At 63.3% G+C, this 55,620-nt stretch carries 52 protein-coding genes, 2 tRNA genes and 1 pseudogene (2 of these 55 cut by a window edge); 41 read left to right on the forward strand and 14 right to left on the reverse strand.

Translation table 11 applies throughout. The features are described 5' to 3' along the window. Positions 1 to 476, reverse strand: partial view of a DMT family transporter gene (locus ACPEE1_RS03905; protein ID WP_423935273.1) — the 5' portion only. It extends 376 nt beyond the left edge of the window; the window shows 476 of its 852 coding nt (coding positions 1-476); the start codon lies at positions 474 to 476; the stop codon falls past the left edge of the window. Between the two features lie 563 nt (positions 477 to 1,039). Between ACPEE1_RS03905 and ACPEE1_RS03910 the strand changes: the two genes are divergently transcribed. The 5 genes from ACPEE1_RS03910 (at position 1,040) to ACPEE1_RS03930 (ending at position 5,259) form a co-directional block, all read left to right on the forward strand. Then, a complete protein-coding gene (locus tag ACPEE1_RS03910) occupies positions 1,040 to 1,990 on the forward strand; it encodes a siderophore ABC transporter substrate-binding protein (RefSeq protein ID WP_116926299.1) in 951 nt (316 codons plus the stop codon). A 37-nt stretch (positions 1,991 to 2,027) separates the two neighbouring features. Beyond that, positions 2,028 to 3,059, forward strand: coding sequence for an ABC transporter permease (locus ACPEE1_RS03915; protein ID WP_116926300.1), 1,032 nt, complete (start codon positions 2,028 to 2,030; stop codon positions 3,057 to 3,059). A gap of 1 nt (position 3,060) precedes the next feature. Next, positions 3,061 to 4,068: an iron chelate uptake ABC transporter family permease subunit gene (locus ACPEE1_RS03920; protein WP_423935276.1), complete on the forward strand. Its 1,008-nt coding sequence runs from the start codon at positions 3,061 to 3,063 to the stop codon at positions 4,066 to 4,068. Positions 4,069 to 4,083: 15 nt separating this feature from the next. Beyond that, positions 4,084 to 4,839, forward strand: a complete 756-nt coding sequence (locus ACPEE1_RS03925; protein ID WP_260718269.1) for an ABC transporter ATP-binding protein — start codon at positions 4,084 to 4,086, stop codon at positions 4,837 to 4,839. 72 nt (positions 4,840 to 4,911) lie between these two features. Continuing rightward, positions 4,912 to 5,259, forward strand: coding sequence for an FHA domain-containing protein (locus ACPEE1_RS03930; protein ID WP_116926303.1), 348 nt, complete (start codon positions 4,912 to 4,914; stop codon positions 5,257 to 5,259). 36 nt (positions 5,260 to 5,295) lie between these two features. Here ACPEE1_RS03930 and queA read toward each other — a convergent pair whose 3' ends face one another. Beyond that, positions 5,296 to 6,441, reverse strand: coding sequence for a tRNA preQ1(34) S-adenosylmethionine ribosyltransferase-isomerase QueA (queA, locus tag ACPEE1_RS03935; protein WP_182343754.1), 1,146 nt, complete (start codon positions 6,439 to 6,441; stop codon positions 5,296 to 5,298). Positions 6,442 to 6,620: 179 nt separating this feature from the next. On the opposite strand from queA, the gene ACPEE1_RS03940 reads away from it, so the two are divergent. The 6 genes and pseudogenes from ACPEE1_RS03940 (at position 6,621) to ACPEE1_RS03965 (ending at position 19,075) form a co-directional block, all read left to right on the forward strand. Further along, on the forward strand, positions 6,621 to 8,156 hold the full coding sequence (locus ACPEE1_RS03940; protein ID WP_232539460.1) for a glycine betaine ABC transporter substrate-binding protein: 1,536 nt from the start codon (positions 6,621 to 6,623) through the stop codon (positions 8,154 to 8,156). Between the two features lie 87 nt (positions 8,157 to 8,243). Continuing rightward, a complete protein-coding gene (gene recG, locus ACPEE1_RS03945) occupies positions 8,244 to 10,466 on the forward strand; it encodes an ATP-dependent DNA helicase RecG (protein WP_423935279.1) in 2,223 nt (740 codons plus the stop codon). A 502-nt stretch (positions 10,467 to 10,968) separates the two neighbouring features. Next, positions 10,969 to 11,937: a LysR substrate-binding domain-containing protein gene (locus ACPEE1_RS03950; protein WP_021028298.1), complete on the forward strand. Its 969-nt coding sequence runs from the start codon at positions 10,969 to 10,971 to the stop codon at positions 11,935 to 11,937. A 574-nt stretch (positions 11,938 to 12,511) separates the two neighbouring features. Further along, positions 12,512 to 12,889: pseudogene (locus ACPEE1_RS03955) on the forward strand (phosphatase PAP2 family protein); the annotation flags it as partial. Positions 12,890 to 12,976: 87 nt separating this feature from the next. Further along, positions 12,977 to 13,861 carry a 4-hydroxybenzoate octaprenyltransferase gene (gene ubiA, locus ACPEE1_RS03960; protein ID WP_423936384.1) on the forward strand — a complete coding sequence of 295 codons (885 nt, stop codon included), beginning with the start codon at positions 12,977 to 12,979 and terminating at the stop codon, positions 13,859 to 13,861. Positions 13,862 to 13,990: 129 nt separating this feature from the next. Next, positions 13,991 to 19,075, forward strand: coding sequence for an ExeM/NucH family extracellular endonuclease (locus ACPEE1_RS03965; protein ID WP_423935281.1), 5,085 nt, complete (start codon positions 13,991 to 13,993; stop codon positions 19,073 to 19,075). Between the two features lie 253 nt (positions 19,076 to 19,328). Here ACPEE1_RS03965 and ACPEE1_RS03970 read toward each other — a convergent pair whose 3' ends face one another. The 3 genes from ACPEE1_RS03970 to ACPEE1_RS03980 all read right to left on the reverse strand — a co-directional run bounded on the left by ACPEE1_RS03970 (position 19,329) and on the right by ACPEE1_RS03980 (position 23,153). Next, positions 19,329 to 20,609: an aspartate carbamoyltransferase gene (locus ACPEE1_RS03970; RefSeq protein WP_021028302.1), complete on the reverse strand. Its 1,281-nt coding sequence runs from the start codon at positions 20,607 to 20,609 to the stop codon at positions 19,329 to 19,331. A gap of 298 nt (positions 20,610 to 20,907) precedes the next feature. Further along, positions 20,908 to 21,741 (reverse strand): pyrroline-5-carboxylate reductase, encoded by an 834-nt coding sequence (gene proC, locus ACPEE1_RS03975; RefSeq protein ID WP_423935284.1) that lies wholly within the window; start codon positions 21,739 to 21,741, stop codon positions 20,908 to 20,910. 137 nt (positions 21,742 to 21,878) lie between these two features. Next, positions 21,879 to 23,153 carry an esterase-like activity of phytase family protein gene (locus ACPEE1_RS03980; RefSeq protein ID WP_423935286.1) on the reverse strand — a complete coding sequence of 425 codons (1,275 nt, stop codon included), beginning with the start codon at positions 23,151 to 23,153 and terminating at the stop codon, positions 21,879 to 21,881. 146 nt (positions 23,154 to 23,299) lie between these two features. On the opposite strand from ACPEE1_RS03980, the gene aqpZ reads away from it, so the two are divergent. Next, positions 23,300 to 24,001, forward strand: coding sequence for an aquaporin Z (gene aqpZ / locus ACPEE1_RS03985; RefSeq protein ID WP_021028304.1), 702 nt, complete (start codon positions 23,300 to 23,302; stop codon positions 23,999 to 24,001). Between the two features lie 68 nt (positions 24,002 to 24,069). Here the strand turns inward: aqpZ and glpK are convergent, their stop codons facing one another. Beyond that, a complete protein-coding gene (glpK, locus tag ACPEE1_RS03990) occupies positions 24,070 to 25,563 on the reverse strand; it encodes a glycerol kinase GlpK (RefSeq protein WP_182343741.1) in 1,494 nt (497 codons plus the stop codon). 68 nt (positions 25,564 to 25,631) lie between these two features. Next, complete coding sequence (locus tag ACPEE1_RS03995; protein WP_116926311.1) at positions 25,632 to 26,405, reverse strand: DeoR/GlpR family DNA-binding transcription regulator; 774 nt, start codon at positions 26,403 to 26,405, stop codon at positions 25,632 to 25,634. A 346-nt stretch (positions 26,406 to 26,751) separates the two neighbouring features. On the opposite strand from ACPEE1_RS03995, the gene ACPEE1_RS04000 reads away from it, so the two are divergent. The 20 genes from ACPEE1_RS04000 (at position 26,752) to ACPEE1_RS04095 (ending at position 37,867) form a co-directional block, all read left to right on the forward strand. Next, on the forward strand, positions 26,752 to 28,350 hold the full coding sequence (locus tag ACPEE1_RS04000; protein ID WP_116926312.1) for a glycerol-3-phosphate dehydrogenase/oxidase: 1,599 nt from the start codon (positions 26,752 to 26,754) through the stop codon (positions 28,348 to 28,350). Between the two features lie 226 nt (positions 28,351 to 28,576). Next, positions 28,577 to 28,945 (forward strand): 50S ribosomal protein L14, encoded by a 369-nt coding sequence (gene rplN / locus ACPEE1_RS04005; protein WP_027016133.1) that lies wholly within the window; start codon positions 28,577 to 28,579, stop codon positions 28,943 to 28,945. Between the two features lie 12 nt (positions 28,946 to 28,957). Then, positions 28,958 to 29,275 carry a 50S ribosomal protein L24 gene (rplX, locus tag ACPEE1_RS04010; protein ID WP_021028307.1) on the forward strand — a complete coding sequence of 106 codons (318 nt, stop codon included), beginning with the start codon at positions 28,958 to 28,960 and terminating at the stop codon, positions 29,273 to 29,275. Between the two features lie 10 nt (positions 29,276 to 29,285). Further along, the gene (gene rplE, locus ACPEE1_RS04015; protein ID WP_021028308.1) at positions 29,286 to 29,834 is read left to right on the forward strand and encodes a 50S ribosomal protein L5; all 549 of its coding nucleotides are present in this window, start codon (positions 29,286 to 29,288) and stop codon (positions 29,832 to 29,834) included. An 8-nt stretch (positions 29,835 to 29,842) separates the two neighbouring features. After that, positions 29,843 to 30,148, forward strand: coding sequence for a 30S ribosomal protein S14 (gene rpsN, locus ACPEE1_RS04020; protein ID WP_021028309.1), 306 nt, complete (start codon positions 29,843 to 29,845; stop codon positions 30,146 to 30,148). Between the two features lie 18 nt (positions 30,149 to 30,166). Next, positions 30,167 to 30,562, forward strand: coding sequence for a 30S ribosomal protein S8 (rpsH, locus tag ACPEE1_RS04025; RefSeq protein WP_021028310.1), 396 nt, complete (start codon positions 30,167 to 30,169; stop codon positions 30,560 to 30,562). Positions 30,563 to 30,588: 26 nt separating this feature from the next. Then, the gene (rplF, locus tag ACPEE1_RS04030) at positions 30,589 to 31,122 is read left to right on the forward strand and encodes a 50S ribosomal protein L6 (RefSeq protein WP_027011216.1); all 534 of its coding nucleotides are present in this window, start codon (positions 30,589 to 30,591) and stop codon (positions 31,120 to 31,122) included. A gap of 11 nt (positions 31,123 to 31,133) precedes the next feature. Next, complete coding sequence (gene rplR, locus ACPEE1_RS04035) at positions 31,134 to 31,499, forward strand: 50S ribosomal protein L18 (protein WP_021028312.1); 366 nt, start codon at positions 31,134 to 31,136, stop codon at positions 31,497 to 31,499. 15 nt (positions 31,500 to 31,514) lie between these two features. Beyond that, positions 31,515 to 32,033, forward strand: coding sequence for a 30S ribosomal protein S5 (rpsE, locus tag ACPEE1_RS04040; protein ID WP_027011217.1), 519 nt, complete (start codon positions 31,515 to 31,517; stop codon positions 32,031 to 32,033). An 11-nt stretch (positions 32,034 to 32,044) separates the two neighbouring features. Further along, positions 32,045 to 32,227, forward strand: coding sequence for a 50S ribosomal protein L30 (gene rpmD / locus ACPEE1_RS04045; RefSeq protein ID WP_021028314.1), 183 nt, complete (start codon positions 32,045 to 32,047; stop codon positions 32,225 to 32,227). A gap of 11 nt (positions 32,228 to 32,238) precedes the next feature. Beyond that, positions 32,239 to 32,670: a 50S ribosomal protein L15 gene (rplO, locus tag ACPEE1_RS04050; RefSeq protein ID WP_027011218.1), complete on the forward strand. Its 432-nt coding sequence runs from the start codon at positions 32,239 to 32,241 to the stop codon at positions 32,668 to 32,670. 21 nt (positions 32,671 to 32,691) lie between these two features. Next, positions 32,692 to 34,011: a preprotein translocase subunit SecY gene (gene secY, locus ACPEE1_RS04055; protein WP_021028316.1), complete on the forward strand. Its 1,320-nt coding sequence runs from the start codon at positions 32,692 to 32,694 to the stop codon at positions 34,009 to 34,011. A gap of 93 nt (positions 34,012 to 34,104) precedes the next feature. After that, positions 34,105 to 34,218, forward strand: a complete 114-nt coding sequence (gene rpmJ, locus ACPEE1_RS04060; protein WP_003050535.1) for a 50S ribosomal protein L36 — start codon at positions 34,105 to 34,107, stop codon at positions 34,216 to 34,218. Positions 34,219 to 34,240: 22 nt separating this feature from the next. Continuing rightward, positions 34,241 to 34,606 carry a 30S ribosomal protein S13 gene (gene rpsM / locus ACPEE1_RS04065; protein ID WP_021028317.1) on the forward strand — a complete coding sequence of 122 codons (366 nt, stop codon included), beginning with the start codon at positions 34,241 to 34,243 and terminating at the stop codon, positions 34,604 to 34,606. An 18-nt stretch (positions 34,607 to 34,624) separates the two neighbouring features. After that, the gene (rpsK, locus tag ACPEE1_RS04070) at positions 34,625 to 35,026 is read left to right on the forward strand and encodes a 30S ribosomal protein S11 (protein WP_021028318.1); all 402 of its coding nucleotides are present in this window, start codon (positions 34,625 to 34,627) and stop codon (positions 35,024 to 35,026) included. Positions 35,027 to 35,108: 82 nt separating this feature from the next. Beyond that, positions 35,109 to 35,732: a 30S ribosomal protein S4 gene (gene rpsD, locus ACPEE1_RS04075; protein WP_021028319.1), complete on the forward strand. Its 624-nt coding sequence runs from the start codon at positions 35,109 to 35,111 to the stop codon at positions 35,730 to 35,732. 119 nt (positions 35,733 to 35,851) lie between these two features. Next, positions 35,852 to 36,847 carry a DNA-directed RNA polymerase subunit alpha gene (locus tag ACPEE1_RS04080; RefSeq protein WP_116926314.1) on the forward strand — a complete coding sequence of 332 codons (996 nt, stop codon included), beginning with the start codon at positions 35,852 to 35,854 and terminating at the stop codon, positions 36,845 to 36,847. Positions 36,848 to 36,951: 104 nt separating this feature from the next. Continuing rightward, positions 36,952 to 37,338: a 50S ribosomal protein L17 gene (gene rplQ / locus ACPEE1_RS04085; protein WP_021028321.1), complete on the forward strand. Its 387-nt coding sequence runs from the start codon at positions 36,952 to 36,954 to the stop codon at positions 37,336 to 37,338. Between the two features lie 166 nt (positions 37,339 to 37,504). Then, positions 37,505 to 37,581 (forward strand) — tRNA-Met (locus tag ACPEE1_RS04090). 209 nt (positions 37,582 to 37,790) lie between these two features. Beyond that, positions 37,791 to 37,867: transfer RNA gene (locus tag ACPEE1_RS04095), tRNA-Met, on the forward strand. Positions 37,868 to 38,021: 154 nt separating this feature from the next. Here the strand turns inward: ACPEE1_RS04095 and ACPEE1_RS04100 are convergent. Then, positions 38,022 to 38,435: a VOC family protein gene (locus ACPEE1_RS04100; RefSeq protein WP_116926315.1), complete on the reverse strand. Its 414-nt coding sequence runs from the start codon at positions 38,433 to 38,435 to the stop codon at positions 38,022 to 38,024. 154 nt (positions 38,436 to 38,589) lie between these two features. Here ACPEE1_RS04100 and ACPEE1_RS04105 point away from each other — a divergent pair, with 154 nt between their 5' ends. Together ACPEE1_RS04105 and ACPEE1_RS04110 are read left to right on the forward strand one after the other, a co-directional pair. Beyond that, the gene (locus ACPEE1_RS04105) at positions 38,590 to 39,534 is read left to right on the forward strand and encodes a PhaM family polyhydroxyalkanoate granule multifunctional regulatory protein (protein ID WP_423935298.1); all 945 of its coding nucleotides are present in this window, start codon (positions 38,590 to 38,592) and stop codon (positions 39,532 to 39,534) included. A 112-nt stretch (positions 39,535 to 39,646) separates the two neighbouring features. After that, positions 39,647 to 40,867 carry an FIST signal transduction protein gene (locus tag ACPEE1_RS04110; RefSeq protein ID WP_232539459.1) on the forward strand — a complete coding sequence of 407 codons (1,221 nt, stop codon included), beginning with the start codon at positions 39,647 to 39,649 and terminating at the stop codon, positions 40,865 to 40,867. Here ACPEE1_RS04110 and ACPEE1_RS04115 read toward each other — a convergent pair. After that, on the reverse strand, positions 40,864 to 41,616 hold the full coding sequence (locus ACPEE1_RS04115; RefSeq protein WP_116926318.1) for a helix-turn-helix domain-containing protein: 753 nt from the start codon (positions 41,614 to 41,616) through the stop codon (positions 40,864 to 40,866). The genes ACPEE1_RS04110 and ACPEE1_RS04115 overlap by 4 nt on opposite strands. 91 nt (positions 41,617 to 41,707) lie before the next feature. Here ACPEE1_RS04115 and ACPEE1_RS04120 point away from each other — a divergent pair, with 91 nt between their 5' ends. The 3 genes from ACPEE1_RS04120 to ACPEE1_RS04130 are packed head-to-tail and all read left to right on the forward strand — an operon-like array spanning position 41,708 to position 44,916. Then, positions 41,708 to 42,562, forward strand: coding sequence for a hypothetical protein (locus ACPEE1_RS04120; protein ID WP_423935300.1), 855 nt, complete (start codon positions 41,708 to 41,710; stop codon positions 42,560 to 42,562). A gap of 55 nt (positions 42,563 to 42,617) precedes the next feature. Beyond that, positions 42,618 to 44,594, forward strand: a complete 1,977-nt coding sequence (locus ACPEE1_RS04125; RefSeq protein ID WP_116926320.1) for an MFS transporter — start codon at positions 42,618 to 42,620, stop codon at positions 44,592 to 44,594. A gap of 28 nt (positions 44,595 to 44,622) precedes the next feature. Then, positions 44,623 to 44,916 (forward strand): DUF333 domain-containing protein, encoded by a 294-nt coding sequence (locus ACPEE1_RS04130; protein ID WP_423935303.1) that lies wholly within the window; start codon positions 44,623 to 44,625, stop codon positions 44,914 to 44,916. A gap of 98 nt (positions 44,917 to 45,014) precedes the next feature. Here ACPEE1_RS04130 and ACPEE1_RS04135 read toward each other — a convergent pair whose 3' ends face one another. The 3 genes from ACPEE1_RS04135 to mdeB all read right to left on the reverse strand — a co-directional run bounded on the left by ACPEE1_RS04135 (position 45,015) and on the right by mdeB (position 50,175). After that, positions 45,015 to 45,923: a dienelactone hydrolase family protein gene (locus ACPEE1_RS04135; RefSeq protein ID WP_116926322.1), complete on the reverse strand. Its 909-nt coding sequence runs from the start codon at positions 45,921 to 45,923 to the stop codon at positions 45,015 to 45,017. Positions 45,924 to 46,074: 151 nt separating this feature from the next. Continuing rightward, entirely contained in the window at positions 46,075 to 47,280 is a 1,206-nt protein-coding gene (locus tag ACPEE1_RS04140; protein ID WP_021028330.1) for an ABC transporter substrate-binding protein, read from the reverse strand. 255 nt (positions 47,281 to 47,535) lie between these two features. Then, on the reverse strand, positions 47,536 to 50,175 hold the full coding sequence (gene mdeB / locus ACPEE1_RS04145) for an alpha-ketoglutarate dehydrogenase (protein ID WP_423935305.1): 2,640 nt from the start codon (positions 50,173 to 50,175) through the stop codon (positions 47,536 to 47,538). Positions 50,176 to 50,401: 226 nt separating this feature from the next. Here mdeB and ACPEE1_RS04150 point away from each other — a divergent pair, with 226 nt between their 5' ends. Genes ACPEE1_RS04150 through ACPEE1_RS04160 form a run of 3 tightly spaced genes read left to right on the forward strand, consistent with a single transcriptional unit; the run spans position 50,402 to position 52,220 of the window. Next, positions 50,402 to 50,902, forward strand: coding sequence for a YiaA/YiaB family inner membrane protein (locus ACPEE1_RS04150; protein WP_116926324.1), 501 nt, complete (start codon positions 50,402 to 50,404; stop codon positions 50,900 to 50,902). A gap of 38 nt (positions 50,903 to 50,940) precedes the next feature. After that, positions 50,941 to 51,417 carry a hypothetical protein gene (locus ACPEE1_RS04155; RefSeq protein ID WP_423935308.1) on the forward strand — a complete coding sequence of 159 codons (477 nt, stop codon included), beginning with the start codon at positions 50,941 to 50,943 and terminating at the stop codon, positions 51,415 to 51,417. 17 nt (positions 51,418 to 51,434) lie between these two features. Continuing rightward, positions 51,435 to 52,220 carry a DUF2145 domain-containing protein gene (locus ACPEE1_RS04160; protein ID WP_232539458.1) on the forward strand — a complete coding sequence of 262 codons (786 nt, stop codon included), beginning with the start codon at positions 51,435 to 51,437 and terminating at the stop codon, positions 52,218 to 52,220. On the opposite strand, the gene ACPEE1_RS04165 is transcribed toward ACPEE1_RS04160, so the two are convergent. Beyond that, a complete protein-coding gene (locus ACPEE1_RS04165; RefSeq protein WP_116926326.1) occupies positions 52,217 to 53,638 on the reverse strand; it encodes a GGDEF domain-containing protein in 1,422 nt (473 codons plus the stop codon). The two genes, ACPEE1_RS04160 and ACPEE1_RS04165, sit on opposite strands and share 4 nt — an antisense overlap. Before the next feature lie 368 nt (positions 53,639 to 54,006). Then, a complete protein-coding gene (gene tgt / locus ACPEE1_RS04170; RefSeq protein WP_116926327.1) occupies positions 54,007 to 55,179 on the reverse strand; it encodes a tRNA guanosine(34) transglycosylase Tgt in 1,173 nt (390 codons plus the stop codon). 125 nt (positions 55,180 to 55,304) lie between these two features. On the opposite strand from tgt, the gene ACPEE1_RS04175 reads away from it, so the two are divergent. After that, positions 55,305 to 55,620, forward strand: partial view of a universal stress protein gene (locus tag ACPEE1_RS04175; protein ID WP_021029012.1) — the 5' portion only. It continues 170 nt past the right edge of the window; the window shows 316 of its 486 coding nt (coding positions 1-316); it begins with the start codon at positions 55,305 to 55,307; its stop codon lies off the right edge, out of view.

A 55,620-nucleotide genomic window follows, 5' to 3' on the forward strand; every position in this document is an offset into this window, starting at 1 on the left:
TAGGCGGTGTTGGCTGCCAGCTGCAGCGCCGGCCAGATGAGTGCGCCGCCGCTGAAATTGGCGCTGCCCGGGCGGATGATGACCACCGTGCCCAGAAAGCCCATGGCCACCAGCACCCAGCGCAGCGGGCTGACGGGCTGCTTGAGCCAGAGCGCTGCCACCAGCGTCATCGCCAGCGGCGTCATCGCGACGACGGCCGTGAACTCAGCCAGCGGCAGGTAGCGCAGGCTCATCATTGCGCAGGCATTGCTGCTGCAAAACAGCGCAGCGCGCGCAATCTGAAAGCGCGGGTGCGTGGTGTGGAATACGCTGCGGCCATACTGGTAGACACCCCAGCCGACGGTGAACACCGATTGCAGCATGTAGCGCAGCCACAGCGCCATCAACAGCGGCAGCAGCGCGCCCGCGTATTTGGAGCCGGTATCGAGCAGGCAGAAACAGGCGCAGGCCAGCACCGTGAGCACGATGCCGGTCAAAGCCGAGCCTTCACCAGGGCGGCGCGGGGGCGGGGTGTGGGTTGTTTCGGGCAGGCGGGCGGCGCTGTCCGCGGCAAGGGCAGGGGGGCTTATCAGGCCTTTGCCGGGTGGGGCAGAGGCAGTGGCAGGGGCTGTCGGGGGAGTCACGCGGGCAGGGGCACCATGCGGCGGCCGGTCTCCTGCGGAGTCGAAGGGCTGGCTTGGTGTGGCTCCATTGTAGAAAGCGGATGTCCGCTGGGGGCCCCGGCGTGGCGCTGTGGCTGCAGTTTTTGCGCCCCACTGTCCGATCAGGGACAGTCCGGCGGCTGCTTGATCGTTCCGCGGGTTTGTACCCGCCTTGAACCGAGGGGAACAAAACAGCGTGTTACCATTCAAATGAGAACGATTCGCAAATGTGTCAGTTGTGTAAAGCCTCCGGGCGCAGCAGCTTGGCAGGCATCAGGCGATATCTCCATTCCATCAACCGCTGGGGCTCAGCGTGCGGGCGCAAGAAAAACAGTAGCGATACGGTCTTGGGTCGGGTGCATGCAGGGGCTGCCGGCTTTCCAACCAAAGGATGTTCCATGTCGCGCTCCGCTCGCTCCACCGTCAACCGCCGCCAGTCGCTGCTGCAACTGGGTGCCTTGGTGACCCTGCCCTGGGCGGCAGGCGCCGCACTGGCGCAGCAGACCCTGACGGTGCAGCAAGCGGGCGGCCCGGTGCAGATCCCGGTCAAGCCCAAGACCATCCTGGTGTTTGACCTGGCCGCGCTCGACTGCCTGCGCGCACTGGGCGCCGAGGTCAAGGGCGTACCCGAAGTCGTGAAGTTCCCGCCGGTGCTGGAGCAATACGCCAGCAAGGACTACACCCGCATCGGCAGCCTGTTCGAGCCCAACTACGAGGTGGTCAAGGGCCTCAAGCCCGATGTGATCGTCGCCGGTGGCCGCTCGGCCGCCAAGGTGGCCGAGCTGGCCAAGATTGCGCCGACCTTGGACCTGACGGTGGACAACACCCAGCCGGTGGCCAGCGCTTTCAAGCATTTGAAGATCCTGGGCGAGATGGTCGGCAACGAAGCCCAGGCCCAGACCTTGATGGCCGCGATGCAGGCCGATATCGACAAGCTCAAGGGCCTGACGGCCAACAAGGGCGCCGGCCTGATGGTGATGACCAATGGCGGCAAGCTCAGCGCCTATGGCCCGGGCTCGCGCTTTGGCATGCTGCACGATGTCTATGGCATTCCCGCCGCCAACAAGGACATCAAGGTGGCTGGCCATGGCCAGGCGATCTCGTTCGAGTTCATCCTCAAGACCAACCCGGACTGGCTGTTTGTGCTGGACCGCGATGCCGCCATTGGCCGCGAAGGCGCATCGGCCGCCAAGCTGCTGGACAACCCCCTGGTCAACGCCACCAAGGCGGCCAAGAAAAAGCAGATCGTCTACCTGAACTCGGCCAACTGGTACCTGCTGGGCAATGCCAGCCCCGGCTCGTTGCATGACGATGTGACGCAGCTGATCAACGCGTTCTCCAAGGCCTGATTGGCGTGCTGAGCCAGCCCCCGTTGCGAGCCACAGCATGACGACCTTGACCGACCAAGCGCCACGCGGCGGGCGCAGCCCTGCGCTGCGTGCGCTGGCCTTTGCACTGCCCGCCGTCGCGGCTCTGGCCTTGCTGGCCTTTGTCAGCCTGCTGGTGGGCGTCAGCGATGTGTCGGTGACGACCTTGCTGCGCCTGTTCTCCCACAACGACGATGACCTGGCCACCCAGGTGCTGGTGGCCAGCCGCGTGCCCCGCACGCTGGCACTGCTGCTGGCCGGCAGCGCGATGGCGGTGGCCGGCCTGCTGATGCAGATGCTGGCGCGCAACCACTATGTCGAGCCTACGACCATGGGCACGGCCGAATCGGCCGGTATGGGCATGCTGATCGGCATCCTGTGGTGGCCCGATATGCCGGTGTTCGGCAAGATGGGTCTGGCGGCGGTGTTTGCACTGGCGGGTACGGCCCTGTTCCTGGCGGTGCTCAGCCGCATACGGCTGCGCTCGGCGCTGATCGTGCCGTTGGTGGGCCTCGTGCTGTCGGGCGTGATCGAATCGGCCACCACTTTTATCGCCTACCGCTTTGACCTGATGCAGGCGGCGCGCTCCTGGATGACGGCTGATTTCTCGGCCATCGTGCAGGGCCGCTATGAAATGCTCTGGCTGTCGCTGGGCATCACGGCGCTGGCGATGCTGGCGGCAGACCGCTTCACGGTGGCCGGCATGGGCCAGGACTTCGCCACCAACCTGGGCCTCAACTACAAGCGCCTGGTGGCGCAGGGCGTGCTGGTGGTGGCGGTTGTCACCGCGTCGGTGATCGTCACTGTCGGCATCATTCCCTTTGTCGGCCTGATCGTGCCCAACCTGGTGCGCCTGGTGGTGGGCGACAACGTGCGCAAATCCGTGCTCTGGGTCGCCTGGGCGGGGGCCTTGATGGCGCTGGCCTGCGACCTGATCGGGCGCGTGGTCATCGCCCCGTACGAGATACCGATCGGCACCGTGATGGGGGTGCTGGGCAGTGCGATGTTCCTGGCGCTGCTGCTGTCGCGCCGCAAGCGCATGGGAGGCTGAGATGAATACGTTGTCTACCTCGCCTGCCGCAGCGGCGCCTGCCACCGCACCCGTGTCCTGGCTGGGCACCCCGGCGCGGCGTCTGTGGCTGCTGCTGGCCTTGGCGCTGCTCGCCAGCCTGTACTTTATGACCAGCCAGGTGCAGGCCGAGTGGAGCTTTGTGCTGCCCCTGCGCGGCAAGAAGCTGGCGACCATGTGGACAGTGGCCTTTGCCATCGGCGTCTCCACCGTGCTGTTCCAGACGGTGACCAACAACCGCATCCTGACGCCGGCGGTGATGGGCTTTGACGCGCTGTTCCAGCTGATCCAGTCGGTGCTGGCCTTTACGTTGGGCGCAGCGGCCATGCAGATTCCGGAGCTCTCGCGCTTTGGCATGAATGTGGGGCTGATGGTGCTGCTGTCGACGAGCCTGTTTGTCTGGCTGTTCCGGGGCCAGGCCAGCAACCTGCATTTGCTGCTGCTGGTGGGCATTGTCGCGGGTATCTTTTTTCGCAGCCTCAACAACTTTGTCTGGCGCGTGATGGACCCCAATGAGTTCACTGTGCTGCAAGACCGCTTGTTTGCGAACTTCAACACGGTCTCGCTTCCCTTGCTGCTGCTGTCGCTGCCGGCGATTGCACTGGTGGGCATCTGGGTCTGGCGCCAGCGCCACATGCTCGACGTGCTGGCGCTGGGGCGCGAGGTGGCCGTCAACCTGGGCGTGAACTACCAGCGCGCGGTGATGGGCGTCTTGGTGGTGGTGGCCATTTTGGTGTCCATCTCGACCGCGCTGGTCGGGCCGGTGACCTTTTTTGGCCTGCTGGTGAGCAACATGGCCTACCAGCTGATGCACAGCCACCAGCACCGCTACACCTTGGCCGGCTCGGTGCTGCTGGGCGGCTTGTTGCTGGTGGGCGGGCAGATGGTGCTCGAGCGCCTGTTTGGCTTCAACACCTCGCTGTCCATCGTGGTGGAGTTCCTGGGCGGACTGACCTTTATCTATCTTTTAGTGCGCAAGGCCAAGAGCTGAGCGCAGCGACCAGCCATGATTGAAACCGACAAGCTGCGCAAGACCCATGGCACCACGACGGTGCTGCATGACCTGAGCCTGCGCATTCCCCAAGGGCGGCTGACGGCCATCATCGGGCCCAATGGCGCGGGCAAATCGACGGCACTGTCGCTCATCAGCCGGCTGATGCCGATGACCTCGGGCACGGTGCGCATCGAGGGCCAAGACATCACGACCACCGCCAGCGATGCGCTGGCGCGGGTGATGGCGATCTTGCGCCAGGACAACCAAAGCGCTCTGCGCCTGACGGTGCGTGACCTGGTGGCCTTTGGCCGCTTTCCGCATTCCAAGGGCCGGCTGACCGAAGAGGACCGCGTGCATGTGGATGCGGCGCTGAACTACTTGAAGCTCCAGCCGCTGGCAGAGCGCTTTCTCGACGAGCTCTCGGGGGGCCAGCGCCAGCGCGCCTATATCGCCATGGTGCTGTGCCAGAACACGCGCTACATTCTGTTTGACGAGCCGCTCAACAACCTGGACATGGCCCATGCCGTGGGCATGATGAAGCTGCTGCGCCAGGCGGTGCAGGATGCCGGTAAGACCGTGGTGGTCGTGCTGCACGACATCAACTTTGCCGCCAGCTATGCCGACCACATCATCGCGATGAAGGGCGGTGCGCTGTACTGCGAAGGCCCGCCCGAGCTGGTCGTGCGCGACGAAGTGCTCAGCGACCTCTATGAAATCCCCGTGCAGGTGCATGAGGTGGGTGGCCGGCGCTTTTGCGACTATTTCTGAATTGCGCCTTGGTTTGGTAGATTGGCGGCGGCGCATGCCACCTTGCAACGGCAACCACAGAAGGCACCTGCGATGGCAAAAGATATTCTGGTCAAGGACAAGAAGCGACTGAGCCTGCACACCTGGAGCGTGGAGGAGGGCTTCTCGACCATTGGCCGCGACCCCGGCAGCCGCTTTATGCTGGACCACCCCAGTGTGAGCCGCAGTCACGGCGCGTTTTTTCTGCGCGAACGCGCCGGCGTGCTGACCATCGAGGACCATGGCAGTACCAACGGCACCTTGGTCAACGGCGTGCCGGTCAAACGCAAGATTCTCTTCGCCGGCGATGTGGTGCAGATCGGCGATTTCCAGCTCTATATCCTGCAGGGATCGGCCGCGCAGGGGCAGCCCGGGCCTGCGCTGGGCAGTGGCCGGGCTTGAGTCGGCCTGGGCCCGGCTGGAGCCTGGCCGTGGGCGTCAGAACGCAGCAGGCGGCTGCTCGGTGGCCGCGTCGGCCGCGGCCGGCTCCTTTTGGCGCTGCAGCAGCATCGAGTCACCATAGCTGAAGAAGCGGTACTGCTGCGCAATCGCGTGCTGGTACAGGCCCATGATGTGCTCGTAGCCGGCAAAGGCGCTGACCAGCATCATCAGGCTGCTCTTGGGCAGGTGGAAGTTGGTGACCAGCATGTCGACCACGCGGAACGGGAAGCCGGGCGTGATGAAGATATTGGTGTCGTCCGAGAGCTGGCCGGTGCGGGCCCAGGACTCCAGGGTGCGCACCGTGGTGGTGCCTACCGCGATGACCCGGCCACCGCGCAGGCGGCAACGCTCCAGCGCCGCCAGGGTGGGCAGTGGAATGTTGTACCACTCGCTGTGCATCTGGTGGTCTTTGAGGTTCTCGGTCTTGACCGGCTGGAAAGTGCCTGCGCCCACATGCAAGGTGACGCTGGCGCGCTCCACGCCCTTGGCCTCCAGGGCAGCCAGCACCTTCTCGTCAAAGTGCAGCGCGGCGGTGGGGGCGGCCACGGCGCCGGGGTTCTTGGCAAACACGGTCTGGTAGCGCTGCTCGTCCTCGGCCTGGTTGGGATCCTGGCCGGTCTGCTGCTCGCGCTCTATATAAGGGGGCAGGGGGATGTGGCCGTGCTGCTGCATCAGCTCCCAGGGCGATTCGCCGTTGGGGCCGCTCAGGCGCAGGCGAAACAGTGCGCCCATCTCGTTGGGCCAGCGGCCCAGCAAGGTGGCGTCAAAGCCGCCGGCCTTCTTGCCGCCCATCATGTGCAGCACGCCGCCCACGGCCGGCTTTTTGCTGACCTTCATGTGCGCGACGACTTCGTTGTCCTGCAGCACGCGCTCGATCAGCAGCTCGATCTTGCCGCCGCTGGACTTCTCGCCAAAGATGCGCGCCTTGATCACCTCGGTGTCGTTGAAGACCAACAGATCACCGGCCTGCAGCAGATTGGGCAGCTCGTGGAAGCGGCGGTCCACCAGGCCGGGCTCGCGCGCATCCAGCAGGCGGGAGCCGCTGCGCTCGGCAGCCGGGTGTTGGGCAATCAGTGCTTCGGGTAGCTCGAAATCGAAATCGCTCAGTTGAAAAGTGCGGCGGACACCGGAGAAGGCAGTCATCGTTGGCTCATGCAGGCGGAACACACCCGCAGCTCACAGGGATCAAAACAAGGGGGCGATTGTGCCACTGTGGCAGAGGCGCAGCAGGCTGCGCGGGCTTGGGGCCGTTGGTGGTGGCCTCCTACGTGGCTGGGCGATGCGCTTGCTATAGTGGCCCGATGCAACGTCTTTGCCACTTGATGACCTTAGCGCTGGTCTGGGTTCTGGGCATCCTCGCGGCACCGGCTGCCGGGGCCGCGCAGGAGGAGAGCCTGCGCGTGGGCTCCAAGCGTTTTACCGAATCCTATGTGCTGGCCGAGATCATGGCCCAGCAGGCCCAGGCCGCTGGCGTCCAGACCCAGGTACGCCAGGGCCTGGGCAATACTGCCATCGTCTACGAGGCGCTGCGCTCCGGCCAGATCGATGTCTATGCCGAGTACAGCGGCACCATTGCGCTGGAGATTGCCAAGCATGCCAAGGGTAGCGACCTGGCGTCGCTGAACGAAGCGCTGGCGCCGCTGGGCCTGGCGGTGGGTGTGCCCTTGGGCTTTAACGACGGCTATGCGCTGGCGATGCGCCGCAAGCAGGCCGAGGAGCTGGGCATCCGAAGCTTGAGCGACCTGGCGCGCCACAGTCAGCTGCGCTATGGCCTGTCCAACGAATTCATTGGCCGGGGTGACGGCTGGCCGGGCCTGGCCCAGCGCTACCGCCTGCAGGCCAAGCCCCAGGGGCTGGACCATGGCCTCGCTTATGAGGCCATCACGCAGCAGCACATCGATGTGATGGATATCTACACCACCGATGCCAAGATCGACCATTTGGGCCTCTTGGTGCTGGAGGACGACCTGGCGTACTTTCCGCGCTATGACGCGCTGCTGCTCTACCGCCAGGAGCTGCCCCAGCAAAAGCCGGTGGCCTGGGCCGCGCTGCAAAAGCTGCAGGGCCGGATCAGCGAAGAGGCGATGATCGGCATGAATGCCCAGGCGGAGCTGCAGGGCCAGGGCTTCGCCGAGATTGCCAAGCAGTTTCTGGCAGGTGGGGCGCCGCAAGCGGCTGGCGCTACCTCGGCCGATGCCAAAGCCGCTGGCCAGCCCAGTTTTGCTGCGCGGCTGTGGACGCGTCTGGTGGCCCCCGATCTGTGGCGGTTGACGGCGCAGCATCTGGCGCTGGTGCTCATTTCGGTAGGGGTGGCGGCGCTGATGGCGGTGCCCGCCGGCATTGTGCTGTTTCCGCATGCACGCTCGCGCGCGTTGGCGCTGGGCGCGGCTGGGGTGCTGCAGACAATTCCGTCGCTGGCGCTGCTGGCGGTGTTGATTGCCTGGTTTGGCGTGATCGGGCGGCTGCCGGCGCTGGTGGCACTGACGGCTTATTCGATCTTGCCGATTTTGAGCAACACCTGCGCGGGCTTGGCGGAGGTATCGCCGGGTTTGCGCAGCGCGGGCTCGGCCCTGGGCATGACACGGCCGCAGCGCATGCGCTGGGTGGAGCTGCCGATTGCAATGCCCACGGTGGTGGCGGGTATCCGCACCGCCTGCGCGATCGGCATTGGCACGGCCACGATTGCGGCTTTCATTGGCGCCGGCGGCCTGGGCGAGCGCATTGTGACCGGTCTGGCCTTGAACGACAGCGCGTTGATGATGGCTGGCGCCTTGCCCGCTGCGGCGCTGGCGCTGCTGTCTGAGCTGGTGTTCGAGCTCTGGGAGCGCTATCTGCGGCGCCGTCGCGTGCGGCGCTGATGCTGCGGGCGGCCTGCAGAGGCACTGTCTTTTTAACCAGTCGTGCGGCAAAGCATGCCAGAATGCAGCATTGCTGAAACTGCCTCCATGTCCGCTGCCACGCCCGCCAACTCCGCTGATGATGCCGCGCCCGCCAAGGGGCGTAAGCCTGGCCGGCCGCGCAAGGTAACGGGCGCGACGCCTGAGGTGGCGCCTGCAGCCAGCGCCGCCAAGAGTCCTGCCAAGAACCCGGCCCAGCAAGCGCTGACCAAGTTGGGGCTGACGCGCGACATCGATCTGGCCCTGCACCTGCCGCTGCGCTACGAGGACGAGACGCGCATCATTGCGCTGCGCAATGCGCGTGACGGCGAGGTCGCGCAGATCGAGGCGACGGTGGTGTCGGCCGATGTGCAGCTGCGCCCGCGCAGGCAGTTGGTGGTTCGGGTGGAGGACGCCCATGGCGACCCCTGCGAACTGCGCTTTTTCAGCTTCTACCCCTCGCACCAAAAGACCATGGCCGTGGGCACTACCTTGCGCATCCGTGGCGAGGTCAAGGGGGGCTTTTGGGGCCGGCAAATGCTGCATCCGGCCTTTCGCCTGGCCGGTGGCGAGCTGCCTCAGTCGCTGACGCCCGTCTATCCCACCACGGCAGGGCTGCCCCAGCCCTATCTGCGCCGCGCGGTGATCAGCGGCGTGCAGCGCGCCGACCTGAGCGAGACCCTGCCGCCCGGTGTGGACCTGCCCTACGCCCGCTACCAGGGTGAGGGCGGCCTGGGCCGGGCCTACACCTTGCGCGAGGCGCTACAGTTTTTGCACCACCCCACGCCCGATGTGGCGCTGGCAACGCTGGAGGACCATAGCCACCCGGCCTGGCAGCGCCTCAAGGCCGAAGAGCTGCTGGCCCAGCAGCTGTCGCAGCTGACGGCCAAGCGCGAGCGCGACCGCCTGCGCGCACCGGCGCTGGCGGCGCAGCGCATGGCTGATGGCAGCCTGAACCTGCATGAGCAGTTTCTGGCCGCGCTGCCCTTTGCGCTGACCGGGGCGCAGCGCCGGGTCTGCGAGGAAATCGCCCGCGACCTGGGGCGCAACATACCGATGCACCGCTTGCTGCAAGGCGATGTGGGCTCGGGCAAGACCATTGTGGCGGCGCTGTCGGCGGTGATCGCCATCGATGCGGGCTGGCAGTGCGCGCTGATGGCGCCCACCGAAATCCTGGCCGAGCAGCATTTTGCCAAGCTGGTGGGCTGGCTCGAGCCCCTGCTCGCGCCGCGCGGCCTCAAGGTGGCCTGGCTGGCCGGTGCGCAAAAGAAAAAACAGCGCACCGAGATGCTGGCCCTGGTCGAGAGCGGCGAGGCCGCGCTGGTGGTGGGCACGCATGCCGTCATCCAGGACCAGGTGCAGTTCCAAAAGCTGGGGCTGGCCGTCATCGACGAGCAGCACCGCTTTGGTGTGGCCCAGCGCCTGGCGCTGCGGCAAAAGCTGCTGTCCACCGGCATGGAGCCGCATATGCTGATGATGAGCGCCACGCCCATCCCGCGCACCTTGGCGATGAGCTATTACGCCGACCTGGATGTCTCCACCATCGATGAGCTGCCCCCGGGCCGCACGCCGGTGGTCACCAAGCTGATCAGCGACAGCCGGCGCGATGAGGTGGTCTCGCGCATTGCCGACCAGATTGCCCAGGGGCGCCAGGTCTACTGGGTCTGCCCCTTGATCGAGGAGAGCGAGGCGCTGGACCTGTCCAATGCCACTGCGACCCATACCGACCTGAGCGAGGCGCTGCCCGGGGTCATGGTGGGTCTCTTGCATTCGCGCATGCCGACCGCCGAGAAAAAAGCCGTCATGGCTTTGTTCAGCGAAGGCGTGATGGGCGTGCTGGTCTCCACCACGGTGATTGAGGTGGGCGTCGATGTGCCCAATGCCAGCCTGATGGTGATCGAACATGCCGAGCGTTTTGGCCTGAGCCAGCTGCACCAGCTGCGCGGGCGGGTGGGGCGAGGCGCTGCCGCATCGGCCTGTGTGCTGCTGTACGCGGTGGGGGACAACGGCAAACTGGGCGAAACGGCCAAAGAGCGCCTGCGGGCGATGGCCGAAACCTCGGATGGTTTCGAGATTGCCCGGCGCGATCTGGAAATCCGGGGGCCGGGCGAGTTTCTGGGCGCACGCCAGTCAGGCGCCCCGTTGCTGCGTTTTGCCGATCTGGAGGCCGACAAGCATTTGTTGGAATGGGCGCGGGAGCTGGCGCCGCATATGCTGGACCGCTGGCCGGATCTGGCGGCCAGCCATGTGCTGCGCTGGTTAGGCGGCAAGGCCGAGTACCTCAAAGCTTGAAAACGGGTACATAGCTACCAGTTACGCTGCATGGCAGCATTGCAAACAAGATTCAAAAGTTGCAAAAACACGACGAAATTTAGGTAAATATTGATTGATTCGTGCTATGAGTGCTGCGCAAAATGATGATGGTGTTGCGTGAATAGAGGATGTTAAACGTATCCTGTAACTGGATTTATGGCGTATCTCGGCGTCAAAAACCGCAAATATGTCTTATGAAACAGGGAGGTAGCGAAGCAAGTAGGTGCATGACTATGTAGCATTATGTAAATGCCGGCATCCATATTTACCTACGTGAGCGGTGAGCAAGCGCTTGCATTTGACGCATAATAGATTAATGCTATTTTTGTTGTCGCTCATTGGTACCCATGGTGCTCTGGAATAGAGTACAACTCATAGCTTGCGGTTCTGATGAAACACAGTGTGGCACTTTGTCCTCTTGGCGCTCTAGCCAGGCGGTGCACAGGCCATGCACAATACGCGATTCGCACTAAAAACTGACATGACACTTACAGAGCTCAAATATATTGTTGCTGTCGCCCGTGAAAGGCATTTCGGCCGCGCCGCTGATGCCTGCTACGTGTCGCAACCTACCTTGTCTGTCGCCATCAAAAAGCTGGAGGAAGAACTCGAGGTCAAGCTGTTTGAACGCAGTGCCTCGGAAGTGTCGGTCACCAGTCTGGGTGACCAGATCGTGCGCCAGGCGCAAATCGTGCTGGACCAGGCTGCCGCGATCAAGGAAATTGCCAAGCGCGGCAAGGACCCGCTCGCCGGTGTGCTGACCCTGGGTGTGATCTATACCATCGGCCCCTATCTGCTGCCCGAGCTGGTGCGCCAGTCGATCGAGCGCACGCCGCAGATGCCGTTGATGATCAACGAGAACATGACCGCCAAGCTGCTGGAAATGCTGCGTACCGGTGAGATCGACTGCGCCATCGTGGCCGAGCCCTTCCCCGATACCGGTCTGGCCATGGCACCGCTGTATGACGAGCCCTTCTTTGCGGCCGTGCCCAGCGTGCACCCGCTGGCTACGCGTGACAGCATCTCGGCCAGCGAGCTGAAGAACGAAACCATGCTGCTGTTGGGCGCTGGTCACTGCTTCCGTGACCATGTGCTCGAAGTCTGTCCCGAGTTCGCGCGCTACTCCAGCAACACCGAAGGCATCCGCCGCACCTTTGAAGGCTCGTCGCTCGAGACCATCAAGCACATGGTGGCTGCCGGCATGGGTGTGACCTTGGTGCCGCGTCTGTCGGTGCCCAAGGATGCGCTGGAAAAGGGTGTGCGCCGCCGCAAGTCGGACGAGACCCATATCCGTTACATTCCGCTGACCGACGAGATCAACGACGAAGCACCCAAGCGCCGCGTGGTGCTGGTGTGGCGCCGCAGCTTCACCCGCTACGAAGCCATTGCCGCGCTGCGCAATGCGATCTTTGCCTGCAACCTGCCAGGCGTGACCATGCTGCAAGCCTAAACCGCGCTGCACGGTTTCTTTTGGACCCCATGCATGGCATGCCTGCATGGGGTTTTGTATTTTCTGGGGTGTTGTAAACGTGTTGTCTGTGTTGTTGCCGCTTCGGTGGCTATCGTTGTTGGCGGCTGGCCGAGGCCTGTGGCGCCAGGGGCTGTGCTTGGTCGCGCTGGGGCTTTTCGGTGCTGAGCATGCGGTGGCCCAGAGCCGGGAGCTGGCTGGGGGATCGCGCATCTTCTTTCAGGCCTTGGCCATGCTGGATGCCTGGATGCCGGTGCTGCTCGCCGCCTGGTTGCTGGCAGGGGCGCTGGTTTGGCGCTGGCTGCCGCGCAGGCAGGCCGCCGTGCTGTATGCCACCAAGCGGCCAGTGGCGATGCCGCTGGGCGTGGCAGCGGGCTGCCTGCTGGTGTTTGCGATGCTCGCCTGGGTGGTGGTCTACCCGGAGCATGCCGGCCATGCCCGTTTGATGGCGGCCGATGCAGGGGCCCAGCAATGGGCGCAAGACCATGTCTCGGCGCCGGTGCGGGAGCTGCTGCATGTGCTGACCGCTGCGGGCGATGTGCGCTGGCTGGCGGTCATGGTGCTGCTGGTGGGGGGCTGGTTGGCGCTGGGCGCGCAGTGGCAGGCCTTGTGGGCCTGGGTGTTTTTCATCGGCCTCAATGGCCTGGCGGTGCGCCTGCTGAAAAACCTGCTGGACCGCGCCCGCCCCGAGGTACTCCATGAGATGCTGACATCGGGCGCCAGTTTTCCCAGTGGCCACACCTCGGGCGCTGTGGTGGTCTATGGCCTGCTGTGGCTGGCGCTGCGCGGCCGCCTCTCGCCGACGGCGAGCCGGGCCTTGGCCTGGGGCTGCGCTCTGCTGGTCGCCACTATTGCGCTCAGCCGCATCCTGCTGCAGGCGCACTTTGCCAGCGATGTGCTCGCTGGCGCGCTGCTGGGCCTGGCCTGGTGCGCGCTGGCGGCCCTGGTGCTGGGCGGGGCGAGCGCCAAAATTGACAAAGACAGGGCACAGGGTAGACCTGTGACGCTATGCTTGCCCCCTATGTCTGCTGCTGCCCATCCCTCCACCTCGCTGTCTGAGCGCTTTGCGCTGTACCTGGATCTGATCCGCTTCAACCGCCCTGCCGGCTGGCTGGTGCTGGTCTGGCCCACCTTGGTGGCGCTGTGGGCCGCGTCGGGAGGCTTTCCGGGCTGGCATCTGGTGCTGGTGTTTGTGCTGGGCACTTTTCTGATGCGCAGCGCCGGCTGCTGCATCAATGACATTGCCGACCGCAAGTTCGACCGCCATGTCAAACGCACGGCGCAGCGCCCCATCACCACCGGCAAGATTTCGGTGTTCGAGGCGGCGATGGTCGGCGTGGTGCTGACCCTGCTGTCGCTCGCGTTGGTGTTGACCACGCGCTGGGAAGCGGTGGCCTGGTCGGTGCCTGCGGTGCTGTTCACCATCCTCTACCCCTTTACCAAGCGTTTTTTTGCCATGCCCCAGGCTTTCTTGGGCATTGCCTTCAACTTTGGCGTGCTGATTGCGTTTGCCGCTGTGCAAGGCCAGGTGCCGTTGATGGCCTGGCTCTTGTGGCTGGCCAATATGTGCATGGTGCTGGCCTATGACACCGAGTACGCGATGGTCGACCGCGACGACGATCTGAAAATTGGCATGAAGACCTCGGCCATCACCTTGGGCCGTTTTGATGTCGCCGCCATCATGGCTTTCTTTGTGGTCTGCCTGGGCCTGACGGTGCTGGCGCTGGCACCCTTGCAGCTGGCCTGGCCCTGGTGGCTGGGCGTGGCTGTAGCCGCCGCGCAGATGCTGTGGCACTACAGCCTGATCCGCCAGCGCACGCGCGAAGGCTGTTTTACCGCCTTCAGCAAAAGCCACTGGATCGGTGTGAGCCTGTTTGCTGGCGTGGCGCTTGCCTTTGCAATGTGACCTGGTTGTGACCGGGTGGTGACAAGGGCGGCGATGTCGGTTTTTGGGAACGCTTACAGTTTCTGACACGGAGCTTTCATCGCCAGCGGCGACAAAGAGAGGTTGTTTGCCACTTCCTCCTTAGCTGCCATGTTTGCTCTTCGCTCCATTTCCTCTGCATGCCGCGCCAGCGTGCGTGCATCCCAAGGCCTGTCGCTGGCCGCTGCCTTGCTGCTGGCTGCCAGCGTGCTGCCCGCTTCTGCCCAGACCACGCTTGCCGCTGGCGAAGTGGCGGTGGTCGGTTTTGCGTCGGATACGCCCGATGCCGTCAGCCTGGTGCTGCTGCGCAACATCGAAGCGGGCACCGAGATCCGTGTGACCGACAACGGCTGGACCAATGCCGGCGCGTTTCGCAGCGGCGAGGGTGTGCTGGTGTGGCAAGCGACGGAGGACCTGCCTGCGGGCACCATCGTCAAGATCGGCGCCGCAGATACCAAGACCCCCACGGCCAACTACGGTAGCGTTACCGCCACGGGCAGCTTCAACTTGGCCGCTGTTGGTGACAGCGTGCTGGTCTACCAGGGCTCTGAGGCCACCCCACGGTTCCTGTATGCGCTCAACAATGTGACCGCTGGCACCTGGGACAGCAACGCCAGCAACTCCAATACCTCGGCCTTGCCACCTGGCTTGGTCAATGGCGGCACGGCCATTGCGCTGGTCAAGCAAAACAATTTTGCGTATGACGGCGCCAAGGGCGTCACCGAAGGCACGGCCGCAGAGCTGCTGTCGGCCATCAGCACCGCTGCCAACTGGACGGGCAACGGCACGGCGCCCACGGCGATGACCGTGGTGGATCCGGATGCCGGCGAGACCGCGACCTTCACCCCGCTGCCCACGACCACGGCCGGCAGCTCGGACGCCTCCGCCGGCATTGCACTCGACGCCAGCTACATGGTGGTGGGTGACGACGAAGGCAATGTGCTGCGCGTCTACCCCCGTGGTGGCGGTGTGGCGATCAAGGAATGGGAATTTGGCAGCCTGCTGGGGCTGACCAAGGAGTTGGACCTGGAGGCCGGCACGCGCATCGGCAACACGCTGTATTTCACCGGCTCGCACAGCAACAAGTCTGATGGCAGCGAGGCGGATAACCGCGAGCACCTGTTTGCGGCGGATGTGTCGGGCACCGGCGCCAACACGGAATTTACCTTCAAGGGCTCGTACGGTGGTCTGGAGACGCAGCTGACCACCTGGGACCGCACCAATGCCCATGGCAAGGGCGCCAACTACTACGGCTTTGTGGCCTCGTCGGCTGACAAGGTGCCACCCGAGTCGGCTGCAGGTTTCTCGATCGAAGGCATGGCGGCCACCGCTGACGGCCAGCTGCTGCTGGGCTTCCGCGCGCCGCTGGCCAGCGCCCAGCTGCGCAACCGCGCGTTGATCATCCCGGTCACCAACCCGGCAGCCATGGTGGCGGGCACTGCGCCTGTGCTGGGCGCGCCCATCGAGCTGAACCTGGGCGGGCGCGGCATTCGCGACATGCAGCGTACCGATGACGGCAAGTTCCTGATCCTGGCCGGCCCTCCGGGCAAGGCCGATCCGGCTGTCAACACCAACTTTGCATTCTTTGTCTGGAATGGCCCGGGCACCAGCGACGTGCAGCAACTGGACAACGTACTGGACAACCTGCTGCGCACCACCGGTGGCAGCTTTGAGACCCTGGTCAGCCCCACCAGCACCGCACAAGGCACCACCGTGCAGCTGCTGCAGGACAATGGCGACACCATCTGGCCGGGCAAGGGCTCAGTCTCCAAGGACCTGCCTTTTGCAGACCAGCAGTTCCAGGGCAATACCGTCAAGCTCGGCGGCCCCGTCGCTGCCGACACCACCGCCCCCGTGCTGCAAAGCACCAGCCCCCTGCAAAACGCCGTGGAAGTGGGCAAGACGGCCGTGGTGCGCTTGCAGTTCAGCGAAACGGTGCAGCGCGGCAGCGGCAGCCTCTCGCTGCTGGAAGACGGTGCCGTGATCGCTACCGTGCCGATGACCGATGCGCAAGTGGCCATCAATGGCAGCGCGCTGAGCTTTACGCGCAGCGGCGGCTACCAGCCGGGCAAGCGCTACAGCCTGGTGCTGCCCGCCGGGGCGGTGCAGGACATGGCCGGCAACGCCTTGGCCGCGGAGCAGACGCTGAGCTTTACCGTCAGCAGCGCGGTGGCAGCCACGGCCAAGGTGCTGATCTCCGAGGTCAACTCCAATGCCGACGGCGGCGATTTCTTTGAGCTGTTCAACTACGGCACCAGCCCCGTGGATCTGAGCGGCTGGGGCTGGACTGACAGCAGCGGCGCGGTGCCCAGCGCCTTCCCCGCCGGCACCAGCTTGGCAGCGGGCGCACGTCTGGTGGTGCTCAATGAGACCACACCCGATGCCTTCCGTACCGCCTGGGGCTTGCAGGCCAGCACACCCGTCATCCTGGTCGCCGGACAAGGCCTGGGCAAGGGCGATGCCGTCTTGGTGTACGACGCCAATGGCTACGTGGCGGCCGCCATGAACTACGGCAGCAAGGCGCTGACGGCGACCGATGGCTCGACCGTGGCTCCTGCGAAGAACCCCAGCGGCACAGCCGTTTCCACCAGCGACCACGCCGGTGCGGCGGTGCGCAATGCGGGCACCACGGTCGGCAATGGTGTGTCGGCGGTATGGGATGGCAAGTCCACGTCCGAGCCGCGCTATACCGCTGCTGCGGTCGGCGTGCTCGACGGCTTTGCCCAGCCCTCGACGCCTGCCAATATCGGCTCGCCCGGTTTGGCGCAGAACCTGGCACCGGTGGCCACCACCCCGATCTCTGCGGTGCAGGGCGCAGGTGATGCCTCGCCCCTGGTGGGCCAGAGCGTGACGGTGCGCGGCATTGTGACCGCGTACCTGCCTGACCTCAGTGGCTTCTATATCCAGTCGCTGCCCGAAGACGACGACAACAATGTCGCCACCTCCGAGGCGGTGTTTGTCTACTACGGCAGCACGCCAATTGCCGGTCAGGGCGCCGACAGCGTGGGCCAGGCCGTGCAACTGACCGCCACGGTCAGCGAGTACAAGGGCCTGACCCAGCTGGGCGGCAGCATCCTGAACTTCAGCGTGCTCAATGGCGGCGCCAAGCAGGCGCTGCCTGCGCTGGTGGAGCTGAGCCTGCCCATGCCCGCCTATGCCAACTGGGAGCGCTACGAAGGCATGCGCGTGCGCATCACCGGCAGCACCGGCCCACTGGTCGTGACGGACAACTACTACCTGGGCCGCTATGGCATGGTCACGCTGAGTGACAAGGAAAAGCTGGTGCAGTACACCGAGCTGAATGCGCCCGACATCAATGGCAACAAGGCCTATCTGGAGACGGTCAAGCGCAGCCAGATCATTCTGGACGATGGCAGCAGCAAGCAAAACCCGGCCACCGTGCTGGGCCGCAATGGCCAGGACCTGAGCGCCAGCAACAGCTTGCGTGCGGGAGACAGCACGCCAGCGATTGAAGGCATTCTGGACCACTTCATCGATACGGCTGCGGGCGAGCACCAGACCAGCTACCGGGTGCAGCCGCTGCAAAAGCCGGTCTTCAGCGGTGCCGCGCGCCCCACGGTGGCCGACCTGCAGCAAGCGGTGGGCAGCCCGACGGTCAAGATCGCTTCGGCCAACGTGCTGAATTTCTTCAGCACCCTGGGCACGGCTAAATTTACCAACCCCTACGGCGATTCGCTCGAAGGCCGGGGTGCGGACAATGCCGAGGAACTGACGCGCCAGACCGACAAGATCGTCAGCAATCTGCTGGGGCTGGATGCCGACGTCTACGGCCTGATGGAAATCCAGAACAACGGCTTTGAGACCACCAGCGCCTTGGCGGCGCTGACCCGGGCCCTCAACGCCCAGCATGGCAGCGATGTCTATGACTACGTGAAGGGGCCCTTCCATGCCGGTGGCGGCAAAACGGCAGTCGCTGCAGGCCATGATGCGATCACTGTCGCGGTCATCTACCGCAAGGACCGTGTGACCCCCGTGGGTGTGCCGGCCGTGCCCGATGAGGCGCAGTACGATGCCTTCAACGCCACCTATGGCAACCGCGTGCCCCTGGCCCAGACCTTCGAGAAGACGCTCGCTGGCGGCGGCAAGGACCAGTTCACCGTGGTGGTCAACCACTTGAAGTCCAAGGGAAGTGTCAACGATCCCGACATCGGCGACGGCCAGGGCGCCAACAACCAGTCGCGCAAGCGTGCCGTCGAGCAGCTGCAAGCCTGGCTGCAAGGCAACCCGACGCAAGCGGGCAATGGCAAGAATGTGCTGATGGGTGACTTCAACGCCTATGCCAAGGAAGACCCGATCTCCTTCCTGGAAGGCCATGGCTACCAGAAGCTGGGCGCGGGGCAGTACTCGTACAGCTTCCAGACGCTGTGGGGCTCGCTCGACCATGTGCTGGTCAGCTCGGCGCTCTCCAGCCAGGTGGGAAATGTGGTCAAGTGGCAGATCAATGCGGAAGAGCCGCCGGTCATCGACTACAACACCAACTTCAAGAGCGCCGCGCAAGTCACCTCGTTCTACGCGGCCGATGCCTACCGCTCCAGCGACCACAACCCGATCGTGCTGGGCCTGAACCTGGAAGGCACGCCCGTCGACCCCGATCCGGAGCAGAACTTTGAGGTCGAGCTGCCCGCTGCTGGCGGTGGCGGCAGCGCTGCGGTGCAGTGGACCAGCGCGGACGCCTGCCGCCTGGCGCAAGCGCCGGTCGCTGTTTCGGCTGCCTCGCTGGGCGCCTTGCCCCAAGGCCTGAGCGTTCCCTACGGCGCCCTGCAGTGGACGGCCACGGGCTGCGCGATGGGCGGCAATGGCACGATGAGCATCAGCTACCCCGCAGCCCTGCCCGCCAACGCCAAGTACTGGAAGTTCGGTCCCACCAAGGCCAACACCACGCCGCATTGGTACAACCTGCCATCGGCCGTGAACGGCAATACGCTGACCGTGCAGATCGTCGATGGTGGTGATGGGGATGACGACATGGTCGCCAACGGCCAGATCGCCGATCCCGGTGGTGCTGGCTGGCTGGCCGATGTGCCGGTTGACCCAGGCACTCCCGTCGACCCGGGCACGCCTGGCGCAGGCAGCGCTGTGCCGGTGCCGGCCTTGGGTCTGTGGAGCCTGCTGAGCCTGAGCGGCTTGCTGGGTCTGCTCGCTGCGGGCCGGCGCCGCCTCGGTCTGGGCCGCTAAGCGCAACCAGCCCTTGCGGCTCAGGGCCGCAGGGGCCTGACACTTCTGTCCAGGACTTGCTTGCAAGTCCTTTTTTCATGCCGGGCTGAGCGTAGTGGAGAGACGAAAAATGCACTACACGCAGACAAAAAAGCGGCCATCGATAGATGGCCGCTAACACTGGAGTCGCAGGAAAAAAACGTTAATTCTTTCGAAGCAAGTAGTGGGCGCTTCGAAAAAATGTCTCAAATCATGGTGTTGTGTAAGGCAGAGTTTAATCCAAAGTATCAAACACTGCATCATCCGGGCCTACAAAAGCCGGAGAACGCCAGGTGACATCGCGCAAATTGCGGGCAATCTGGCTCTCGACACCCATCAAAACGGCAAACAAAGCCATGCGCACAGGGATGCCATTGTCGGTCTGGCGGAAGATGGCCAGGCGCGGGTCCAGGTTCAGATCGGTGGACAGATCGTTGGCGCCGGCGCGGGCATCGCGCGGCAGCGGGTGCATGATGATGGTGTCGGGCTTGCAGACCGCATCGACCAGCGATTTCTGCACCTGGAACTCGGGCGTATAGCCCTCGATGTTCTCACCGGCAAAGCGCTCTTTCTGGATGCGCGTGGCGTAGACCACATCGGCGCCCTTGAGGTCTTGCAGCGAGGTCGAGACCTCCACCACATGGCCATTGGTCGAGGCCAGCTCGATCAGGTAGGCGGGCATCTCCAGCGAGCTGGGCGAGATCAGCGTGAACTTCATGCCCTTGTACAGCGACAGCAGGCGGATCAGCGAATGCACGGTGCGGCCGTACTTCAGATCGCCCACCATCGCGATATGGGCGCCATCCATCAGCTTGCCCAGGCGCGAGAACTCACGCTGGATGGTGTACATGTCCAAGATCGCCTGGCTGGGGTGCTCGCCGGGGCCGTCGCCGGCATTGATCACAGGGATGTTCGTCGCGCGTGCGAACTCGGCCACCGAGCCTTGCTCGGGGTGGCGGATGACGAGCGCATCGACATAGCCGGCCATCACGCGGCTGGTGTCATAGATGGATTCGCCCTTGGCCATCGACGAGAAGGTAAAGCCGGTGGTGTCGCAGACCGAGCCGCCCAGGCGGCTGAAGGCGGCGCCAAAGCTCACGCGGGTGCGGGTGCTGGCTTCAAAGAACAGGCTGCCCATGACGGCGCCTTCGAGCACGCGGCAGACCTTGTGGCGGCGCGCAATGGGCTGCATCACATCGGCGATGCGGAACAATTCTTCCAGGCTTTCGCGCTCGAGCTGGGCCACCGACAGCAGCTGTGGCCGGCCATCGGCCGACATGCGCTCGGCCAGCGGGCGGTGGTGCTTCTGGGCGTCGTGTCCCTCGGCTTCGCGAAACAGGATCTCGGAGACAAACTTCTGCGCCATATCTGGCATGGCGCGGGCTTCGCCCGAGGCCTCGGGCAACAGCCAGGTGTCCAAGGTGCGGCGGCGCACGCCCAGGCGCTCGGCAAAAGCGTCGCGCGTCAAGTTCAAACGGCGCATTGCGTCGCGAAGAAAATCCTGTTGGCTGTCCATGACCTGGCTCCGTGCAAAGGTGTGAATGCGGCCGGATTATACGCTTTGCGTTTGACTTCTGTGTGAAATATACGCAATGCGTTGCTGCATTTCTGCAAAGTTGCTGGCGCGGTGGGGCGCACCGGTATTTGGCTGGAGACTGCCGCTGCAGGAGTTTGAGAGTCTGTTCTCCTCGGACCGCGACAGTGTCTTTGCGGGATGGGATGCTAGGCGCAGTGCGCAGCCAATAGCCAGCTATTGGCAAGCGCTGCAACAACGCAGACCGCCCCTGCCCGGGCGGCCGCAAAGGCGCTGGCTCTTAGCCGCCGAACTCGTCGCCTAGGGCCTTGGCGCGGCGCTCGGCGGCATGCATGGCGCCGATGAAGTGGGCCGCGATATCGGCAGCCCGCATGTGCTCCAGCGCAGCAAAGGTGGTGCCGCCCTTGCTGGTGACGCGCTCACGCAGCACCGAGGGGGCTTCGCCCGACTGCGCAGCCAGGGCCGATGCGCCGCTGAAGGTGCCAATGGCCAGCTGCAGCGCCTGCTCGGCGGGCAGACCCATCTCCACACCGGCTTGCTGCATGGCTTCGAGAAAATAGAACACATACGCAGGGCCCGAGCCCGACAGGGCGGTGACCGCGTCGAGCTGCGACTCCTGCTGCACCCAGACCAGCTGACCGGTGGTGGTGATGATCTGCTCGGCCAGCTGCTGCTGGGCAGCACTCACCTGCGGGCGCGCAAACAGCCCCGTCATGCCCTGGCCGACGAGGGCCGGCGTATTGGGCATGGCGCGCACGATCTGGTCATTGCCCAGCCACTGGGCAATGCTGTCGCTGCGGATGCCGGCGGCCACGCTCAGGTGCAGCGCATGGCGGCTGTGGTCGGCGACCGCGGCAGCGGCCTGGGCAAAGGTTTGCGGCTTGACGGCCCAGACAACGACCTGGGCCTGCGCCAGGCTGCTGTCAGCGGCGGGCAGCGCGTTGATGCCAAATTGCTGCTGCAGCACTTGGCGCTGGGGCTCGTAGGGCTCGACCACCTGGATGCGGTCTTGGGGCAGGCCCTGGCGGATCAGGCCGCCGATGATGGCGCTGGCCATGTTGCCGCCGCCGATGAAGGCGATGGCGGGAAATTGGGACAGATCGGTAGTGGACATGGCGGCAGGTGCAAACAAAGAGAAAAGGGGCAAAACCAGCGCGTGCTGCTGTGGCTGCCACTATAGCGGCGGCCTGCGCAAAGCTCAAACCGCTGGCGCGGCAAGCCATGCGGGGCGCACAGGTTTTGCTATCAATTTCAATTGCGATGCGATTGGCCGGCGTGGCCGGATGTATTGCCCGATGCGCTGGCGCAGGCCGGTGTCTCGACCAGCGCCAAAAACTGCGTGACCTGGGCCGGGTTGAAGTTGTTGTCGCTGACCAGCAGCAGCACGCGCTCGCCGCTGGCCAGGCGCGGGCCCCAGGTCATGCCTTCGAGGTTGTCCACGGTGCGCAGGCCCAGTTGCGCAAAATCCAGCAGCAACTCCTTGTGGGCGGGGGTGTATGCCGCGTCCTGCAGCGCATCGATGGCCAAGGTGTCGCTGGCCTCCTGGGTGTTGATGCGGTAGAGGCGTGCAGAAAAGCCTGCGCCCAGCACATAGGCGCGCTCGAGCACCAGCAGGTGGTCGGGTCCATCGGCCAGGATCTCGCTGACGCCGTTGATGGCAATGAGCGGCAGCAGCAGGTTGTCCTTGGGTAGCGCGCCGGGGATGTAGGCGATCTGGCGCACAGGCTGCTGGCTGGCCAGGTCATACTGGGTGATGCGCAGCGGCCCGCCAATCTGGCCCCGGCGCGGCAGCGGGCCGTCCTGGCGCAAGGCGCCTTCCATGGCCAACCACAGGCTGCGCTGGTCGTCGCTGATCGCGATGCCTTCCAAGGTCATGTTGTTGCGCGGGCCCCGGCCGGTTTCGGGCTGCAGCGGGCCTTGCAGCAGCGCGGGCAGGGGCCAGGTTTTTTGCCAACTGCCATCGAGCCCGGCTTGCTGCAACGCGGGGCCAAAGCCGCGTGCAAAGTCGCCTTCGCTGCTCCAGACCACGCTGCGCCCGCCGGGCAGCAGCCGCAGCGCTTCGGGGTCGGGCACGGCCGTGTCCGCTGCCGCCGTGCGGCTGCTGGGGTAGGGCGTGCCTGCCGGTGTCTGCAGGTACTGCTGGCCGGTGATGCTGACCTGCTGCAGGCCGCTGGCGTTGTAGCGGATGCGGGCCTGGTACCAGCGGGCGCTGTCCTTGGCCGAGCGGTCGTCACTCACCAGGTAATAGCTGTCATCGGCAGGGTTGTAATCGATGGACGAAAGCCCGCCGATGGGCGTGCCGGCCCAGCTGGTATCGAGCGGCCAACGCTGCTCGCCGAGCAGTTGCCAGGCCGGGCTGCCGGCGGCATGGCAGGCGAGGGTGGCGGCAGGCTTAGGAGTAGGCAGTGAAGCCGGTTCTTGTGCAGGCTCCGGAGAGGTCTTGCAGCCCGCCAAAAGCAGCGCAACGGAGAGCGACAGCGCGTTGAGTAGGCCAAAAGAATAATGTATTTGAATATTGATTTTCATAGCATTTTCGGCAAGTGTAGCGCGCTTGTTGCACGGGCAATTGTTGACATTTTCAAACGCCGCTCGCTCCTTATCATCTCGGCTACTAGGGCCCGCCTGTGTGTGCGTTGCATGCCGCGGGTCTGACTGATGAAGGGGTAAGAGAGATGACATCCAACCTGCAAAAATGGTCGGCGGAATGCCTGGGTACGTTCTGGCTGACGTTTGGCGGCTGTGGCAGCGCGGTGCTGGCTGCGGCCTTCCCGGAAGTGGGGATTGGCCTCCTGGGTGTGTCCCTGGCCTTTGGCCTGACGGTGCTGACCGGCGCCTATGCCTTTGGCCCGATCTCGGGCGGCCATTTCAACCCGGCCGTCTCGGTCGGCTTGACGGTGGCCGGGCGCTTCAAGGCCTCGGACCTGCCGGGCTACATCATTGCCCAGGTGCTGGGTGCGATTGTGGCGGCCGGCCTGCTGTACCTGATTGCCAGCGGCAAGGCAGGTGCGCAGGTCACGGACCTGGCCACCAATGGCTTTGGTGAGCATTCGCCAGGCAAGTTCTCGATGCTGGCGGCGCTGCTGACCGAGGTGGTGCTGACCGCGGTCTTCCTGCTGGTGATCCTGGGCTCGACCACGAAGAAGGCGGCCGTGGGCTTTGCCGGCATGAGCATTGGCCTGTGCCTGACCTTGATCCACCTGATCTCGATCCCCGTGACCAATACCTCGGTGAATCCTGCACGCAGCACCGGTCCTGCGCTGTTTGGCCCCGCCATTGCGTTGGAGCAGCTGTGGCTGTTCTGGCTGGCGCCGATTGTGGGTGCCGTGATCGGTGCGCTGATCCACCGCGCCTTGCTGCGTGGCGACGAGGAATAAGCGGATCCCATTGAAGGCATAGACAACAACAGGGGCTGCGGCCCCTGTTCTCGTTTGGGAAAAGTCGCTTAGCGCGCCATCGTCTGGCGCACCGCCTGCTCCCAGCGCGCCATCAGCGCATCAGCACGCGCCTTGTCCTGTGTGGGTGTAAAGCGGCGCTCGGCCTTCCACAGCGCCGACAGCTCTTCGCTGCTGTGGTAGATGCCCGTGGTCAGGCCTGCCAGGTAGGCAGCACCCAAGGCGGTGGTCTCCACGCAGGCCGGGCGCACCACCGGAATGCCCAGCAAATCGGCCTGGAACTGCATCAGCAGGTTGTTGACACTGGCGCCGCCATCCACGCGCAATTCCGTCACCGGCTGGCCACCGTTGGCGACGGCATCGAGGCTCATGGCCTGCAGCAGCGCGGCGCTTTGGTAGGCAATGGATTCCAGCGCAGCCCGCGCAATATGGGCCACCGTGGTGCCCCGCGTCAGGCCGGTGATGGTGCCCCGGGCATCGGCATCCCAGTAGGGCGCGCCCAGGCCGGTGAAGGCGGGCACCATCATCACGCCGCCGCTGTCGGGCACGCTCTCGGCCAACTGCTGCACCTGGCCGCTGTGTTCAATGGCGCGCAGGCCATCGCGCAGCCACTGCACGACGGCGCCGCCGACAAAGACGCTGCCTTCGAGCGCATACTGCGGGGTGGTGTCGGTCTGCGCGGCGCTGGTGGTCAGCAGGCCATTGCGTGAGGGGTGGAACTGCGCTCCGGTGTGCATCAGCATGAAGCAGCCGGTGCCGTAGGTGTTCTTGGCCATGCCCGGCGCAAAGCAGGCCTGGCCAAACAGCGCGCTTTGCTGGTCGCCGGCCATGCCGCCGATGTGGATGGCAGCGCCCAGCACCTGCGCGGCGGTATCGCCAAAATGGCTGGCCGAGGGCTGCACCTCGGGCATCAGCGAGCGCGGGATGTTCAGCAGGTCCAGCAGTTCCTGGTCCCAGGTATTGCTGTGCACGTTGAACAGCATGGTGCGGCTGGCATTGCTCACATCGGTGACATGGCGCTGGCCCTGGGTCAGCTGCCAGACCAGCCAGGTATCGACCGTGCCAAAGGCCAGTTCACCGCGCTCGGCAGCGGCGCGTGCGCCCGGCACATGGTCGAGCAGCCACTGCAGCTTGGTGCCCGAGAAATAGGCATCGACCAGCAGGCCTGTTTTTTCCTGGATCAGCGTGGCATGGCCGTCGGCGCGCAGCTGGGCGCAGACGGGCTCGGCGCGGCGGTCCTGCCAGACCAGCGCGTTGTGGATGGGTTGGCCGGTCTTGCGGTTCCAGACGATGGTGGTCTCGCGCTGGTTGGTGATGCCCAGGCTGGTGACCTGGCTGGCGCTGATGCCGGCGGTAGTCAAAGCCTCCTGCGCCGTCGCCAACTGCGTGCCCCAGATCTGCATTGGGTCGTGTTCTACATGGCCGGGGCGGGGATAGATTTGCGGCAGCTCGCGCTGCGCCTGGGCCACGATGGCGCCCTGGCGGTCAAACACAATGGTGCGGGAGCTGGAGGTGCCCTGGTCCAGAGCGAGCAGATAGGTCATGTCTCAAGGCCGGTCTGAGCCGGTATTTCAATCAAATCAACAAAGGGCAGGCGGGCTGTAGCCGGCTGTCAAGCGACGGTGCAGTGCACATGGGCTTCCTGCAGCAGCCGGGGGAAGGGGTCGGGCGGCGGGGCATCGGTAAACAGCCGGTCAATGCGCGAGAGCGGGCCCACCTCGACCATCGCCGGGCGGCCAAACTTGCTGTGGTCGGCCGCCATCCAGACCTCGCGTGCCTGGTCCATGATGGTCTGGGCCACTTTCACTTCGCGGAAGTCATAGTCGCGCAGGCTGCCGTCTGATTCAATGCCGGAAATACCGATGAGCGCAATATCGACGCGGAACTGGCGGATGAAGTCCACCGCAGCCTCGCCGATGATGCCCCGGTCGCGGCCGCGCACCACGCCGCCGGCGACGATCACTTCGCAATCCGCATTGCTGCTCAAGGTGGCGGCCACATTGAGGTTGTTGGTGATGATGCGCAGCCCCCGGTGCTGCATCAGCGCGCGGGCAATCGCCTCGGTCGTGGTGCCGATGTTCAGGATCAGCGAGCAGTTGTGTGGCACCTGGGCGGCCACGGCCTGGGCAATGCGGGTCTTGCCGTCGGCATTGAGCGCTTCGCGCTGCTGGTGGGCGAGATTTTCTGTGGTGGAGTTGGGCACGCGCACGCCGCCATGAAAGCGCGTGAGCACCCCGGCTTCGGACAGCCGCTGCACATCGCGGCGCACGGTCTGCAGCGTCACACCCAGGAAGGCGGCCAGCTCCTCGACGGTGGCCGAGCTGCGGCGCTGCACCTCTTGCAAGAGCAGCAGTTGGCGAGGGTTGCTGTTGTAGAGCTCCGTCATGGCGTGGATCTGAAACGAATGAAAACGAAAACTCCCGCCAATATAGTGCAAAACGCAACAGTGCAGCAGGCAGGAGGTGGCGTGCCGCACCGGGCGGTCCCCGCATCAGCCATGGCTGGCGGGTGGTTTTGTCATCAGATTGGCATGCCAGGCTGGCATGCTGCGCCGCTGAGATCTTGGGCTTCGCCAACGGCAAATTTGCCAATAACGAACAAAAAAGATCAAAAACGAATAAAATTTAGAGACAAAAGCGCAAAAGCGAATCTCGCTTCCAGGCTTTGGCACTTTGCGGCGATCCTGGCCAGGCCGGCGCGCCGCAACCCTCAGACCTTTCTTTCTACTTCGCATGTCCACTGCTGCTGCACCGCTGTCTGTTCACCGTACTGATTTGCTGGCCCGCCTGGGCGCCACGCCGGTATTTGATCTGGTGGTGGTCGGGGGCGGGGCCACGGGCCTGGGCGTGGCGCTCGATGCGGCCGCGCGCGGCTTCAAGGTGGCGCTGCTCGAAGCGATGGACTTTGCCAAGGGCACCTCGTCGCGCGCCACCAAGCTGGTGCATGGCGGCGTGCGCTATCTGGCACAGGGCAATATTTCGCTGGTGCGCGAGGCTCTGCATGAGCGCACCACCTTGCTCAACAACGCGCCGCATATCGCCCAGCCGCTGGCCTTTGTGATGCCGTCCTACAAGATGCTGGACACGCCGTTCTATGGCATCGGCCTCAAGATGTACGACGCGCTGGCGGGCAAGGCGGGTCTGGGCTCGACACAGTTTCTCTCGGCTGGCGCCACGCGCCGGCTGCTGCCCACGGTGCAAGACAAGGGTTTGAAGGGCGGCGTCAAATACTGGGATGGCCAGTTCGACGACGCCCGCCTGGCGATTGCGCTGGCCCGCACGGCCGCTGCCAAGGGGGCCTTGCTGGTCAACTACTGCCCGGTGACGGAGCTGATCCAGGAGGAGGGCCGGGTCGCAGGCGTGGTCTGCAAGGATGCCGAGTCTGGCCAGCGCTACACGGTGCGTGCGCGCTGCGTGGTCAACGCCACGGGCCCCTGGGTGGACCACCTGCGCCAGCAGGATGCCGAGATGATGGGCAAGCCCGTCAAGCCCATGGTGGCGCCCAGCCAGGGCGTGCACCTGGTGGTGGACCGCGATTTCCTGCCCTCGGACCATGCCCTGCTCGTGCCCAAGACGGCCGACGGCCGGGTGCTGTTTGCGGTGCCATGGCTGGGCAAGGTGATTCTGGGCACGACCGACACCCCGCGCCATGACCTGGCGCGCGAGCCCCGTCCGTTTGAGGAAGAGCTGAACTTCATCCTGAGCGAGGCGGGCAAGTACCTCAGCCGCGCCCCCACGATGGCCGATGTGCGCAGCATGTGGGCCGGGCTGCGTCCGCTGGTCAAGCCGCAAGACGACGATGGCGAAAACACCAAGGGTATCAGCCGTGAGCACACGGTGCTGACCAGCAAGTCCGGCATGGTGACGGTGACCGGCGGAAAGTGGACCACCTACCGCGCGATGGCCGAGGACGTGCTCAATGCCTGCTTCGATGCCCAGCGCCTGCCGCGCAAGCCCGGTGGCGTGACCGTGAAGCTGCCGCTGGTGGGGACACCCGCATCGGGCCGCGCCCAGCACAGCATGCACATGGCCCAAGGCATGCACTCCTATGGCAGCGAGGCTGAGTTTGTGGCCACCTTGCCAGGCGCCGACGTCTGGCTGGCCAATGGCCTGAGCGAAGCCATGGTGCGTTTTGCTGCGCGCTATGAATATGCGCGCACTGTCGAAGACGTGCTCGCCCGCCGCAGCCGCCTGCTCTTCTTGGATGCCCGCCTGGCCGCCAAGCTGGCCCCGCGCGTGGCCGAGATCTTGCAGGAAGAATTGGGGTCGGATACGGCTCTGACCGCTTTCCTGGTGCTGGCGCAGCAGTACGCCGGCGAAAAAGTGGCGTAAAAATACAAATTTACCGCTGGTTTGGGTGCGCGCCCTTGACGAGGTGTGCTAGCTCTGACACAATAGAGGGCTTCGCGTTTAATGCGCGAGGTTTCTGCCCAGGAGAAGCATCGTAAATGGTTGCGGTGTGGACGACGGGCCCAAGACTGACTGGCTGCTTGGCTGTCCATGAGGATTAATTCTTATTGGGCTGTCTGGTCTGCTGGTGCAAGTTGGGAATATTGAAATGATCCAGACAGAATCTCGACTCGAGGTTGCCGACAATACCGGCGCGAAGTCTGTCCAGTGCATCAAAGTGCTGGGTGGTTCGCACCGTCGCTATGCGAGCGTTGGTGACATTATCAAGGTGAGCGTGAAAGAAGCTGCTCCACGTGGCCGCGTCAAAAAAGGCGAGGTTTACAGTGCTGTGGTGGTGCGTACCGCAAAGGGTATTCGCCGTGCTGACGGTTCGCTCGTCAAATTCGATGGCAACGCTGCTGTGTTGCTCAACGCCAAGCTGGAGCCTATCGGCACCCGCATCTTTGGCCCCGTGACCCGTGAACTGCGTACCGAAAAGTTCATGAAGATCGTGTCGCTGGCCCCCGAAGTTCTCTAAAGGAATAGCACTATGAACAAGATTCGCAAGGGCGACGAAGTTATCGTGCTGACCGGCCGTGACAAGGGCAAGCGTGGCACCGTGACCCTGCGTGCGGACGACTCCCACCTGGTGATCGAAGGCATCAACATGGTGAAGAAGCACGTCAAGCCAAACCCCATGAAGGGCACCAACGGCGGTATCGTGGAAAAGGCTATGCCTATCCACCAATCCAACGTGGCTATCTTCAATGCGGCAACCGGCAAGGCTGATCGCGTGGGCATCAAGGTGAACGCCGACGGCGCACGTGTTCGCGTGTTCAAGTCCAATGGCGCTGAAATCGCAGCCTAAGGAGTAAGACATGGCAAACGTTGCACGACTGCAAAAACAATTCCGTGAGCAAATCGCTCCCGAACTGATGAAGAAGTTCGGCTACACCTCCTCGATGGAAGTGCCTCGCCTGACGAAGATCACCCTGAACATGGGTGTGAGCGAAGCCGTCTCCGACAAGAAGGTGATGGACAACGCCGTGGCTGACCTGACCAAGATTGCTGGTCAAAAGCCTGTGGTGACCAAGGCCAAGAAGGCTATCGCTGGTTTCAAGATCCGCGAAGGCCAAGCTATCGGCTGCATGGTGACCCTGCGTGGCGTTCAGATGTATGAATTCCTGGACCGTTTCGTCACCGTGGCTCTGCCCCGCGTGCGTGACTTCCGTGGTATTTCTGGCCGCGCCTTTGATGGCCGTGGCAACTACAACATCGGCGTCAAAGAACAAATCATCTTCCCTGAAATTGAGTACGACAAAGTCGACGCACTGCGTGGTCTCAATATCAGCATTACGACGACTGCGAAGAATGACGACGAGTGCAAGGCACTGTTGCAGGCTTTCCGCTTCCCGTTCAAGAACTGAGGTGATGCATGGCTAAACAAGCACTGATCCAACGCGAACTGAAGCGTGAAAAGCTGGCTGCCAAGTACGCAGCCAAGTATGCAGAACTGAAGGCCATCGCCGGCGACGCCAAGCGTTCCGACGAAGAGCGTGATGCAGCCCGTCTGGGCCTGCAAAAGCTGCCTCGCAATGCAAACCCCACTCGTCAACGTGCACGTTGCGAAATCACGGGTCGTCCCCGTGGCACCTTCCGTCAATTCGGTCTGGGCCGCGCCAAGATTCGTGAACTGGCATTCGTCGGCGCCATCCCTGGCGTGACCAAGGCCAGCTGGTAAGCAGTCAGGAGATTAAACATGAGCATGAGTGATCCAATCGCTGACTTGCTGACCCGTATCCGTAACGCACAAATGGTGTCCAAAGCCACCGTGCTGGTTCCTTCCTCCAAAGTGAAGGTTGCCATTGCACAGGTTTTGAAGGACGAGGGTTACATCGATGGCTTCGAAGTGAAGACCGAAGATGGCAAGTCTGAACTCGCAATTACCTTGAAGTACTACGCTGGTCGTCCAGTGATCGAGCGTATCGAGCGCGTGAGCCGTCCTGGCCTGCGTGTGTACAAGGGCTGCACTGCAATTCCTCAAGTCCAAAACGGCCTGGGTGTTGCAATCGTGACCACGCCTAAGGGTGTGATGACCGATCGTAAAGCGCGCGCTGCCGGTGTCGGCGGTGAAGTGCTTTGCTATGTGGCTTAACGCGGCATTGAAGGAGAAATACTGACATGTCCCGTGTAGCAAAAATGCCTGTGAGCATCCCCCAAGGTGTGGATGTCTCCATCAAGGAAGACCAAATCAGCGTCAAGGGCGCAGGCGGCACGCTGCTGCTGACCCCCAACGCCCTGGTCAAGGTTTCCAACAACGACGGTAAGCTGGCTTTCGAGCCGGTGAATGACTCCCGTGAAGCCAATGCCATGAGCGGCACCATGCGTCAGCTGGTGAACAACATGGTGGTTGGTGTGAGCAAGGGCTTCGAGAAGAAGCTGTCTCTCGTCGGCGTGGGTTACAAGGCCGCTGCTTCTGGCAGCAAGCTGAACCTGAGCGTTGGTTATTCCCACCCAGTCAACTTTGAAATGCCTGCTGGCATCACCGTGGCCACCCCTACCCCTACGGAAGTGGTGATCAAGGGTGCTGACCGCCAACGCGTGGGTCAGCTGGCAGCTGAGATTCGTGCCGTTCGTCCTCCCGAGCCTTACAAGGGCAAGGGCATCCGTTATGCGGATGAGAAGGTCACGATCAAAGAGACTAAGAAGAAATAAGGAGCTGCATCATGTTGAACAAGAAACAGCAGCGTCTTCGTCGTTCCCTGCAAACCCGTATCCGCATTGCCAACCAAGGCGTTGCGCGTTTGACGGTGAACCGTACGAACCTCCATATCTATGCCACGATCATTTCCGGCGACGGCACCAAGGTGATTGCAACCGCATCTACGGCAGAAGCCGAAGTGCGCAGCAACCTGGGTGCAGCTGGCAAGGGTGGCAACACCGCCGCAGCTACTCTCATCGGCAAGCGCATCGCTGAAAAGGCGAAGGCAGCTGGCGTTGAGAAGGTTGCATTCGACCGTGCAGGTTTCGCCTACCACGGCCGCGTCAAGGCTCTGGCTGATGCAGCCCGCGAAGCCGGCCTGCAGTTCTAAGCGGAGTGGATAGAAATGGCTAAATTTTCCCCCAAAGTGCAAGACCAGGCGAATGACGACGGTTTGCGCGAAAAAATGATCGCGGTCAACCGCGTCACCAAGGTTGTGAAGGGTGGTCGTATTCTCGGCTTCGCTGCACTGACCGTGGTTGGCGATGGTGACGGCCGCGTTGGCATGGGCAAGGGCAAGTCCAAGGAAGTGCCTGCTGCCGTGCAGAAGGCTATGGAAGAAGCCCGTCGCAACATGATCAAGGTTTCGTTGAAGAACGGCACCCTGCATCACAAAGTGATGGGTCACCATGGCGCTGCCAACGTGATGTTGGCTCCTGCCCCCAAGGGTACCGGTATCATCGCCGGCGGCCCCATGCGCGCCGTCTTCGAAGTTCTGGGTATCACCGATATCGTGGCCAAGAGCCATGGTTCGTCGAATCCCTACAACATGGTTCGCGCCACTTTCGACGCTTTGAACAACTCCACGACCCCTGCGGAAGTGGCTGCAAAGCGTGGCAAGTCGGTTGAAGACCTGTTCGTCTGATCGGAGTCACTATGACAACGCAACAAACTGTGAAGGTCCAACTGGTGCGTAGCCCGATTGGTACCAAAGAAGACCACCGCGCCACCGTGCGTGGTCTGGGTCTGCGCAAGCTGAACAGCATCAGCGAACTGAAGGACACCCCCGAAGTGCGCGGTATGATTAACAAGATCGCCTACCTGGTGAAGGTTCTCTGAAAGGATTGATGATGGAACTCAATAGCATCAAGCCTGCAGCAGGTGCCAAGCACGCCAAGCGTCGCGTGGGTCGCGGTATCGGTTCGGGTCTGGGTAAGACCGCCGGCCGTGGTCACAAGGGTCAAAAGTCGCGTTCGGGTGGCTACCACAAGGTAGGCTTCGAAGGCGGTCAAATGCCTTTGCAGCGTCGCCTGCCCAAGCGCGGTTTCAAGTCCACCACGTTGAAGTTCAACGCCGAAGTCTCCCTGGCCGCTCTCGAGCTGCTGGGCGCTGCGGATGTGGATCTGGCAGTGCTCAAGCAAGCCGGTCTGGTTGGCCAACGCGCCAAGGTCGTCAAGGTGATCAACACCGGTGCTCTGTCCAAGGCTGTCAAGCTGAACGGCATCGGCGCCACCGCTGGTGCCAAGGCTGCGATCGAAGCTGCTGGCGGTAGCGTCGCCTAACCCTTTCTGAAAGATTCATCAGTGGCTACGAACACCGCAACTATTGCAAAGACCGGTAAATACGGCGATCTGCGTCGTCGTTTGGTTTTTCTGTTGCTGGCGCTGATCGTCTACCGCATCGGAGCTCATATTCCGGTGCCTGGTATCGATCCCAACCAGTTGCAGCAGCTGTTCAATAGCCAACAGGGTGGCATTCTCAACCTGTTCAACATGTTCTCGGGCGGAGCGCTCTCGCGCTTCACCGTGTTTGCACTGGGGATCATGCCGTACATCTCGGCATCGATCATCATGCAATTGATGACCTACGTCGTCCCGACATTCGAACAGATGAAGAAGGAAGGCGAAGCCGGCCGTCGCAAGATTACCCAGTACACCCGTTACGGTGCATTGGCGCTTGCGCTGTTCCAGTCGCTCGGCATTGCCGTGGCGCTGGAAGGCACTGCCGGTTTGGTCCTCAGCCCTGGTTTCGGGTTCCGTCTTACCGCTGTGGTCAGCTTGACTGCCGGTACGATGTTCCTGATGTGGCTGGGTGAACAGATCACCGAGCGTGGTTTGGGCAACGGGATCTCGATCCTGATTTTCGCCGGTATTGCTGCGGGTCTGCCCAGCTCCATCGGTGGATTGCTCGAATTGGTGCGTACTGGTGCGATGAGCATCATTGCCGCGATCTTCATTGTTCTCGTAGTGGCAGCCGTGACGTACTTCGTCGTGTTTGTCGAGCGTGGACAGCGCAAGATCCTGGTGAACTATGCGCGCCGTCAGGTTGGAAACAAGGTGTATGGTGGTCAGTCTTCGCACTTGCCACTGAAGCTGAACATGGCTGGTGTGATTCCGCCCATCTTCGCTTCGTCGATCATCTTGCTGCCTGCCACTGTTGTGAACTGGTTCAGCGCTGGCGAATCGATGCGTTGGCTCAAGGACATTGCTAGCACGCTGACTCCTGGTCAGCCCATCTATGTGATGTTCTATGCCGCAGCGATCATCTTTTTCTGCTTCTTCTATACGGCCTTGGTTTTCAACAGCCGCGAAACGGCCGATAACCTGAAGAAGAGTGGTGCCTTTATTCCCGGGATTCGACCAGGGGATCAGACAGCACGTTATATTGATAAGATTTTGGTGCGTTTGACGCTTGCGGGTGCTGTTTACATCACCTTCGTGTGTCTGCTGCCAGAGTTCTTGATCCTGAAGTACAACGTTCCGTTCTATTTCGGTGGCACTTCCTTGTTGATCATCGTCGTGGTGACCATGGACTTCATGTCCCAGGTCCAGAACTACATGATGTCTCAGCAGTATGAGTCGCTTCTGAAGAAGGCGAACTTCAAGGCCTCAGCCAAAAACTGAGATCGACAGGAAAGTGTGCCCTCCAGTCTGTTCGGGCTAAATATTTGAAATGCCGTCACAGACTGGAGCGGATGGAAGTTTTAGGAGAATGAAATGAGAGTTTCAGCTTCGGTAAAGAAGATTTGCCGTAACTGCAAGATCATCCGTCGCAAGGGTGTCGTACGCGTGATCTGCACCGACCAGCGCCATAAGCAGCGCCAAGGTTAATCTAAAGTATTAGAGGACACAAATGGCACGTATTGCTGGTATTAACATCCCTCCGCACAAGCATGCGGAGATCGGCCTGACCGCTATCTATGGCATCGGTCGCACCACCGCTCGCAAGATCTGCGAAGCCGCTGGTATCGACTACGCCAAGAAAGTCAAGGACTTCACGGACGCTGATCTGGAAAAGATCCGCGACGCAATCGCTCACCTGACCCTGGAAGGTGACCTGCGCCGTGAAACCACGATGAACATCAAGCGTTTGATGGACATCGGCTGCTACCGCGGTTTCCGTCATCGTCGTGGTCTGCCCATGCGTGGTCAGCGTACCCGCACCAATGCCCGTACCCGCAAGGGTCCGCGCAAAGGCGCAGCGGCTTTGAAGAAATAAAGAGATTGAAGGTACACAATGGCTAAGTCTCAGAACAACGCAGCTGCACGTGTACGTAAGAAAGTTCGCAAGAACATTTCTGACGGCATTGCACACGTTCACGCTTCGTTCAACAACACCATCATCACGATCACCGACCGCCAAGGCAACTCGTTGTCTTGGGCTTCGTCGGGTGGCCAGGGTTTCAAGGGCTCGCGCAAGTCGACGCCTTTCGCAGCCCAGGTTGCTTCCGAAGTGGCCGGCCGTGCTGCCATGGAACAGGGCATCAAGAACCTGGACGTCGAGATCAAGGGCCCAGGCCCAGGTCGCGAGTCTTCGGTGCGTGCTCTGGGTGCACTGGGCATCCGCATCACGTCGATCTCCGACGTGACGCCAGTCCCGCACAACGGCTGCCGCCCTCAAAAGCGTCGTCGTATCTAACTCACCATAAGCCCACCGCCGCCAGTGCATGGTGCTCTGGCGGCTCCCGCATTTATGCGGTAGCTGAAAAAAGGATATTCAAGTGGCACGTTTTATTGGCCCTAAGGGCAAACTTTCCCGCCGCGAAGGCGTAGACCTGTTCCTGAAGAGCGCACGTCGCTCGATCGCGGACAAGGTCAAGCTGGACACCAAGCCAGGTCAACACGGCCGTACCTCCGGCACGCGTACCTCGGACTACGGTCTGCAACTGCGTGAAAAGCAAAAGGTCAAGCGCACCTACGGTGTGCTGGAGAAGCAATTCCGCCGTTACTTCGCTGAAGCTGATCGTCGCCGTGGCAACACCGGCGCGAACCTGCTGAGCCTGCTGGAAAGCCGTCTGGACAACGTGGTGTATCGCATGGGCTTTGGCTCGACCCGCTCCGAAGCGCGTCAGCTGGTGTCCCACAAGGCCATCACCGTGAACGGTCAATCCGTCAACATTCCTTCCTACTCGGTGAAGGAGGGCGACGTGGTGGCGGTGCGCGAAAAGTCGAAGAAGCAAGCCCGTATCGTTGAGTCGCTGCAACTGGCTGGTCAAGTGGGCTTCCCCGCTTGGGTGGACGTGTCGGCTGACAAGGCTGAAGGCGTCTTCAAGAAGTCTCCAGACCGCGATGAATTCGGTGCTGACATCAACGAATCGCTGATCGTCGAATTGTATTCTCGTTAATTTCACGGTCGTTTTCGACTGCGAAAGTGTATCCGTCCCAGAACCGCGAGGCATCGCGGTTCTGGTGCTTCACCAGCCTTACCGGTGTAACGAGCCGGGGGTATTGAGAGGAAGTTTGCATGCAGACCAATTTGCTGAAACCCAAGACAATTAACGTAGAACAGCTGGGCCACAATCGCGCCAAGGTAGAGCTGGAGCCGTTTGAACGCGGCTACGGGCACACGCTGGGCAATGCGCTGCGTCGTGTTCTGCTGTCCTCGATGGTGGGTTATGCAGCGACGGAAGTGACCATTGCAGGTGTGCTGCACGAGTACTCGTCTATCGACGGCGTCCAGGAAGATGTGGTCAACATCTTGCTGAACCTCAAGGGCGTGGTGTTCAAGCTCCACAACCGTGACGAAGTGACGCTGAGCCTGCGCAAGGATGGCGAAGGCGTGGTGACGGCTGCTGACATTCAGACGCCTCACGATGTAGAAATCATCAACCCTGATCATATCATCGCCAACCTGTCGCAAGGCGGCAAGCTGGACATGCAGATCAAGGTGGAAAAAGGCCGTGGCTATGTGCCCGGTAACGTGCGCCGCTACGGTGACGAGTCGACCAAGTCGATCGGCCGCATTGTGCTGGACGCATCGTTCTCGCCGATCAAGCGCGTTAGCTACACGGTCGAATCCGCCCGTGTGGAGCAGCGTACCGATCTGGACAAGCTGGTTCTCGAGATCGAAACCAACGGTGCCATCGCTGCAGAAGATGCAGTGCGCTCGTCGGCCAAGATCCTGGTGGAGCAACTTGCCGTGTTTGCGCAGCTTGAAGGCGGCGCATTGGATGTGTTCGACCAGCCAGGTGGCCAGGCGCGCAACAACGCCACGTTCGATCCGATCCTGCTGCGTCCTGTGGACGAGCTGGAACTGACCGTGCGTTCTGCCAACTGCTTGAAGGCCGAGAACATCTACTACATCGGTGACCTGATCCAGCGCACCGAAAATGAGTTGCTCAAGACCCCGAATCTGGGTCGCAAGTCGCTCAACGAGATCAAGGAAGTGTTGGCTTCCCGTGGTCTGACCCTGGGTATGAAGCTTGAAAACTGGCCACCAGCCGGTTTGGAAAAGCGTTAAGTTATAATGGAGAGCTCTCCCAATGGTGGGGGAGCTCAATCGTAGTGCGTCGAACAGTACCTGATACGGCTGTTTGATTGAATCAATCTAAAAGGAAAAGCACCATGCGTCACGGACACGGCCTCCGCAAACTGAACCGCACCTCGTCTCACCGTAAGGCGATGCTGCAAAACATGATGAATTCGCTCATCGAGCACGAAGCCATCAAGACCACCGTTCCTAAAGCCAAGGAACTGCGCAAGGTGATCGAGCCCATGATCACGCTGGCCAAGGTGGACACCGTGGCTAACCGCCGTCTGGCTTTTGACCGTCTGCGCAGCCGCGACAGCGTCACCAAGCTGTTCAACGTGCTGGGTCCTCGCTCGGCCAACCGTCCAGGCGGCTACACCCGTATCCTGAAGATGGGTTTCCGCGTGGGCGACAACGCGCCTATGGCCTATGTTGAACTGGTGGACCGCGCTGAAGAAGCCGGTGATGCCGCAGCAGAATAAGCCCTCTGCAGGTTCCGACTGAAAAAGCCCACTTCGGTGGGCTTTTTCTATGGCGCTGCGCCTTTGCCGATCGCTGCAAGCAGCGCTTGAGGCCCTCATTCCACAAATAGTTTCCAAATGATGACAAAGCGCTTCGCATTAAGGAAAACCCGAGCTATAATGCAAGTGCGCGATGGAGCAGTCTGGTAGCTCGTTGGGCTCATAACCCAAAGGTCGGAGGTTCAAATCCTTCTCGCGCAACCAGAACATCAAAAGCCAGCTTTCGAGCTGGCTTTTTTGTGCCTGGCTGCCGGGCAGCACCGTTGCGGACTGGGCTGGTCAGCCTGAAAAGTGGGCCGGTAAGGCCGCCGCTTTGATCCCGCCAAGATTGCTATAAAAGTCGAAGCGCAAAAAATATACGCTAAAAGCGCATTCGTCCAAAATGCAGTACCAAAGTCGCGCTATAATTGCGGTGCGCGATGGAGCAGTCTGGTAGCTCGTTGGGCTCATAACCCAAAGGTCGGAGGTTCAAATCCTTCTCGCGCAACCAGAACACCAAAAGCCAGCTTTCGAGCTGGCTTTTTTGTGCCCGTTTCTCAAGTACCGATGGACACCAAGTCTGATCGCTGCGCTAGCCACCACAGGCAGGGCGGCAGCAGCGCTTGCCCCGCCTCAGATGCTCCTGGCGGGGCCACAGCGCCCCATCAATGCGCGTACAACTGCGCCAGCGAGCGAAAGCCTTTGACCTCGATCGGGTTGCCGCTCGGGTCGTAGAAGAACATCGTCCATTGCTCGCCGGGCTCGCCTTCAAAGCGCACCTGGGGCTCGAGCACAAAGCGTGTGTTGGCGGCGCGCAGGCGCTCGGCCAGCTGCTTCCAGTCCTCGAGTTTCAGCACCAGACCGAAGTGCGGCATCGGCACCTTGTGGTTGCCCACCAGGCCGGTATTGCTGGTCTCAAAGGGTTTGCCCAGGTGGCAGGAGATCTGGTGGCCAAAGAAATCAAAGTCCACCCAGCTGTCGGTGCTGCGGCCTTCGGCGCAGCCGAGCGTGTCGCGGTAGAAGTGGCGTGCAGCATCCAGGTCGTGCACATGGAAGGCGAGATGGAAAAGGCTCTGCATGGTGGCGGGCTCAAAAAGGCAGGTTGCAAGGGTGGTCGTACGCAGCCGCAAGCGATTTATCACATAGGCAGGGGCTGCACAATCCGCTAAGCTGTGCAGCATACACCCTGGCATTGCACACGCGGCCAACGGCCCAACTCCTGGAGACAACACCATGCAAGACTCCGCCCCGTCTTTCAACCCCTTTGCCCCCGGCTTTGATTTTCTGCAAAAGCTCGCAGCGGGCGGTAGCTCCAAGCCTTCTGCGGCCTTTGCGCAATGGCAGGAATGGGTGGCGCCGACGATGAATGTGCCGGACCTGGAAAAGCGCATTCAGGAGCTCAAGACCGTGCTGTTCTGGCTGGAGCAGAACCAGCGGGCGCTGGCCGCCACCATCCAGGCGATGGAAGTGCAGAAGATGACCTTGTCGGCCTTGCAGACGATGAATGTGCCGGTAGAGAACTGGGCCAGCACCATGGTGCAAAGCTGGCAGCAGTTTGCCCAGAGCACGGCTGCGCAGGCGCAACAAGCGGCAGCGGTGGCGCCAACAACCACCGAGACGCCCAGCCCCGCCCCTGCAGCCGCAACCACACCCGCGCCCGCGCCCGCACCGGCCGCTGCCGCAAGAGAACAGCCCGAGAAATCTGAACAGGCCAGTGCCGCCGCCGCTTCGGCGACCGACCCCATGCAGTGGTGGGGCGCGCTGACCCAGCAGTTCCAGCACATCGCCCAGCAGGCTGTGCAGGATGTCACCGAGCAGGCGATGGTCCATGCAGCCAGTACCCAACGGGCGGCAGCCTCCGCTGCGCAGGCGGTGCGCAGCACAGCCCAGGAGATGGCCGAAGCCGGCAAGGCGGCGGCCAAGGCCGCGATGGGCCAGCAGACATCGGCCAAGCGCAGCGCTGCTGCGGCAGGCCGCAGCAAGGCTGCCACAGCAGCTGGTCAGAAGACCAGGAGCGGGCCGCAGGCTGGCGCAGGAAGCGGCTCCAGCAAGCCAGCACCCCGCAAGGCGACACCGTCCAAAGGCGCAGGCTCTGCCAACGGCGCCCGCCAAGCCGCCCCAAGCAAGGTCGCCTCACGGAACGCCGCGCCCCGCAAGCCTTCCTCCGGCCAGCGTTGAGCCAGCAAGAACGCTTGAGTGATCGTGATTTTTTAGCGCGGGACTGGGCCGGCAGCCGCGCAGCAGCAGGTTGTTGACAATGGCAGGCACAAAGCTTTTTCCCTATGGTCATGTGACCCATCCCGACTGGCGGATGGCTGTGGCGCTGGTGGTGGCGCAACTGAGAGGCCGCATGGCCCAGGCGGGCTATGCCAGCGCGCCCAACCTCGGCCTGGTGTATTTTACGGATGCCTTTGCACGCCATGCGCCGCAGTTGCTGGAGGCCTTGCAGGACGAGTTTCCGCAGATCGGCGACTGGAGCGGCTCGGTCGGCGTTGGCGTGATGGCCTCGCATGCCGAGTACCTGAACGAGCCGGCGCTGTCGGTCATGCTGCTGGAGCTGCCTGCCCATTCCTACCGCCTGTTCTCAGGCATTGCGCCGCTGCCGGTGGCGCCTACATCGCCCTGGGACCGCGCGCTGGTGCATGCCGATGCGGGCCTGCCGGATTTTGCAGAACTGCTCGAAGAGCTGGCCGCGCGCACGCGCGCTGGCAGCGTGCTGGGCGGCCTCAATTCCGAGGCGGTAGCGCCGCTGCAACTGGCCTGGAGCAAGGCGCTGGGCCCCAGTCACAACGGGGTGCTGCGCGGTGGGCTTTCGGGCCTGGCGTTCTCTGCCGATGCCGGCGTGGTGCAAGAGCTGACCCAGGGCTGCCAGGTGATGGGTGCGCGCATGCGCATCACCGCAATGCAAGGCCATGTGGTGCTGGCTTTGGATGGCCGGCCCGCGCTCGATGTGCTTGAGGAGCTGATGCCGGTGCGGCTGGATGCGGACCCCGAGCGGGCCACCCGCACGATGCGCCATATCCATGCCGCGCTGGAGCCGCATGCGCCCGAATCGGCTGTGCATGCCGGGCAGCTGGGCCCGGAGGCGCGCGTGGTGCCGCTGGTGGGCGTGGACATGGTCAGCCGGGGCATTGTGCTGTCAGAGCAGGCGCAGCCCCAGCAGTACCTGTGCTTTTGCCAGCGCAACCTGTCGGCGGCCCGCGCCGATTTGCTGCGCATGTGTGCCGAGCTGCAAGAGTCGCTGTCCCCCGCCGAGGCGCAGACCGGCCTGCCGCTGGGCGATAGCGCCCTGGGTGATGCGGCGGCCGGCCGCCGCATTGCGGGGGCCGTCTACATCAGCTGCGCGCAGCGGGCGAGCCCCTATTTCGGCGTGCCTGGTGCCGAGCTGGAGCTGATCCACCATGTGCTGGGCGATATCCCGCTGGTGGGCTTTTTCAGCCAGGGCGAGATTGCCGGCCAGCAGCTGCACCGCTATGCCGGTGCGCTGATGCTGTTTACCCAGGCGGCTTAACGATTGCCACCCGGCTGCAGGCGCCGCATTTCGGTAAACACCGACAGCTCCCAACTGCGCATCGCCAGCAGCAGGGTATAGCCTTCGCGCTCCTTCTCGGGCAGGCGCTGGTCGGTCAGGTGCTGCTGGGCAAAATCCTGGGCCACGCGCTGCAGGCGCTCCAAAAAGGCGGGGGCCAAGGTGCGGCTGATGGCGCCATGCACGAGCATCAAACCCTCTCCGGATTTGTCGAACGTGCCCGAGAAATAGTCGTGCACCGCGTTCTCGCGAAAATACTCCATCACCGGGCCATGCGGGCGCCAGCGGAAGGTCTTGGCCAGCTTGAGCCGGTAGCGGTTCATCGGGCGCAGCTCGATGATGCCGATGCGGTCGAGCTGCGCCAGGTACTTGATGCCCTCGGCCTCGCTCAAGCGGTAGGTGGCCAGCACCTGCTCCAGCGTCCACTGGCTGAGCACGCAGATGGCCATCAGCAGCAGCTTCTTGTCTGCCACCACCGCCTGCTCCTGCTGCTGCGTCAGCTCCTTGATCAGCGGCTGGTTGTCGGCCACGCGGCGTGCCAGGTCGGCAAAATCGAGGCGCAGCACATGGCAGATGGCATCGATGCGCGACAGCGGCATGTCGCCCTTGGCCAGCATGCGCTTGACGCTGGACTCGGCCATGCCCAGCGCCTCGGCCAGGTCTGCATAGGTCATTTGTGCGGCTTTTAGCTCTTTTTTCAATGCCAGTACCAGATCGGCGGTGGTGCTCATGGGTATCGTCCTGTCATACTTTGGGTGCCATCATAGGGGATCGCGCCGGGATTGCGAGACGCTCTGGCGCGCCAGCGGCACAGTGCAGGTCATGACTGATACCTCCCAACCTCCAAGCCCCCGCAGCCTGGCTGCGGAATGCGTGCTTTACGCCTTCTATGCCGCCATGCTGGCCCTTGCCTGCCTGGGGCCCTATGTGCCGCAGGCGGCCCATTACCATGACTTCGCCGATCAGCGCCCGCTGCTGGGCCTGGCCAACGCGGCCGATGTACTGAGCAATCTGCCGTTCCTGCTGGTCGGCATCTGGGGCTTGTTGGCGAGTGTCAAAACACCCGCTGACACCTTGCGATCCCAAGGCGCGCAGCCCTGGTTGCTGCTGGTGTTTGGCGGTTTGGTGCTGACTGCCGTCGGTTCGTCCTACTACCACCTGCTGCCCGGCGATGTGCGTGTCTTCTGGGACCGCATGGGCATGGTGCCGGTGTTTGCCGGTGTGCTGGGCCTGGCGCTGCAGTCGCAGCTGAATGCCCGCGCCGCCTGGCTGACAGCACTCGCCGTGCTGCTGGGCGGGCCACTGGCGCTGTGGATCTGGTTGCAGACCGGGCAGCTGCTGCCCTGGGCCGTGTTGCAGGGCGCTGGCATGGTACTGCTGGTGGTAGTGGCGCTGTGGCAGCAGCGCAGCCCGCCGGCCGCGCCACTTATCCGCTGGCCCCTGGCGGCCGTTGTGGCCTGGTATGCGCTGGCCAAGCTGTTCGAGCTGGGCGATGCCGCCGTCTGGGCCGGCAGCGGCCATCTGGTGGCCGGCCATGCGCTCAAGCACCTGGCCGCTGCGCATGCGCTGGTGCCACTGTTGCGAACGGCGCTGCAAGCGCGCCAACTGGCGTGCCCAAACCGCGCGTCCGCAGGCACAATCGGGGACGGCGCGCTGGGGGCAGTGCGTTTGCGCTGAATGCCCGGTACCGACCACCCCCACCGCCCTTGATCCGCCAGGAGATGCTTGTTCCATGAACCGTCCACATGCCCCGTCTGTGCCTGCCTTCGATGCGCCAGACCACCCCAACCAGTTTGCCTTGCTGGGCCAGCGCCGCTTTGCCCCCTTCTTCTGGACCCAGTTTGCCGGGGCCGCCAACGACAACCTGTTCAAGTTCGCCTTCACCGTCATGGTGACCTACCAGCTGCAGGTGGCCTGGATGCCGCCTGCCATGGCCGGCCTGGTGATCGGGGCCTTGTTCATCCTGCCTTTTCTGTTGTTCTCGGCGACCTCGGGGCAGCTGACCGACAAGTACGAAAAGCACCGCATGATCCGCTTCGTCAAGGACCTGGAGATTGGCGTGATGCTGATCGCTGGTGTGGGCTTCTGGATCGAGAGCCCGGCTGTGCTGCTGGGCTGCGTGTTCTTGATGGGCCTGCATTCCACGCTGTTCGGGCCGGTGAAGTTTGCCTACCTGCCCCAGGTGCTGCGCGACGATGAGCTGACCGGCGGCAATGGCATGGTCGAGATGGGCACCTTTGTCGCCATCTTGCTGGGCAATGTGGTGGGTGGGCTGCTGGTGGCTCTGCCCGGCATCGGCCATGCCGCGGTGGGCGTGGCCTGCCTGGGCCTGGCGGTGGTGGGTCGCCTCACCGCGCAAGGCGTGCCGGTGGTGCCGGCCACCGACCCGGGCCTCCAGATCAACTGGAACCCGGTGAGCGAGACCTGGCGCAACCTGAAGTTGGCGCATGGCAATGTGGTGGTGTTCCGCTCGCTGCTGGGCATCAGCTGGATGTGGTTCTTTGGCGCGGTGTTTCTGAGCCAGTTCCCCAGCTTTGCCAAGGAGGTGCTGCATGGCAATGAGCATGTCGCTTCGCTGCTGCTGGTGGTGTTTTCCATCGGTATCGGCCTGGGTTCGCTGCTGTGCGAGGTGCTCTCGCGCCGCCAGGTGGAGATTGGCCTGGTGCCCATTGGCACCATCGGCATGAGCGTGTTTGCGATTGACCTGTACTTTGCCTCGCGCGGCCTGGCGCAGCCGGCCCAGGCCTGGACGGCACTGGGCTTCATCAGCCAGCCGGCGCACTGGCGCGTGATGGCCGATCTGGCGCTGCTGTCGCTGTTTGCGGGCCTGTACAGCGTGCCCATGTATGCGCTGATCCAGCTGCGCAGCCAGCCCACGCACCGCGCCCGCATCATTGCGGCCAACAATATCTTGAATGCGCTGTTCATGATTGCCAGCTCGGTGATCGCTGGCGCCTTGCTGGGCGCGGGCTTCACGGTGCCGCAGATTTTCCTGTTCACCGGCATTGCCAATGCGATTGTCGCCACCTACATCTTCTTGCTGGTGCCTGAATACCTGCTGCGCTGCATTGCCTGGCTGGTCACCAACCTGGTCTACCGCTTTCGCGTGCAGGGCGCGCAGCACATCCCCACCAGCGGGCCGGCGCTGCTGACCTGCAACCATGTGAGCTTTGTCGACCCCATTTTAATGATGGCCGCCAGCCCGCGCCCGATCTACTTTGTGATGGACTACCGCATCTTCCGCACGCCCCTGCTGGGCTGGCTGTTCCGCCTGTGCAAAGCCATTCCGGTGGCGCCCCGCAGCGAAGACCCTGCCGTCTACGAGGCCGCCTTTGCACGCGCCGCGCAGGTGCTGCGCGAGGGCGATCTGCTGGCTATCTTTCCCGAGGGCGGCATCACCCGCGACGGCGAGCTGCAGGCCTTCAAGGGCGGTGTGATGAAGATCCTGGAGCAGGCCCGAGCCGATGGGCTGGACGTGCCCGTGGTGCCGATGGCACTGACCAACCTCTGGGGGTCGTTTTTCAGCCGCATCGAGCCCCAAGGCGCGATGACCCGGCCGTTCCGTCGAGGCTTGTTCAACCGCGTGACCTTGCGCATTGGAGCGGCCAGCCCGGCTGCCGAGTGCTCTGCCGAGCAACTGCGCCAGCGCGTGGGCGAGCTGCTGGACCAGGAGGGCGGCCATGGCAGTGGCTCGCCCGCTTTGGGATAATGCAGGCTGGACAACGAATGGCTTTGTGATGACCTCTTTATCGATTCTGTGCAAAAGCGTGGCAGCCCTGGTGGCCGTGTCCGCCCTGGCTGCCTGCAGCAGCTCTTCGGGCCTCAAGCCGCTGCGTGACCCCGACGAGAAGGAAGCCGCCTCCTACGCCACCACCTATGCCGGCCCGCGCAGCCCTGCATCGGCCTACTGCGTGCAGATGGGCGGCGCCTTGCTCAACACGCCCAAGGGCAAGAACACGGTGTGCAAATTCCCCGACGGCAAGGAAATGGACCCCTGGGACCTGTTCTGGCGCGACAACCCGATGAACTGAGGACCGCAAGGTGACTATAAAAAACCCTGCCAGCGCATGGTGCGCTGGCAGGGTTTTGTCTTGCGGAGCCTGTGGCGGGCTAGGCGGGGCTCAGGGGTTTAGATGACGCCATGCGTCTTGAACCAGTCCTGCATGCGCTTCCAGCCGTCATCTGCCGCATCCTTGCGGTAGCTGGGGCGGTAGTCGGCATGGAAGGCGTGGCCCGCTTCGGGATAGACATGAAAGCTCGATGCCGCAGCGGCGGCATTGCCTGCGGCACCGGCCTTTTGCAGGCTTTGCTTCATGGCCTCCACGGACTCAAGCGGAATCCCCTGATCCTTGCCGCCGTAGAGGCCGAGCACGGGGGCCTTGAGCGCGCTGCTGAGGTCAATCGGGTGCTTGGGCTGCAACTCGCTGGCAGCGCCTTGCAGGCGGCCATACCAGGCAACACCGGCCTTGACCTTGCCGGTGGCGGCATACAGCCAGGTGATGCGGCCACCCCAGCAAAAACCGGTGATGCCGGCGCGGCTGGTGTCACCACCATTGTCCTTGGCCCAGGCCAGGGCGGCGTCCAGGTCCTTGATGACCTGGGCATCGGGCACCTTGCTGACCAGCTCGCTTTGCAGCTGGCTGATCTCGGTGTACTTGCGTGGGTCGCCCTGGCGCGCAAACAGCTCGGGCGCAATGGCCAGGTAGCCCAACTGGGCCAGGCGGCGGCAGGTGTCGGCGATGTAGTCGTGCACGCCAAAGATTTCCTGGATCACCAGCACCACCGGCAGGTGGGTCTTGCCAGCAGGCGCTGCGCGGTAGGCGCTGACCTGGAAGCCGTCAACCGTGTACTGGATCGTGCCGGCCGTCAGACCGGTATCGGGGGTCTTGATGGCGGTTTGCGCCATCACTGGCACCGCTGCTGCGGCGTAGCCTACGCCCAGCGCCATTTGCAGGGCGCTGCGGCGGGTGCTGCCGGCCAAGGTGGCGCGGCCCGGGAGAAGGGAGTCGAAATCGGCATTGCTGGGAGTCTGGGACATAGGATTTCCTTTTCTGCGGATGGCAGGCCCATTATGGGGGACGATAAAAAACAGCCCGTGACAAGGTGGCTGGCGCGCCGGCGCCGCCGTGTTCATGCAAGAAAAATGCCTGGCATCGCCAGGCATCGTGGTGGTGGTGGCTGGGCTCAGATCACTTCCACAGCGCGCACTTGGTTTCTTCCTTGGTCGTGAACACCTCGTCACCCGGCAGCTTCTTGACGATCTTGTAGTAGTCCCAGGTGCCCTTGGATTCCTGCGGGGTCTTGACCTGGACCAGGTACATGTCGTGGATGTAGCTGCCGTCGGCGCGCAAGGTGCCCGAGCCAAAGAAGTCGTCCATCTTCATGCCGCGCCAGGTCTCCATCACCTTGTCGGCATCGGTGGTGCCGGCGGCCTGCACGGCCTTGAGGTAGTTCATCGTGGCCGAGTAGTCGGCGGCCTGGATTTCGGTGGGGCGGCGCTGGGTTTTCTTCATGTAGGCGTCCGCGAACTTGCGCGTTGCGTCGTTCATGTCCCAGTACCAGCTGGTGACGAACTGCATGCCGGCGGTGTTCTTCAGGCCCAGACTGTGGATGTCGCTGTAGAAGACGAGCAGCGGCGCGATTTTCATCGACTTGTCGATGCCGAATTCCTTGGCCGCCTTGATGGCGTTGATGGTGTCGCCGCCGGCATTGGCCAGCGCCAGCACCTGGGCCTTGGAGCTTTGCGCCTGCAGCAGGAAGGACGAGAAGTCGGAGGCATTGAGCGGGTGGCGCACGGCCGCAGCCACGGCGCCGCCCTTGGCCTTGACGACCTTGGTGGCATCGGCTTCCATCGCATGGCCAAAGGCATAGTCGGCGGTCAGAAAGAACCAGTTCTTGCCGCCGTTGTCGACAATGGCGCCGGCCGCACCCTTGGACAGCGCCACGGTGTCATAGGCATAGTGCACGGTGTAGGGCGTGCAGGCCTCGTTGGTCAGCGCCGAGGTGCCCGCGCCATTGTTGATCATCACGCGCTTTTTCTCATCGGCCACCTTGGCCAGCGCCAGCGCCGTGCCCGAGTTGGTGCCGCTGAAGATCATCGTCAGGTTCTGCGTGTCGATCCACTCGCGCGCCTTGCTGGCGGCGATATCGGCCTTGTTCTGGTGGTCAACGACCAGCATTTCGATCGGCTTGCCCAGCACCTTGCCGCCAAAGTCGTCAATCGCCATCTGGATGGCGGTGGCGCCACCCTTGCCTTCGAGGTCGGCATACAGGCTCGACAGGTCGGAGATATAGCCGATCTTGACCTTGTCCTGTGCATGGGCCGTGCCCATGGCGGCGGTCAAGCCCAGCAGTCCCAAGGTGGCCAAGGCTTGCGCCAGGCGAGTGCGTTGCATAGTTGCTCCTAATGTTTATGGTGTTGTCTCGATGCGGCAGCCGCATGGACCCGATACTGGCATGCACAGCGCTGGGTGGTATTGGGACAATTACTGCGCTGCACCGGGTGCCTTCTTCGGCAGAGCTTCCCTAAAAATAGCTGCCCGTGCTTGTCAGAAAAGCACGGTCAGCTATCAAATCAGGAGTTGTGCGCCCGGCTGGGCGCTTGTGCACAGTGGCTTGGCTTTTTTGCGCACCCCCTTTTAAGCAGGTGCTCAGGTCTGTTGGCTGCGCAGATAGGTCTGCACGATGGCGGCGGCATCGACGGCGAAATGCTGGCGCAGCGCCGCGCGCGAATCGCTGCGGCCAAAGCCGTCCGTCCCCAACGTGTAGTAATGCTGGCGCGGAAGGCCACGGTCGTCGGTGGGCAGGTAAGCGCGCACCAGCTCGGGCAAGGCGCGCACATAGTCGCTGGCGGCAATGATGGGGCCTTGCGAGGACGCCAGTTGCTGCGCAAACCAGCTGGGGGCGCTGGCCTTGCCTGCGCGCCAGAGCTCCAGCTGGGCCTCGCCATCGCGGGCCAGCTCGGCATAGCTGGTGACGCTCCAGACATCGGCAGCGACGCGGTGCTCGCGCTCCAGAATGGCAGCGGCCTTGAGCACCTCGCCCATGATCGCGCCACTGCCCAGCAGTTGCACCCGGCGCGGGCTGTGCGCAGAGCCGGCCTGCAGCCGGTACATGCCGCGGATAACCCCTTCATGGGCCTCAGGCGGCAGGCTGGGGTTGGCCACGTTTTCGTTGGTGACGGTGATGTAGAAGAACTCGTCGCGCTGCTCTTGCAACATGCGCTGCATGCCATGGTCGATGATGACGGCCAGCTCGCCAGCAAAGGCGGGGTCGTAGCTCTTGCAGTTGGGCACGGTGGAGGCGCTCAGCAAGCTGCTGCCGTCCTGGTGCTGCAGGCCTTCGCCGCCCAAGGTGGTGCGCCCGGAGGTGGCGCCGATCAAAAAGCCGCGTGCGCGCTGGTCGGCAGCGGCCCAGATCAAATCGCCCACACGCTGGAAGCCGAACATGCTGTAGAAGATGAAAAACGGCAGCATGGCGGTGCCATGGGTGCTGTAGCTGGTGGCGGCCGCCGTCCAGGACGACAGTGCGCCCGCTTCGCTGATGCCTTCTTCCAGGATCTGGCCGCTGCTCGCTTCGCGGTAGAGCAGCATCGAAGCGTTGTCCTCGGGTTGGTAGAGCTGGCCAAAAGGCGCGTAGATGCCCACCTGGCGGAACAGCCCGGCCATGCCAAAGGTGCGCGCCTCATCGGCCACGATGGGCACGATGCGCGGGCCCAGGGTCGGGTCCTTGAGCAGGTTGCCCAGCTGGCGCACAAAGGCCATCGTGGTGCTCATCGGCTTGCCCTCGGCCTGCAGCGCAAAGCCGGCCGTCGCCTGCAGATCGGGCACGGCCACCGGCATGGCCTGGCCTTTGCGCGCCGGCAAAAAGCCGCCCAGCGCCTGGCGGCGCGCCAGCAGATAGCGCATCTCGGCACTGCCATCTGCGGGCTTGAGAAAGGCGGCCGAGGTGGCCTGGGCATCGCTCAGCGGCAGGTTGAAGCGGTCGCGGAAGGCCAGCAGGTCCTCGGCGCCCAGCTTTTTTTGCTGGTGCGAGGTCATGCGGCCCTGGCCGATGCTGCCCATGCCATAGCCCTTCATCGTCTTGGCCAGCACCACGGTGGGTTGGCCGCTGTGCGCAGCGGCGCTGGCAAAGGCGGCGTGGATCTTGACCGGGTCGTGGCCGCCACGGCGCAGGCGGTCGATGTCGCTGTCCGACAGGTGGGCGACCAAAGCCGCTAGCTCGGGGCTCTGGTTGAAGAAATGCTCGCGGTTGAAGGCGCCATCGTTGGCCGACAGGGTCTGGAACTCACCATCGACCGTGCGCGCAAAGGTGCGCGCCAGCACATGGCTGTGGTCGCGCGCCAAGAGCGCATCCCACTCCGAGCCCCAGAGGCACTTGACGACGTTCCAGCCCGCGCCGCTAAAGAGCGCCTCGAGCTCATCGATGATGCGGCCATTGCCGCGCACCGGGCCATCGAGCCGCTGCAGGTTGCAGTTGATGACGAAGATGCAGTTGTCCAGCCCCTCGCGTGCGGCCAGGGTGAGTGCGGCGATGGATTCGGGCTCGTCCATTTCGCCATCACCAAAAAAGCCCCAGACCTTGCGGCCTGCGGTATTGGCCAGGCCCCGGTCGGCCAGGTAGCGCATGAAGCGCGCCTGGTAGATCGCATTGATCGGTCCGATGCCCATCGAGCCGGTGGGGAACTGCCAGAACTCGGGCATCAGGTAGGGGTGCGGGTAGGAGCACAGCCCCTGGATGCCCTGGCTGGCGGCCACCAGCTCCTGGCGGTAATGGGCCAGGTTCTCTTCGCCCAGGCGCCCTTCGAGAAAGGCGCGCGCATAGACGCCGGGCGAGGAGTGGGGCTGGAAGTACACCAGGTCAGCGGCCTGGTGGCCATCATCGGCGCGGAAGAAATGGTTGAAGCCAGTCTCGAAAAGATCGGCCGCCGAGGCATAGCTGGCGATGTGGCCGCCCAGCTCGCCATGCGCGGCATTGGCGCGCACCACCATCGCCAGCGCGTTCCAGCGCAGGATGGCCGAGAGCTTTTTCTCCAGCGCCACATCGCCGGGGTAGGGCGGCTGCTCATCCACCGTGACCGTGTTGATGTAGGGCGTGTTGCCCGAGGGCTTCCATGCCACATGGCGCTTGCGGGCATGGGCCAGCAGCGCATCAAGCAGCGCGCCAGCCTGCTCCTTGCCCTGCGCCGAGCCATAGGCCGCCAGCATTCCATCGAAGGCATCGCACCACTCGGCCAGTTCGGCCGGGTCAGCTTGCGGGGTGGCGGGCACATGGTGGGGCGGCTGGCGCACGGTGGTCTCCTGTCTGGTTCTAGGTGTGAATGCTTGGGATCATGCCATGGAAGCGTCGCCCAGGCGCGAGGCCCTGCTACAACGGCAGCGCCTTGAAAGTATTGCCTCGCGATACCTGATTCTTTGAAAACTGCTACCGGCATTAAAAGGGGATGCTGGCGCAGCCGCTTGCCCGCATCATCGCAGCGTGTTCAACCAAAGCGGGGCCCTGTTGCTCCGACCCACCATGTCTCCATTCTCCAATCCTGTTCAGCGTGACACCCGTGCCTGGCAATACCAGGTATGGATCTCGTTTGGTATTGCGGTCTCGATGTGCGCGATCGGCCTGGCCTGGCTGCCAGGGCAACACCTGGAACAGGCATTCATGGTGATGGGCTATATGTTCTGCCTGTCGGCCGCCTTTGTGCTGGCCAAGTTTGTGCGGGATAAGCAAGCGGGCAGCAGCCAGGCAGCTGGCGACACGCCCATGTGGCGCTTTGTGGTCTGGGGCGGATTTGCGATCGCGATGGGGCTGACCGGCTGGGGTTTGCTCAGCATGGACATCAACCCGACCTACAAGGCCTTCTTGGGCGTGAGCTGGATGTACATGATCACCACCGCCTTCACCCTGGCCAAGATGCTGCGCGACAAGCATGAGTCGGACCTGGCCACCGCCATCCACCAGGCCCGCAGCATGCGCAGTGCGCCCCGCGAGCATGACGTGGGCCACCCGCAGGAGCGCGTGTGAGCGCCCATCGGATGATGCAGCCAACACGGGAGCAGCATATGTTCAGTCTTACTTGCAGCAAATGGCAGCGCGGCGCTGCTGCCACTCTGGCCAGCGCCGCCCTGGTGCTGGGTTTGGCCACCGCACCGGCGGCCCAGGCGCAAAGCGATGCGTCCCTGATGCTCTCGGCGCTGCCGATTGCCTCGGTGGTCGTGGGCACGGCGGCCTCGGTGGGGGCGTCGGCCACCGTTGTCTCCATTCCGGTGGCACTGTCGGTCGATGGGGCCCAGCTCATCGTCAAGGGCGTGCAGGCATCGGCCAAGGGCACGGTCTGGTTGCTGGAGAGCGCATCGGACGGCGCGGCGGCCAGCATTGAACTGTCGGCCGGCGCCCTGGGCGCCAGCGCCGCCGGTGTAGGCACGGCCATCCTCGTCAGCGTGGTGGGCACGGGCGTGCTGCTGTCGGCCGCTGGCGAGGTGATCGCCTTTATCCCCAATGCGATCGGCAAAGCGCTGCTCTACAACGAGCGCCTGTGATGACCAAGGAGATGGCCATGTTGAAACCTCTGCGCCTGGGCCTGCTGGCCGCCGCACTGCTGGCCGCCACGGGCGCCCAGGCCGGCCGCAGCTGCGAGCCGCAAAAGCCCACGCTGGATAGCGTGCGCCAAAGCCTGAACCTGGCACAGAACGTTGCTCAGGCGCTGGATGCCAGCGGTGCGCAGGTGGTGTTGCTGGGCCGCCAGGGGCAGGATTTGCGCAAGTACCAGCTGCAGTTCTCGCACATGGGCTGGGCCTACAAGTCGGCCACCGGTGCCTGGCGTGTGGTGCACAAGCTCAATGACTGCGGCACCGCCGCCTCCCATGTCTACCGCCAGGGGCTGGGCGAGTTCTTTCTGGACGATATGTGGCGCTACCAGGCGGTGGTGGTGGTGCCGGCCAAGGAGGTGCAGCAAAAGCTGCTGCTGGCGTTGTCGGCCAACGCGCAGCCCTTGCAGCTGCACGAGCCGCGCTACAGCATGCTGGCCTATCCCTGGAGCCAGCGCTACCAGCAAAGCAACCAGTGGGCGCTGGAGACCCTGGCCCAGGCGCTGGCGCCGCAGACTGTGCATGACCGGGGCCAGGCGCAGGCCTGGTTGCAGCTGCAGGGCTACCAGCCCAGCGACTTGCGCATTGGTGCGATGACCCGGCTGGGCGGCCGCATGACGCGCGCCAACATTGCCTTTGACGACCACCCGCCGGAAAAGCGCTTTGCCGGCCACATTGAAACGGCGACAGTGGATTCGGCGTTGGCGTTTTTGCAGAGGAGCGGCTTGGCGTCGGCGCCGGTGCTGCTGCGTTAAGCCGCAGAGAGCGGCGCCGTCCAGACCGCGCAGTCGCGGCCCTGGGCCTTGGCTTGGTAAAGGGCCAGGTCCGCTTCACGCAGCAGGTCTTCGAGGCTGTCGCCGTGCTGCAGTGTTTGCTTGTAGGCCAGGCCGATGCTAAGCGTGGCCTGCAGCGGCTCGTGGTGCGCCGTCAGAAAGCGGCCGCTGCGCACGGTATGGCAGAGGCGCTCGGCAATGGCGGTGGCGTCTTCAAAGCTGATATGGGGTAGCACCACGGCGAACTCTTCGCCACCGATGCGGCCGAGCACATCCTGCGGGCGCAGCGATTCGGTCAGCACCTGGCTGACATCGCGCAGCAGGCGGTCGCCACTGGCATGGCCGTGGTTGTCGTTGACGCGCTTGAAATGGTCCAGGTCCAGCATCAGCACCGCCGCCGAACTGCCTTCATGGGTCAGGCGCTTGAGCAGCGCATGGCTGGCCTGCACAAAGCCATTGCGGCTGAGCACATCGGTCAGGCTGTCGTGGTGGGCCTGGTAGCGCATTCGGTGCAAGAGCTCGGCGCGTGCGGCGTGCGAGCCCGCCACCGAAAGCGGCCCCAGGATCAGCATCGTGATGCCCAGGCGCAGACTGGCCACATCGAGCACATTGGCGGGGATAAAGCCCACGATGTTGGAGATCACGATCACCTTGGTCACAAACACCACCATGGTGATGATGGCGGTGGTCAGGATGCGGTAGGACAGCGCGCACCACAGCAGCGCGGGCAGCGAGAACACCAGCGAGCCGACCTTGTTGCCCACCATGTAGCTGGTCATCTCCAGGCCGACCACGGCCAGCGCGGGCAGCAGTTTCAAGGCCCAGGATTGGCGCTCTTGCTTTGCGCCGCTGCTGCGTGCCGAGGGCAGCGCCAGCAGGAACGGCAGCAGCACCATCGCGTTCATCCATTCGCCGGTCCACCACATCAGCAGCCCCTGGCGCATCGACAGATCAAAGGCCCAGGCGCTGATGGGCCCGCCAATGGCCGCCGATACCAGCGATGCCATGCCGCTGGCAAAGAACACCAGCAAGGCGGAATACTGGCCCTCCATCTGCAGATCGCGCTGGGATTGCCGGCGCAGAAACAGCCAGCCGCAGGCGGCGCCGCACAGGTTGGCGGTGGTAAAGCCCAGGGACAGCCACAAGGAGGTACCGGTGATCAGATCGGCCAGCACAAAGCTGGCAAAAAGGGCAGCGAGCCCCACAGGCCGCATCAGGCGCGGGTAGCGCAGCAACAGCACCAGCACGATCTGGTTGGCAGGCCAGAACACCGAGAGGTAGCCGAGCGGTCGCAGCAAGATGCCCACCATCGCCGCCGCAAACACCGCCAAGCTGGCGCAGAGCAGCAAGCGACCGCTATGGGGTTGCTCCAAGGGATGGACGGACGACGCGGTCGGCATGGGAATGAGGGAGGATGGGCGAAATATACCCGCTCACCTGCCAAGCCATGGGCCCGACCCCGTGGGCCAGTCACGCATTGGCAGGTGGGCAATTGCAGCCGCAAGGTCGCGGCAGACTGAAGTTTTTATGAGCTAATAAACTCATTCATTTACTGTTGCTTCCAAAAAAGGAGCTAACAATTCATGCCAGTGGCGCCTATAGCAGGAACATGCCGCTGAGGACTGGTGCTGTGGTGGCCGCTGGATGGGGCTTGGCAGTGGGCGCTCAGCACAAGATGGCCCTGTCTCGTACTTTACGCTGGGGCTGTCAAGCGTGGCGCGGCATTGTCTCGTGGCCCCCACGCTTTGCCGCGCAGAGGGCCTGGCACTCAGATACCGCGTGCCCGGTCCGACTTGAACTGGGCGCGGAACTGGGCAAAGTGGCCGGCATCGAGCGACTGGCGCACTTCCTGCATCAGGTTCAGGTAGTAGTGCAGGTTGTGGATGGTGGTCAGCATGGGGCCCAGCATCTCACCGCAGCGGTCCAGGTGGTGCAGGTAGGCGCGGCTGAAACCCTCGCGCCCGCCGTTGTCCCAGCTCACCCCGCTCTTGCCGGCGCAGGCGTGGCAGGTGCAGGAGGTGTCGATGGGCTGGTGGTCGGTCTTGTGGCGGGCGTTGCGGATCTTCAGGTCGCCATAGCGGGTGAAGATGGTGCCGTTGCGCGCATTGCGCGTGGGCATCACGCAGTCGAACATGTCCACGCCATCGGCCACACCCTGCACCAGGTCCTCGGGCGTGCCCACGCCCATCAGGTAGCGCGGCTTGTGGGCTGGCAGCAGGTGGGGCGTGTGCTGCATGATGTCCAGCATCTCGTCCTTGGGCTCGCCCACCGAGACGCCGCCTACCGCATAACCGGGGAAATCGATCTCCAGCAGGCCTTGCAGCGATTCCTCGCGCAGGTGCTTGAACATGCCGCCCTGCACGATGCCGAACAAGGCATTGGGGTTGTCCAGGCGCTCGAACTCTTCCTTGGAGCGCTTGGCCCAGCGGCGGCTCATCTCCATCGATTTGCGCGCTTCTGCCTCGGTGGTCTTCTTGCCGTTGGTCTCGTACGGCGTGCACTCGTCGAGCTGCATGACGATGTCCGAGTTCAGAATCGTCTGGATCTGCATGCTGACCTCGGGCGACATGAACAGCTTGTCGCCATTGACCGGGCTTTGGAAATGCACGCCTTCTTCGGTGATCTTGCGCATCGCGCCCAGCGACCAGACCTGAAAGCCGCCCGAGTCGGTCAGGATGGGTTTGTCCCATTTCTCGAAACCGTGCAGGCCGCCAAAGCTTTTCATCACATCCAGCCCCGGGCGCATCCACAGGTGGAAGGTATTGCCCAGAATGATCTGGGCACCCATTTCTTCGAGGCTGCGCGGCATCACGCCCTTGACAGTGCCATAGGTGCCCACGGGCATGAAGATGGGGGTCTGCACCACGCCATGGTTGAGCGTGAGCGTGCCACGGCGTGCGTGGCTGGTGGGATCGGTTTTGAGAAGGTCGAACTGCAGCATAACCCGACATTTTCGCAGATGTGCGGTAGTTGACGGCGCGGCGGGTTTCGCAGGCTCGTCTCTGACACAGGGGCTGCCGGCAGATCGCTACACTGGTCTTATCTTTCACTGCCAAGGAGAAGCCCATGCTCAACATCATGATCGCCGTCGACGGATCGCCCAACTCGCTGCAGGCGGTGCAGCACGGCGTGCAGCTGGTGCAGCAGGGCTTGCGCGCCCATGTGGTGGTCGCCCATGTGCAAAAGGAGGCCAGCTTTCTGGAGCTGGCTACGCAGGATTCGGAGCTGATCGCCAACGCCAGCCTGGAGGCGGGCATGGACCTGGTTGCTCCGGCGCTGGACATGCTGCGCCTGGCCGGTGTGTCGTATGAGGTGGAGATCCGCCTGGGCGATATCTACGCGAGCCTGCTCGACATCGCCGAGGAGAAGGGCTGCGGCTTGA

This window comes from Comamonas sp. 23 (assembly GCF_049601575.1).
GTDB classification, from domain to species: Bacteria; Pseudomonadota; Gammaproteobacteria; order Burkholderiales; family Burkholderiaceae_C; genus Comamonas; species Comamonas squillarum.

Bases quoted from the DNA above. Each gene is read 5' to 3' on its own strand.
- ACPEE1_RS03910 (WP_116926299.1), top strand. From the start codon at position 1,040: ATGTCGCGCTCCGCTCGCTCCACCGTCAACCGCCGCCAGTCGCTGCTG.
- ACPEE1_RS03915 (WP_116926300.1), top strand. From the start codon at position 2,028: ATGACGACCTTGACCGACCAAGCGCCACGCGGCGGGCGCAGCCCTGCG.
- ACPEE1_RS03920 (WP_423935276.1), top strand. From the start codon at position 3,061: ATGAATACGTTGTCTACCTCGCCTGCCGCAGCGGCGCCTGCCACCGCA.
- ACPEE1_RS03925 (WP_260718269.1), top strand. From the start codon at position 4,084: ATGATTGAAACCGACAAGCTGCGCAAGACCCATGGCACCACGACGGTG.
- ACPEE1_RS03930 (WP_116926303.1), top strand. From the start codon at position 4,912: ATGGCAAAAGATATTCTGGTCAAGGACAAGAAGCGACTGAGCCTGCAC.
- queA (WP_182343754.1), bottom strand. From the start codon at position 6,441: ATGACTGCCTTCTCCGGTGTCCGCCGCACTTTTCAACTGAGCGATTTC.
- ACPEE1_RS03940 (WP_232539460.1), top strand. From the start codon at position 6,621: ATGACCTTAGCGCTGGTCTGGGTTCTGGGCATCCTCGCGGCACCGGCT.
- recG (WP_423935279.1), top strand. From the start codon at position 8,244: ATGTCCGCTGCCACGCCCGCCAACTCCGCTGATGATGCCGCGCCCGCC.
- ACPEE1_RS03950 (WP_021028298.1), top strand. From the start codon at position 10,969: ATGACACTTACAGAGCTCAAATATATTGTTGCTGTCGCCCGTGAAAGG.
- ubiA (WP_423936384.1), top strand. From the start codon at position 12,977: ATGTCTGCTGCTGCCCATCCCTCCACCTCGCTGTCTGAGCGCTTTGCG.
- ACPEE1_RS03965 (WP_423935281.1), top strand. From the start codon at position 13,991: ATGTTTGCTCTTCGCTCCATTTCCTCTGCATGCCGCGCCAGCGTGCGT.
- ACPEE1_RS03970 (WP_021028302.1), bottom strand. From the start codon at position 20,609: ATGGACAGCCAACAGGATTTTCTTCGCGACGCAATGCGCCGTTTGAAC.
- proC (WP_423935284.1), bottom strand. From the start codon at position 21,741: ATGTCCACTACCGATCTGTCCCAATTTCCCGCCATCGCCTTCATCGGC.
- ACPEE1_RS03980 (WP_423935286.1), bottom strand. From the start codon at position 23,153: ATGAAAATCAATATTCAAATACATTATTCTTTTGGCCTACTCAACGCG.
- aqpZ (WP_021028304.1), top strand. From the start codon at position 23,300: ATGACATCCAACCTGCAAAAATGGTCGGCGGAATGCCTGGGTACGTTC.
- glpK (WP_182343741.1), bottom strand. From the start codon at position 25,563: ATGACCTATCTGCTCGCTCTGGACCAGGGCACCTCCAGCTCCCGCACC.
- ACPEE1_RS03995 (WP_116926311.1), bottom strand. From the start codon at position 26,405: ATGACGGAGCTCTACAACAGCAACCCTCGCCAACTGCTGCTCTTGCAA.
- ACPEE1_RS04000 (WP_116926312.1), top strand. From the start codon at position 26,752: ATGTCCACTGCTGCTGCACCGCTGTCTGTTCACCGTACTGATTTGCTG.
- rplN (WP_027016133.1), top strand. From the start codon at position 28,577: ATGATCCAGACAGAATCTCGACTCGAGGTTGCCGACAATACCGGCGCG.
- rplX (WP_021028307.1), top strand. From the start codon at position 28,958: ATGAACAAGATTCGCAAGGGCGACGAAGTTATCGTGCTGACCGGCCGT.
- rplE (WP_021028308.1), top strand. From the start codon at position 29,286: ATGGCAAACGTTGCACGACTGCAAAAACAATTCCGTGAGCAAATCGCT.
- rpsN (WP_021028309.1), top strand. From the start codon at position 29,843: ATGGCTAAACAAGCACTGATCCAACGCGAACTGAAGCGTGAAAAGCTG.
- rpsH (WP_021028310.1), top strand. From the start codon at position 30,167: ATGAGCATGAGTGATCCAATCGCTGACTTGCTGACCCGTATCCGTAAC.
- rplF (WP_027011216.1), top strand. From the start codon at position 30,589: ATGTCCCGTGTAGCAAAAATGCCTGTGAGCATCCCCCAAGGTGTGGAT.
- rplR (WP_021028312.1), top strand. From the start codon at position 31,134: ATGTTGAACAAGAAACAGCAGCGTCTTCGTCGTTCCCTGCAAACCCGT.
- rpsE (WP_027011217.1), top strand. From the start codon at position 31,515: ATGGCTAAATTTTCCCCCAAAGTGCAAGACCAGGCGAATGACGACGGT.
- rpmD (WP_021028314.1), top strand. From the start codon at position 32,045: ATGACAACGCAACAAACTGTGAAGGTCCAACTGGTGCGTAGCCCGATT.
- rplO (WP_027011218.1), top strand. From the start codon at position 32,239: ATGGAACTCAATAGCATCAAGCCTGCAGCAGGTGCCAAGCACGCCAAG.
- rpmJ (WP_003050535.1), top strand. From the start codon at position 34,105: ATGAGAGTTTCAGCTTCGGTAAAGAAGATTTGCCGTAACTGCAAGATC.
- rpsM (WP_021028317.1), top strand. From the start codon at position 34,241: ATGGCACGTATTGCTGGTATTAACATCCCTCCGCACAAGCATGCGGAG.
- rpsK (WP_021028318.1), top strand. From the start codon at position 34,625: ATGGCTAAGTCTCAGAACAACGCAGCTGCACGTGTACGTAAGAAAGTT.
- ACPEE1_RS04080 (WP_116926314.1), top strand. From the start codon at position 35,852: ATGCAGACCAATTTGCTGAAACCCAAGACAATTAACGTAGAACAGCTG.
- rplQ (WP_021028321.1), top strand. From the start codon at position 36,952: ATGCGTCACGGACACGGCCTCCGCAAACTGAACCGCACCTCGTCTCAC.
- ACPEE1_RS04100 (WP_116926315.1), bottom strand. From the start codon at position 38,435: ATGCAGAGCCTTTTCCATCTCGCCTTCCATGTGCACGACCTGGATGCT.
- ACPEE1_RS04105 (WP_423935298.1), top strand. From the start codon at position 38,590: ATGCAAGACTCCGCCCCGTCTTTCAACCCCTTTGCCCCCGGCTTTGAT.
- ACPEE1_RS04115 (WP_116926318.1), bottom strand. From the start codon at position 41,616: ATGAGCACCACCGCCGATCTGGTACTGGCATTGAAAAAAGAGCTAAAA.
- ACPEE1_RS04120 (WP_423935300.1), top strand. From the start codon at position 41,708: ATGACTGATACCTCCCAACCTCCAAGCCCCCGCAGCCTGGCTGCGGAA.
- ACPEE1_RS04125 (WP_116926320.1), top strand. From the start codon at position 42,618: ATGAACCGTCCACATGCCCCGTCTGTGCCTGCCTTCGATGCGCCAGAC.
- ACPEE1_RS04130 (WP_423935303.1), top strand. From the start codon at position 44,623: ATGACCTCTTTATCGATTCTGTGCAAAAGCGTGGCAGCCCTGGTGGCC.
- ACPEE1_RS04135 (WP_116926322.1), bottom strand. From the start codon at position 45,923: ATGTCCCAGACTCCCAGCAATGCCGATTTCGACTCCCTTCTCCCGGGC.
- ACPEE1_RS04140 (WP_021028330.1), bottom strand. From the start codon at position 47,280: ATGCAACGCACTCGCCTGGCGCAAGCCTTGGCCACCTTGGGACTGCTG.
- ACPEE1_RS04150 (WP_116926324.1), top strand. From the start codon at position 50,402: ATGTCTCCATTCTCCAATCCTGTTCAGCGTGACACCCGTGCCTGGCAA.
- ACPEE1_RS04155 (WP_423935308.1), top strand. From the start codon at position 50,941: ATGTTCAGTCTTACTTGCAGCAAATGGCAGCGCGGCGCTGCTGCCACT.
- ACPEE1_RS04160 (WP_232539458.1), top strand. From the start codon at position 51,435: ATGTTGAAACCTCTGCGCCTGGGCCTGCTGGCCGCCGCACTGCTGGCC.
- ACPEE1_RS04165 (WP_116926326.1), bottom strand. From the start codon at position 53,638: ATGCCGACCGCGTCGTCCGTCCATCCCTTGGAGCAACCCCATAGCGGT.
- tgt (WP_116926327.1), bottom strand. From the start codon at position 55,179: ATGCTGCAGTTCGACCTTCTCAAAACCGATCCCACCAGCCACGCACGC.